The 56,919-nt window shown below is 64.0% G+C and carries 52 protein-coding genes (2 of these 52 only partly in view); 30 read left to right on the forward strand and 22 right to left on the reverse strand.

The window, feature by feature from the left end; translation table 11 throughout:
• The 5 genes in view from BRA1417_RS0118820 to BRA1417_RS0118840 are tightly spaced (at most 19 nt apart) and all read left to right on the forward strand, a layout consistent with a single transcriptional unit that may run on beyond the window.
• Positions 1-835: the 3' portion of an ABC transporter substrate-binding protein gene (locus BRA1417_RS0118820; RefSeq protein WP_027517115.1), read on the forward strand. The gene continues 767 nt to the left of window position 1, outside the view; only the last 835 of its 1,602 coding nucleotides appear in the window; the start codon falls outside the window, past its left edge; its stop codon occupies positions 833-835.
• Positions 836-852: 17 nt separating this feature from the next.
• Positions 853-1,794 carry an ABC transporter permease gene (locus BRA1417_RS0118825; protein ID WP_027517116.1) on the forward strand — a complete coding sequence of 314 codons (942 nt, stop codon included), beginning with the start codon at positions 853-855 and terminating at the stop codon, positions 1,792-1,794.
• On the forward strand, positions 1,791-2,714 hold the full coding sequence (locus tag BRA1417_RS0118830) for an ABC transporter permease (protein ID WP_027517117.1): 924 nt from the start codon (positions 1,791-1,793) through the stop codon (positions 2,712-2,714). The genes BRA1417_RS0118825 and BRA1417_RS0118830 overlap by 4 nt, the downstream gene beginning before the upstream one ends.
• Before the next feature lie 19 nt (positions 2,715-2,733).
• On the forward strand, positions 2,734-3,723 hold the full coding sequence (locus tag BRA1417_RS0118835) for an ABC transporter ATP-binding protein (protein ID WP_027517118.1): 990 nt from the start codon (positions 2,734-2,736) through the stop codon (positions 3,721-3,723).
• A complete protein-coding gene (locus BRA1417_RS0118840; RefSeq protein ID WP_027517119.1) occupies positions 3,720-4,712 on the forward strand; it encodes an ABC transporter ATP-binding protein in 993 nt (330 codons plus the stop codon). The genes BRA1417_RS0118835 and BRA1417_RS0118840 overlap by 4 nt, the downstream gene beginning before the upstream one ends.
• A 179-nt stretch (positions 4,713-4,891) precedes the next feature.
• Here the strand turns inward: BRA1417_RS0118840 and BRA1417_RS0118845 are convergent, their stop codons facing one another.
• The 11 genes from BRA1417_RS0118845 to BRA1417_RS0118895 all read right to left on the reverse strand — a co-directional run bounded on the left by BRA1417_RS0118845 (position 4,892) and on the right by BRA1417_RS0118895 (position 15,764).
• Positions 4,892-5,179 carry a YciI family protein gene (locus BRA1417_RS0118845; protein WP_027517120.1) on the reverse strand — a complete coding sequence of 96 codons (288 nt, stop codon included), beginning with the start codon at positions 5,177-5,179 and terminating at the stop codon, positions 4,892-4,894.
• 80 nt (positions 5,180-5,259) lie between these two features.
• On the reverse strand, positions 5,260-6,234 hold the full coding sequence (locus BRA1417_RS0118850; protein WP_027517121.1) for a sugar ABC transporter substrate-binding protein: 975 nt from the start codon (positions 6,232-6,234) through the stop codon (positions 5,260-5,262).
• 42 nt (positions 6,235-6,276) lie between these two features.
• On the reverse strand, positions 6,277-7,254 hold the full coding sequence (locus tag BRA1417_RS0118855; RefSeq protein WP_027517122.1) for an ABC transporter permease: 978 nt from the start codon (positions 7,252-7,254) through the stop codon (positions 6,277-6,279).
• Complete coding sequence (locus BRA1417_RS0118860) at positions 7,251-8,201, reverse strand: ABC transporter permease (RefSeq protein ID WP_027517123.1); 951 nt, start codon at positions 8,199-8,201, stop codon at positions 7,251-7,253. The genes BRA1417_RS0118855 and BRA1417_RS0118860 overlap by 4 nt, the downstream gene beginning before the upstream one ends.
• Entirely contained in the window at positions 8,194-9,720 is a 1,527-nt protein-coding gene (locus tag BRA1417_RS0118865) for a sugar ABC transporter ATP-binding protein (RefSeq protein WP_027517124.1), read from the reverse strand. The genes BRA1417_RS0118860 and BRA1417_RS0118865 overlap by 8 nt, the downstream gene beginning before the upstream one ends.
• Positions 9,717-11,111 carry an FAD-linked oxidase C-terminal domain-containing protein gene (locus BRA1417_RS0118870; RefSeq protein ID WP_027517125.1) on the reverse strand — a complete coding sequence of 465 codons (1,395 nt, stop codon included), beginning with the start codon at positions 11,109-11,111 and terminating at the stop codon, positions 9,717-9,719. The genes BRA1417_RS0118865 and BRA1417_RS0118870 overlap by 4 nt, the downstream gene beginning before the upstream one ends.
• A 55-nt stretch (positions 11,112-11,166) precedes the next feature.
• Complete coding sequence (locus tag BRA1417_RS0118875) at positions 11,167-12,051, reverse strand: intradiol ring-cleavage dioxygenase (protein WP_027517126.1); 885 nt, start codon at positions 12,049-12,051, stop codon at positions 11,167-11,169.
• A 15-nt stretch (positions 12,052-12,066) separates the two neighbouring features.
• Positions 12,067-12,969, reverse strand: a complete 903-nt coding sequence (locus tag BRA1417_RS0118880) for an NAD(P)-dependent oxidoreductase (protein WP_027517127.1) — start codon at positions 12,967-12,969, stop codon at positions 12,067-12,069.
• A gap of 20 nt (positions 12,970-12,989) precedes the next feature.
• Complete coding sequence (locus tag BRA1417_RS0118885; RefSeq protein ID WP_027517128.1) at positions 12,990-14,360, reverse strand: amidohydrolase family protein; 1,371 nt, start codon at positions 14,358-14,360, stop codon at positions 12,990-12,992.
• Between the two features lie 4 nt (positions 14,361-14,364).
• Positions 14,365-15,444, reverse strand: a complete 1,080-nt coding sequence (locus BRA1417_RS0118890) for a maleylacetate reductase (protein WP_027517129.1) — start codon at positions 15,442-15,444, stop codon at positions 14,365-14,367.
• A complete protein-coding gene (locus BRA1417_RS0118895; protein WP_027517130.1) occupies positions 15,441-15,764 on the reverse strand; it encodes a Dabb family protein in 324 nt (107 codons plus the stop codon). The genes BRA1417_RS0118890 and BRA1417_RS0118895 overlap by 4 nt, the downstream gene beginning before the upstream one ends.
• Before the next feature lie 108 nt (positions 15,765-15,872).
• On the opposite strand from BRA1417_RS0118895, the gene BRA1417_RS0118900 reads away from it, so the two are divergent.
• From BRA1417_RS0118900 to mdlC, 6 genes are all read left to right on the forward strand, one after another.
• Positions 15,873-16,796 carry a LysR family transcriptional regulator gene (locus BRA1417_RS0118900; protein ID WP_027517131.1) on the forward strand — a complete coding sequence of 308 codons (924 nt, stop codon included), beginning with the start codon at positions 15,873-15,875 and terminating at the stop codon, positions 16,794-16,796.
• Positions 16,797-16,839: 43 nt separating this feature from the next.
• Complete coding sequence (locus BRA1417_RS0118905; RefSeq protein ID WP_027517132.1) at positions 16,840-17,307, forward strand: MarR family winged helix-turn-helix transcriptional regulator; 468 nt, start codon at positions 16,840-16,842, stop codon at positions 17,305-17,307.
• A gap of 46 nt (positions 17,308-17,353) precedes the next feature.
• A complete protein-coding gene (locus BRA1417_RS0118910; protein ID WP_027517133.1) occupies positions 17,354-19,063 on the forward strand; it encodes an FAD-dependent oxidoreductase in 1,710 nt (569 codons plus the stop codon).
• Positions 19,064-19,151: 88 nt separating this feature from the next.
• Positions 19,152-20,477 carry an MFS transporter gene (locus BRA1417_RS0118915; RefSeq protein ID WP_027517134.1) on the forward strand — a complete coding sequence of 442 codons (1,326 nt, stop codon included), beginning with the start codon at positions 19,152-19,154 and terminating at the stop codon, positions 20,475-20,477.
• Positions 20,478-20,505: 28 nt separating this feature from the next.
• Positions 20,506-21,954, forward strand: coding sequence for an aldehyde dehydrogenase (locus tag BRA1417_RS0118920; protein WP_027517135.1), 1,449 nt, complete (start codon positions 20,506-20,508; stop codon positions 21,952-21,954).
• Positions 21,955-21,990: 36 nt separating this feature from the next.
• Positions 21,991-23,598 (forward strand): benzoylformate decarboxylase, encoded by a 1,608-nt coding sequence (gene mdlC, locus BRA1417_RS0118925; protein WP_027517136.1) that lies wholly within the window; start codon positions 21,991-21,993, stop codon positions 23,596-23,598.
• Here the strand turns inward: mdlC and BRA1417_RS0118930 are convergent.
• Positions 23,595-25,130, reverse strand: coding sequence for a hypothetical protein (locus tag BRA1417_RS0118930; RefSeq protein WP_027517137.1), 1,536 nt, complete (start codon positions 25,128-25,130; stop codon positions 23,595-23,597). The two genes, mdlC and BRA1417_RS0118930, sit on opposite strands and share 4 nt — an antisense overlap.
• Before the next feature lie 30 nt (positions 25,131-25,160).
• On the reverse strand, positions 25,161-26,336 hold the full coding sequence (locus tag BRA1417_RS0118935; protein ID WP_027517138.1) for a glycosyltransferase family 4 protein: 1,176 nt from the start codon (positions 26,334-26,336) through the stop codon (positions 25,161-25,163).
• Between the two features lie 282 nt (positions 26,337-26,618).
• Here BRA1417_RS0118935 and BRA1417_RS0118940 point away from each other — a divergent pair, with 282 nt between their 5' ends.
• Complete coding sequence (locus tag BRA1417_RS0118940; RefSeq protein ID WP_027517139.1) at positions 26,619-28,712, forward strand: GumC family protein; 2,094 nt, start codon at positions 26,619-26,621, stop codon at positions 28,710-28,712.
• Between the two features lie 52 nt (positions 28,713-28,764).
• Here the strand turns inward: BRA1417_RS0118940 and BRA1417_RS0118945 are convergent, their stop codons facing one another.
• Complete coding sequence (locus BRA1417_RS0118945; protein WP_027517140.1) at positions 28,765-30,111, reverse strand: lipopolysaccharide biosynthesis protein; 1,347 nt, start codon at positions 30,109-30,111, stop codon at positions 28,765-28,767.
• 433 nt (positions 30,112-30,544) lie between these two features.
• Here BRA1417_RS0118945 and BRA1417_RS0118950 point away from each other — a divergent pair, with 433 nt between their 5' ends.
• The gene (locus tag BRA1417_RS0118950; protein ID WP_027517141.1) at positions 30,545-31,768 is read left to right on the forward strand and encodes an NAD(P)/FAD-dependent oxidoreductase; all 1,224 of its coding nucleotides are present in this window, start codon (positions 30,545-30,547) and stop codon (positions 31,766-31,768) included.
• A 32-nt stretch (positions 31,769-31,800) separates the two neighbouring features.
• On the opposite strand, the gene BRA1417_RS0118955 is transcribed toward BRA1417_RS0118950, so the two are convergent.
• Entirely contained in the window at positions 31,801-32,937 is a 1,137-nt protein-coding gene (locus BRA1417_RS0118955; RefSeq protein WP_027517142.1) for a GNAT family N-acetyltransferase, read from the reverse strand.
• Positions 32,938-33,161: 224 nt separating this feature from the next.
• Between BRA1417_RS0118955 and BRA1417_RS0118960 the strand changes: the two genes are divergently transcribed.
• From BRA1417_RS0118960 to BRA1417_RS0119010, 11 genes are all read left to right on the forward strand, one after another.
• Positions 33,162-34,472, forward strand: coding sequence for an O-antigen ligase family protein (locus BRA1417_RS0118960; RefSeq protein WP_027517143.1), 1,311 nt, complete (start codon positions 33,162-33,164; stop codon positions 34,470-34,472).
• Positions 34,469-35,494 carry a glycoside hydrolase family 5 protein gene (locus BRA1417_RS0118965; RefSeq protein WP_027517144.1) on the forward strand — a complete coding sequence of 342 codons (1,026 nt, stop codon included), beginning with the start codon at positions 34,469-34,471 and terminating at the stop codon, positions 35,492-35,494. The genes BRA1417_RS0118960 and BRA1417_RS0118965 overlap by 4 nt, the downstream gene beginning before the upstream one ends.
• Before the next feature lie 892 nt (positions 35,495-36,386).
• Positions 36,387-37,535, forward strand: coding sequence for an ABC transporter substrate-binding protein (locus BRA1417_RS0118970; RefSeq protein ID WP_027517145.1), 1,149 nt, complete (start codon positions 36,387-36,389; stop codon positions 37,533-37,535).
• Between the two features lie 213 nt (positions 37,536-37,748).
• Positions 37,749-38,453: a GntR family transcriptional regulator gene (locus BRA1417_RS0118975; RefSeq protein WP_035968640.1), complete on the forward strand. Its 705-nt coding sequence runs from the start codon at positions 37,749-37,751 to the stop codon at positions 38,451-38,453.
• 51 nt (positions 38,454-38,504) lie between these two features.
• Positions 38,505-39,473 carry an ABC transporter substrate-binding protein gene (locus BRA1417_RS0118980; protein WP_027517147.1) on the forward strand — a complete coding sequence of 323 codons (969 nt, stop codon included), beginning with the start codon at positions 38,505-38,507 and terminating at the stop codon, positions 39,471-39,473.
• 2 nt (positions 39,474-39,475) lie between these two features.
• Positions 39,476-40,231: an ABC transporter permease gene (locus tag BRA1417_RS0118985; protein ID WP_027517148.1), complete on the forward strand. Its 756-nt coding sequence runs from the start codon at positions 39,476-39,478 to the stop codon at positions 40,229-40,231.
• Positions 40,210-41,016 (forward strand): ABC transporter ATP-binding protein, encoded by an 807-nt coding sequence (locus tag BRA1417_RS0118990; protein WP_051448353.1) that lies wholly within the window; start codon positions 40,210-40,212, stop codon positions 41,014-41,016. The genes BRA1417_RS0118985 and BRA1417_RS0118990 overlap by 22 nt, the downstream gene beginning before the upstream one ends.
• 7 nt (positions 41,017-41,023) lie before the next feature.
• Positions 41,024-41,833, forward strand: a complete 810-nt coding sequence (locus tag BRA1417_RS0118995; RefSeq protein ID WP_027517150.1) for an ABC transporter permease — start codon at positions 41,024-41,026, stop codon at positions 41,831-41,833.
• Between the two features lie 11 nt (positions 41,834-41,844).
• The gene (locus tag BRA1417_RS0119000) at positions 41,845-42,504 is read left to right on the forward strand and encodes a polysaccharide deacetylase family protein (RefSeq protein WP_027517151.1); all 660 of its coding nucleotides are present in this window, start codon (positions 41,845-41,847) and stop codon (positions 42,502-42,504) included.
• A gap of 3 nt (positions 42,505-42,507) precedes the next feature.
• Positions 42,508-43,377 (forward strand): fumarylacetoacetate hydrolase family protein, encoded by an 870-nt coding sequence (locus BRA1417_RS0119005; RefSeq protein ID WP_027517152.1) that lies wholly within the window; start codon positions 42,508-42,510, stop codon positions 43,375-43,377.
• Between the two features lie 36 nt (positions 43,378-43,413).
• Positions 43,414-44,457, forward strand: a complete 1,044-nt coding sequence (locus BRA1417_RS0119010) for a uroporphyrinogen decarboxylase family protein (protein ID WP_198034842.1) — start codon at positions 43,414-43,416, stop codon at positions 44,455-44,457.
• 52 nt (positions 44,458-44,509) lie between these two features.
• On the opposite strand, the gene BRA1417_RS0119015 is transcribed toward BRA1417_RS0119010, so the two are convergent.
• Entirely contained in the window at positions 44,510-45,268 is a 759-nt protein-coding gene (locus BRA1417_RS0119015) for an SDR family NAD(P)-dependent oxidoreductase (RefSeq protein ID WP_027517154.1), read from the reverse strand.
• Between the two features lie 160 nt (positions 45,269-45,428).
• On the opposite strand from BRA1417_RS0119015, the gene BRA1417_RS0119020 reads away from it, so the two are divergent.
• From BRA1417_RS0119020 to BRA1417_RS0119045, 6 genes are read left to right on the forward strand one after another with little or no spacing between them, the layout of a single operon-like run.
• Positions 45,429-46,688: an extracellular solute-binding protein gene (locus tag BRA1417_RS0119020; protein ID WP_027517155.1), complete on the forward strand. Its 1,260-nt coding sequence runs from the start codon at positions 45,429-45,431 to the stop codon at positions 46,686-46,688.
• A 2-nt stretch (positions 46,689-46,690) separates the two neighbouring features.
• Complete coding sequence (locus BRA1417_RS0119025) at positions 46,691-47,632, forward strand: carbohydrate ABC transporter permease (protein WP_027517156.1); 942 nt, start codon at positions 46,691-46,693, stop codon at positions 47,630-47,632.
• Positions 47,625-48,473 (forward strand): carbohydrate ABC transporter permease, encoded by an 849-nt coding sequence (locus tag BRA1417_RS0119030; protein WP_027517157.1) that lies wholly within the window; start codon positions 47,625-47,627, stop codon positions 48,471-48,473. The genes BRA1417_RS0119025 and BRA1417_RS0119030 overlap by 8 nt, the downstream gene beginning before the upstream one ends.
• Before the next feature lie 22 nt (positions 48,474-48,495).
• Positions 48,496-49,593: a Gfo/Idh/MocA family protein gene (locus tag BRA1417_RS0119035; RefSeq protein ID WP_027517158.1), complete on the forward strand. Its 1,098-nt coding sequence runs from the start codon at positions 48,496-48,498 to the stop codon at positions 49,591-49,593.
• A gap of 10 nt (positions 49,594-49,603) precedes the next feature.
• A complete protein-coding gene (locus BRA1417_RS0119040) occupies positions 49,604-50,248 on the forward strand; it encodes a ThuA domain-containing protein (protein ID WP_027517159.1) in 645 nt (214 codons plus the stop codon).
• Entirely contained in the window at positions 50,245-51,294 is a 1,050-nt protein-coding gene (locus tag BRA1417_RS0119045; RefSeq protein ID WP_027517160.1) for a LacI family DNA-binding transcriptional regulator, read from the forward strand. The genes BRA1417_RS0119040 and BRA1417_RS0119045 overlap by 4 nt, the downstream gene beginning before the upstream one ends.
• Before the next feature lie 23 nt (positions 51,295-51,317).
• Here BRA1417_RS0119045 and BRA1417_RS0119050 read toward each other — a convergent pair whose 3' ends face one another.
• The 6 genes in view from BRA1417_RS0119050 to BRA1417_RS0119075 are tightly spaced (at most 42 nt apart) and all read right to left on the reverse strand, a layout consistent with a single transcriptional unit that may run on beyond the window.
• Complete coding sequence (locus BRA1417_RS0119050) at positions 51,318-51,944, reverse strand: FMN-dependent NADH-azoreductase (protein ID WP_027517161.1); 627 nt, start codon at positions 51,942-51,944, stop codon at positions 51,318-51,320.
• A 3-nt stretch (positions 51,945-51,947) separates the two neighbouring features.
• The gene (locus BRA1417_RS0119055; protein ID WP_027517162.1) at positions 51,948-53,522 is read right to left on the reverse strand and encodes an isochorismatase family protein; all 1,575 of its coding nucleotides are present in this window, start codon (positions 53,520-53,522) and stop codon (positions 51,948-51,950) included.
• 18 nt (positions 53,523-53,540) lie between these two features.
• Entirely contained in the window at positions 53,541-54,389 is an 849-nt protein-coding gene (locus BRA1417_RS0119060) for an MBL fold metallo-hydrolase (RefSeq protein WP_027517163.1), read from the reverse strand.
• 42 nt (positions 54,390-54,431) lie between these two features.
• Positions 54,432-55,316 carry an amidohydrolase gene (locus BRA1417_RS0119065; protein WP_027517164.1) on the reverse strand — a complete coding sequence of 295 codons (885 nt, stop codon included), beginning with the start codon at positions 55,314-55,316 and terminating at the stop codon, positions 54,432-54,434.
• Positions 55,313-56,434 carry a VWA domain-containing protein gene (locus BRA1417_RS0119070; RefSeq protein ID WP_027517165.1) on the reverse strand — a complete coding sequence of 374 codons (1,122 nt, stop codon included), beginning with the start codon at positions 56,432-56,434 and terminating at the stop codon, positions 55,313-55,315. The genes BRA1417_RS0119065 and BRA1417_RS0119070 overlap by 4 nt, the downstream gene beginning before the upstream one ends.
• On the reverse strand, positions 56,431-56,919 hold the 3' portion of the coding sequence (locus tag BRA1417_RS0119075) for a MoxR family ATPase (protein WP_027517166.1). It continues 393 nt past the right edge of the window; 489 of the gene's 882 nt are visible here — the last part of the coding sequence; its start codon lies off the right edge, out of view; its stop codon occupies positions 56,431-56,433. The genes BRA1417_RS0119070 and BRA1417_RS0119075 overlap by 4 nt, the downstream gene beginning before the upstream one ends.

Consider the following 56,919-nt stretch of genomic DNA (forward strand, 5'->3'; position numbering starts at 1 on the left):
CGACTGGTGGGAGAACCCGATCGCGGACCTCGTCCCGGTCCTGAAGAAGAACAAGAACATCAGCGTCGACATCGGCGATCCCCTCGGCAATGTCGGCTCGTTCCGCATGAACTTCCTGTATCCGCCCTTCAACGACGTGCGGGCGCGGCGCGCGGTGCTGATGGCGATGAGCCAGGAAGACTATATGCGTGCGCTCGTCGGTGACGACAATTCGCTGTGGAAGCCGCTGCCCGGCTTCTTCACGCCCGATACGCCGCTTTACACCGAGGCGGGCGGCGAAGTCCTGAAGGGCAAGCGCGATCTTGACGCCGCCAAGAAGCTGCTCGCCGAGAGCGGCTATTCCGGCCAGCCGGTGACGTGCCTGGTGGCGCAGGACCAGCCGATCACCAAGGCGTTCGGCGATGTGACCGCCGATCTCCTGAAGAAGCTCGGCATGAATGTCGACTTCGTCGCGACCGACTGGGGCACGGTCGGCTCCCGCCGCGCACAGAAGACGCCGCCAGGGCAGGGCGGCTGGAACATGTTCCACACCTGGCATGCGGGTTCGGACTGCATCAATCCGGCGCCCTACACTGCCATCCGCGCCAACGGCGACAAGGCCTGGTTCGGCTGGCCGAACAGCCCCGGCACAGAGAAGGAGGTTACGTCCTGGTTCGAGGCGAAGAACCTCGACGAGGAGAAGGCCGCGGTCACTCGCCTCAACAAGGTCGCGCTCGAGGACGTCGTCTACGCCCCGACCGGCTTCTTCCTCAGCTACACGGCCTGGCGCAAGAACGTCTCCGGCATCACGAAGGGGCCGCTACCGTTCTTCTGGGGCGTGTCGAAATCCGCATGATCCTGCGCTGAAGCCAGATGCTCTCCTACATCCTCCGGCGTATCGCCTCGACGTTGCCAGTGATGGCGATCGTCGCGCTGTTCGTGTTCAGCCTGCTCTACATCGCGCCGGGGGATCCCGCCGTGGTGATCGCGGGCGATCAGGCAAGTCCGGAGGATGTGGAGCGCATCCGTCAGAGCCTCGGCCTCGATCGACCCTTCCTGATCCAGTTCGGCAGCTGGGTCTGGCGCATTCTGCACGGCGATCTCGGCACCTCGATCTTCACCAATCTGCCGGTCTCGACGATGATCGGGCAGCGTCTCGGGCCGACGCTGTCGCTGATGATGGTCACCCTCCTGCTCACGATCGTGGTCGCGGTGCCGCTCGGCGTGCTGGCGGCGTGGAAGGCGGGAAGCCTGATCGACCGGGCCATCATGGCCTTTGCCGTGTTCGGCTTCTCGCTGCCGGTCTTCGTCGTCGGCTATGTCCTCGCCTATATCTTCGCACTGGAGCTCGAATGGCTTCCCGTGCAGGGCTATACGCCGCTCGCCCAAGGCGTCTGGCCCTGGCTGCAAAACCTGATCCTGCCCGCGATCGCACTCGGCTGTGTCTACATCGCACTGATCGCGCGTATCACGCGCGCCACCATGCTCGAGGTGCTGCAGCAGGATTATATCCGCACCGCACGCGCCAAGGGCCTCGGGCAGGGCGGCATCCTGTTCGTCCACGCGCTGAAGAACGCCGCGGTGCCGATCGTCACGGTGATCGGCATCGGCATCGCGCTCCTGATCGGCGGCGCGGTCGTCACGGAGAGCGTTTTCGCGATTCCCGGCCTCGGCCGGCTCACGATCGACGCGATCCTGCGCCGCGATTATCCCGTCATCCAGGGCATCGTGCTGCTGTTCAGCTTCGTCTACGTCCTCGTCAATTTGATGATCGACGTCGTCTATACCATCGTCGACCCGAGGATCCGCTATTGACCGACACGACCGTCAATCCGCAGGCGCTGCCGGCCGGCTTCGTCCTCGCGCCGCAACTGCCGGAGATCCTCCGGCCGGTCACGATCCGGCGCGGCTTCATCGGGCTGCTGCGCGGCCATCCCACCGTTGCCATCGGCGGCACGTTGCTGCTGATTCTGGTCCTGATTGCGATCTTCGCACCTTATCTCGGAACGGTGGATCCGACCGCACTTGCGCCGGCCAAGCGCACTCGCGCGCCGTCAGCCGCTTTCTGGTTTGGCTCCGACGTGCTCGGCCGCGACATCTATTCACGCGTGCTCTTCGGCGCGCGCGTCTCGCTCACGGTCGGCCTCTCGGTTGCGATATTTGCCTCCGCGGCCGGTCTCGCCATCGGCATCGTCTCCGGCTTCATCCGCTGGGCCGACGGCATCTTGATGCGCTTCATGGACGGCCTGATGTCGATCCCGCCGATCCTGCTGGCGATCGCGCTGATGGCACTGACACGCGGCAGCGTCGGCAACGTCATTCTCGCGATCACGGTCGCCGAGATTCCGCGCGTCTCGCGCCTCGTGCGCAGCGTTGTGCTGTCGCTGCGCGAACAGCCTTACGTGGATGCGGCGGTCGCCTGCGGCACGCGCACACCGATGATTATCCTGCGCCACATCCTGCCCAACACGCTGGCGCCGATGCTGATCCAGGCGACTTACATTTGCGCCAGTGCGATGATCACGGAGGCGATCCTGTCCTTCATCGGCGCGGGAACGCCGCCGACCATTCCGTCCTGGGGCAACATCATGGCCGAGGGGCGGGCACTGTGGCAGGTCAAGCCCTACATCGTGTTCTTTCCGGCGGCCTTCCTGTCTGTCACCGTGCTCGCCGTCAATCTGCTCGGCGATGGCCTTCGCGATGCGCTCGATCCGCGCATGGCCAAGAGCCTCTGATGTTTCGAGGCTGATCCCGATGGCGCTGCTTGAAGTCGAAAATCTCCAAACCCACTTCCGTACGCCCAGCGGCATCAACCGCGCGGTGGAAGGCGTGTCGTTCCATGTCAATGAGGGCGAGACGCTCGCCATCGTCGGTGAGTCCGGTTGCGGCAAGTCGGTGACCTCGATGTCGCTGATGCGGCTGATCCCGGAACCGCCGGGCAGGATCGCCGGCAGCATCCGCTTCGCGGGCAAAGACCTGCTGCAAATGTCGGATCGCGAGATGCGCGCGATCCGCGGCAACGACATCTCGATGATCTTCCAGGAGCCGATGACCAGCCTCAACCCCGTGTTGACCGTCGGGCGTCAAATCCGCGAAACGCTGATGATCCACCAGGGCCTGGACAAGCAGGCCGCGGAGGCGCACGCGATCGAGATGTTGATTCTGGTCGGCATTCCCGAGCCGAAGCGCCGCGTGCGCGAATATCCGCATCAACTTTCCGGCGGCATGCGCCAGCGTGTCATGATCGCCATTGCCCTCGCCTGCAATCCAAAGCTGCTCATTGCCGACGAGCCGACCACCGCCCTCGACGTGACGATCCAGGCGCAGATCCTGAAATTGATGCTGGATCTCAAGCACCGGGTTGGCGCGGCCATCATCCTGATCACCCACGATCTCGGTGTGGTCGCCGAGATCGCTGAGCGCGTCATGGTCATGTATGCCGGCCGCAAGGTCGAGGAGGCGCCGGTGGCGGACCTGTTCCGTTCGCCGCGTCATCCCTATACGCAGGGCCTGCTCGGTGCAGTGCCGCGGCTCGGCTCGTCGCTGACCGGCACCGCGAGACGGCTGGCGGAGATCCCGGGGCAGGTGCCTGATCTGCGCAAGCCCATCGTCGGCTGCGTCTTCGCCGGACGTTGCGCGCTCGCGACCGATCTGTGCCGGCAGTACGCGCCGGGGCTCGAAGAGAAGGGGCCACGTCACGTCGCGGCCTGCCACTATGCGGCCAAGGGAGCGGTCGCGGCATGAGTCCCCCGCTGCTCCAGGTCAACGATCTCAAGAAGCACTTCCCGGTCAAAAAGGGCCTGTTCAGCCGCAAGCCCGAATGGGTCTATGCGGTGGACGGCGTGTCGTTCGAGATCGCGCGCGGCGAGACGCTCTCGCTGGTCGGCGAGTCCGGCTGCGGCAAATCGACGGTCGGCCGTGCGATCCTGCGTCTGTTCGACATCACGGCGGGGCAGGTCATCCTCGACGGCCAGCGTATCGACGACGCCCATCCGAGCACGATGCGCCAGATGCGCCGCCGCGTGCAGGTGGTGTTCCAGGACCCGTTCTCGAGCCTGAATCCGCGCATGCGCGTGCGCGATATCCTGGCCGAGCCGATCCGCAATTTCGGCCTCGCCAAATCCGCGATCGATCTCGAGACCCGCGTGACCGCGCTGATGGACACCGTGCGCCTGCCGCGCGAGGCGCTGAACCGCAGGCCGCACGAATTCTCCGGCGGCCAGCGCCAGCGCATCGGCATCGCGCGGGCGCTCGCCGCCGAGCCTGAGCTGATCGTCTGCGACGAGGCGGTCTCGGCGCTCGACGTCTCGGTCAAGGCCCAGATCGTCAATCTGCTGCAGGATCTGCAGCGCGAGTTCGGCCTGGCGCTGCTGTTCATCAGCCACGACCTCGCGATCGTCGAGCACATGACCCACCGCGTCGCGGTGATGTATCTCGGCAAGATCGTCGAGGTGGCGCCACGCTACGAGATCTTCGCCGCGCCAAAGCATCCTTACACCAAGGCGCTGCTCTCGGCGGTGCCGCTGCCCGAACCGGGGGCCCAGCGCAATCCGATCATCCTCAAGGGCGACGTGCCGAGCCCGATCAACCCACCGAGCGGGTGTCGCTTCCACACCCGTTGCCCATACGTGTTCGATCGCTGCCGGACCGAAGAGCCGACATTGCGCGCGGCTGGACCCGAGCAGTGGGTGGCCTGTCATCTCGAAGATAGTGCAGCGGTGGCGAGCGGCTAGCCGTGGACCGGCGGCGAAGCTCTGGATCGAGGCGCTGGGGCGACTGTTGGGCTAGGATGGCACTCTGCTCCTGTTTTGCCCGACGAGTCAAAGACGTTTGCGACGAAAAATTCATGTGTAAAAACAACGGCGTTCTACTGTGCATGGGGTTGTTTTCGCGTTTTTTGTTTTAGCCGCCTTCATCCTTGGCGGCGCAGGAAGCCCGTGATCGTGACCTTTTCCCAGATGTCGGCCGCCGCAAACGGATCGGCTTGATTGAACGCCTCGACGTCGCCACGGCCCGCTGCCTCGATCAGGAACAGGCTGCCGATCATCGTTTGACCATCGTCGGAGACCAACGGCCCGGACATCACGATCTTGACGCCGAAGCGCGAGGTGTCGCTCAGGAAAGCCTTGTGGGCTTCGTAATGGGCGAGCCGGGTCGGTAGCGCGCCGGCGCGGTCGAGGGCGTGAATGGCAAACAGCATGATGGTCTCCGTTTATGTCTCGTTTTCTTGGGACGGCCGCGGCTGCGGCCGTCCGAGCTTGTCGTGATGACTGCGCTGGGTTACTTGCCGCCGAGCTTGCTGGCTTCCTCGAAAGTCGGGCAGCTCCGTTGCTCCAGCGGCACGTCGAACGGCTGGTAATTGTCCTTGGTGATGACGGTTGGCTTCAGCACGATCTCGGCGATGACGGGCTGGTTGCGCAAGGAGCGGATCGCCATCATGGTGCCAAGGCAGCCCTGGAAAAATCCGTTGTAGTCGCCGCTCGCGAGCAGCTTGCCGGACTTGATCGCGTCGATCGCTTCCTTGGTGCCGTTGATGCCGATCACCTGCGCCTTGCGGTTGGCGCCGTCGAGCGCCTCGATCGCGCCGACGGCCATGGCGTCGTTGGCCGCGAGCACGCCGTCGATCTGCGCGTTCGACTGCATCAGATTCTCCATCACCTGGAGCGCCTGGAGCCGCTGGTAATTGCCGGGCTGCGAGGCCAGCAGTTTCGCACCGGCATTTTCCTTCAGCGCGTCGTTGAAGCCGCGGACGCGGTCGACATTGGTCAGCGAGCCCTTGACCCCCTCGATGATGACGATGTTGCCCTTGCCGCCCAACGTCTTGAGCAGGAAGCGCGCGGTCTCGAGCCCGAGGCTGTAATCGTCCGCGCCGACGAAGGACAGGAACTTGCCGCCGGCCGAGCGGTCGGTGATGTTGACGACGGGGATCTTGGCTTCGTTGATCTTCTCGACACCCGGCACCATCGCCTTGTAGTCGACCGGCGTGAAGACGATGGCGCTCGGCTTCTTCACCACGACGTCCTCGATCTGGCTGAGCTGCTCGGGAATGCTGTCGGGCTTGGTCGGGATGTACTGCAGCGTCTTCGCGTTTAGCGTCTTGGCCATGTTGTCGGCGCCGACCCGCACCGTCTGGAAGAACGGATTGGTCTGGTTCTTGGTGAAGACGGCGATGGTCTCGCCGTCGGCGCGCGCTTGCGTGGTGAGCGCGGCCGCCATCAGCAGCGGCAGCGCCAAATAACCCAGTGTCTGTTTCATGTTGCCTCCATCCCTCGTTTTGCTTGTTGGTCGTTCAAGAACTCATTGCGCGCGGCGACGGGTCTTCATGTCGAGCCAGACCGCGAGAATGACGATGATGCCGGTGACCAGCGGCTGCCAGTTGGCGCTGACCGACAAGAGGTTCATGCCGTTCAGCACCAGCGTCAGGATCAGTGCGCCGATGAAGGTGCCGAACACTGTGCCGACGCCGCCGAACAGCGAGGTGCCGCCGATCAGCACGGCGGCGATGGCGGGCAGCGTCAGGCTTTCGCCGATATCGGCCTCGGCCGAATTGAGCCGCGACAGGAAGATGATTGAGGCGAGCCCGGCCATGGTGCCTGAGACGGCGTAGACCAGCAGCAGGCGGCGCGCCACCGGAATGCCGGAGAGCCGTGCCGCGACCGGATTGGCGCCGATCGCATAGATCTCCTGGCCCCAGATCGTGCGCTGGGCAAACAGCGTTCCAATCCCGAGAAACACCAGCAGCAGATAGACCGGGATCGGCAGGCCGAACAGATAGCCGCTGCCGATCTGGCGGAAGCCGGCCGGAAAGCCGTGAAGGGTTTCGCCCGCCATGTACCAATAGGTGAGGCCGTTCAGCACCCAGAGCATGCCATAGGTGGCGATGAAGGAGGGGATGCGCAGCGCAGTGACCATCACGCCGTTGAGGAGGCCAACGATGCCGCCGCAGGCAAGCCCGGTGAAGATGCCGAGCGCCGGCGAGCCGGTCTTGTGGATCACGGTTCCGGCGATGCAGGCGGACAGGGCGACATTGGCGCCAACGGAGAGATCGAGGCCCGCGGTCAGCACCACCAGCGTCAGGCCCGACGCGATGAAGAAGGTCAGGCTCGCCTGCCTGAGCACATTGAGGATATTGCCGAGGCTCAGGAAGGAATCGCTGAGCACGGCGAGCACCGCGCAGATCAGCAGCGCCGCGAGCAGGCGATAGAATACCTGGATCGCGTCCTGTGACAGGAACGAGCGCGGCGGCGCGATAGCGTCTTTGCTGATGTCGGTCATGCGCGGCTCCGCAGGCCGTCAAGGAAGAGGGCAACGATGACGAGGACGCCGACGCTTGCGACCTGGACCGAGGACGGCAGCGAGATCAGGTTCAGTCCGTTGCGCAGCACGCCGACCGAGAGCACGCCGAGCAGCGTGCCGAGCAGCCAGCCATTGCCGCGCTCGAACGACGTGCCGCCGACGGCGACAGCCGCGATCGCATCGAATTCGAGACCGAGGCCCGCGGTTGGATGCCCGGAATTCATCCGCGCCGTCATCAGCAGGCCGGCGATGCCGGCCATGGCGCCGCCGATCGCATAGACCGCGATCAGGAGCCGGTTGGGTGACAGGCCGGCGTAGCGCAGCGCCTCGCGGTTGCCGCCGAGCGCGAAGATATAGGTGCCGAAGCGGGTGTGATAGAGAAGGGCGTGAAAGGCCGCATAGGTCACCAGCGCCATCACGATCGGCACGGGCACGCCGAGCAGTGTCGCCGAATAGATGTCGCGCACGCTGTGGGGGATGCCGACCACGCTCTGACCGTCGCTGACGATCAGCGACAGGCCTTGTGCCATGCCGAGCGTGCCCAAGGTCGCAACGAAGGGCGGGATGCCCACGATGGCAACCAGCCAGCCGTTGGCGAAGCCGAAGGCCGCGCCGACGAGGAGCCCGGCACCTAAGCCCAGCAACATCGAGTGAGTCGCAAGTGAGACGATGGCGACGCAGAGCGAGGTCAGCGTCAGCACCGCGCCCATCGACAGGTCCAGCCCCTCCGTCATGATGATCAAGGTCATCGGCAGCGCGAGCATGGTCAGGATCGTCGACTGCACCAGCACGTTGGAGAGGTTGGCGACCGATAGAAAACCGGGCGCGATCGTGCTGAACAGCGCGATCAGAAGCACCAGCACGATCGCAACCCCGGGAATCCGTTGCAGCGGATTCGGTTGTGAAACGACCGCGGCCTCACGCATGATGCATCCCCAGTCGCACGATGTTCTCCTCTGTCAGCTCGTTGCGCGCGAGGTGCCCGGCGATGCGCCCCTCGCGCATCACATAGGCGCGGTCGCAGACATGGCAGATCTCGACCTGTTCGGACGAGATCATCAGCGCCGCTGCGCCTTCCGCGACAAGGCGGTCGATGAGGGCGAAGATTTCGGCCTTGGCACCGATGTCGATGCCCCTGGTCGGCTCGTCGAAGATGAAGAGCTTCGAGCCGGCGGCGAGCCACTTGCCGATCACGACCTTCTGCTGATTGCCGCCCGAGAGCAGGCCGACGATCTGGCGCGCGCTGGGTGTCGCAATGCGTAGCTGACGGATCAGGCCGTCGGCGGTGCGCTGCGCGCTGCGCTGGTCGAACAGACCGCTCGGGAACAGCTTTCGCAGCGCCGACACCACCAGATTGTCGCTCACCGATCGCAGCAGCGCGAGGCCCTCGCTCTTGCGGCTCTCCGGGATCAGCGCGATGCCGCGGCGGGCGGCAAGATCAGGCTCGCCGGAGATGGTCTTGCCGTTGAAGACAATCTCGCCTGATGTCACGGCATCGGCGCCGAAGATCGCGCGCGCGACCTCGCTGCGACCCGAGCCGACCAGGCCACACAGACCGACGATCTCGCCGCGGCGCACCTCGATGTTGATGTCGGAGATTCCGCTGGTGGCGCTCAGGCTCTTGACTTCGAGCAGCACTTCGCCAGGCTTGTCGGCAAAATTGCGCGGGTAGGTCATGTCGACATTGCGGCCGACCATCATGCGGACGAGCTGGTCCGGCGTGACGTCTGCCGGGCGAACGCCGTCGATGCGACGGCCGTCACGCAGCACGGTGATGCGATCGCCGAGCGCGAACACCTCCGCCATGCGGTGCGAGATGTAGACGATGGAGACGCCGTCGGCCTTGAGCCGCGCGATCAGCGCGAACAGCAGCTCGGTCTCGCGATCGGACAGCGCCGCGGTCGGCTCGTCCATCACCAGGATGCGCGCGTTCTGGCTGATCGCTTTGGCGATCTCGACCATCTGCTGCTGCGCCACTCCCAACTTGTCGACGATGGTGGAGGGGTCGATCTCGAAGCCGATCGTGCCAAGCACTCGCCTGGCGTCGGCCAAAATCCTGCGACGGTCGATGGTGCCGGGGATGCGGCCCTTTGGCTCGCGGCCGAGAAAGATGTTCTGGGCGATATCGAGATGGGGGACCAGCGAGAATTCCTGGAAGATCACGGCAATGCCGAGCTTCTGCGCGTCCGCGGCCGAGTGGATCGCGACCGGCTCGCCTTTGTAGTAGAACTCGCCGGCATCGGCGCGGTAGGCCCCGCACAGCACCTTCATCAGGCTCGACTTGCCGGCGCCGTTCTCGCCCAGCAGCATGTGGACTTCGCCGGGAAAGACGGCAAAGGACACGTCATCCAGCGCCTTGACGCCGGGAAACTCCTTGCTGATGCCGCGCAGCTCAAGGAGCGGGACAGGTGAGGAGGGCTCGACGGCCAATGCGGCGGTGCTCATGCGCGCGCTCCGCTTGCAAAGATCTTTCCCGGGTTCATCAGTCCGTCAGGGTCGAGCGCGGATTTGATCGACCGCATCACATCGACGGCCTCGCCGAGCTCGTCGGTGAGATAGTCGATCTTGCCGAGACCGATGCCGTGCTCGCCGCTGCAGGTGCCGTCCATGGCAATGGCGCGGGCGACCATGCGGGCCTGGAGCGCGTTGGCGCTTTCGGTCTCCTCCGGCCTGGCGGGATCGATCAGGATCAGCATGTGGAAATTGCCGTCGCCGACATGGCCGACGATCGGCGCCGTAAAACCATGCGCGTCCGCGTCGCGCCGCGTTTCGGTGAGGCATTCCGCCAGCCGCGAGATCGGCACGCAGACATCGGTGATCACGGCGCGCGCGCCGGGGCGCAGGCCCAGGCCCGCATAGAGCGTGTTGTCGCGGGCGTGCCAGAGCCGGCTGCGGTCTTCCGGCGCCTTAGCCCAGGCAAAGCTGTGGCCACCATGATCGGCGGCGATAGCCTGTGCGGCTTCGGCCTGCTCGGCGACGGAGCTCCCGGAACCATGGAATTCGAAGAACAGGGTCGGGGCTTCGCGATAGCCTAGCTTCGCATAGGCGTTGATGCCGCGCATCATGACGTCGTCGAGCAGCTCGATGCGCGCGATGGGGATCGCGGACTGGATCACGGAGATCGCGGTGTCGACGGCGTTGTGCAGGGTATCGAAACTGCAGACCGCGGCCGAGATCGCCTGCGGCACGGGATGCACCTTCAGCGTGATCTCAGTGATGACACCGAGCGTGCCCTCGGCGCCCACGAACATGCGGGTCAGGTCGTAACCGGCGGCTGACTTGCGTGCGCGCCGGGCGGTCCGGATCACGCGGCCGTCGGCCAGCACAACCTCCAGCGCCATGACATTGTCCTTCATGGTGCCGTAGCGCACCGCCATGGTGCCGGAAGCACGCGTGGAGGTCATGCCGCCGATCGAGGCGTCGGCGCCCGGATCGATCGGAAAGAAAAGCCCGGTGCCGCGCAGCTCTGCATTGAGCCGCTTCCGCGTGATGCCGGGTTGCACGACGACATCCATGTCGCTCTCGTGCACCGTCAGCACCTTGTTCATGCGGGCGAAGTCGAAGCAGACGCCGCCCGCGACTGCGGCCGCATTGCCTTCGAGCGAGGTCCCGGCGCCGAACGGCACGATGGGCATGTTTGCGCCCGCGCACAGCTTGACGATCTCCGCGACCTCCTGCGTGGTTTCAGGGAAGACGACGATGTCGGGCGGCAGGCTCCGATAGTGCGACTCGCTCTGCCCATGCTGATCGAGCACGCCACGCGCGACGCTCGCGCGCGGGCCGATCATGCCGGTGAGGCGATCGGCCAATATGCTCGTGCTGGCCCGCGGTCCCATCCTTGCTCCCTGTCTGCCTTTTTGTCGGACTCTTGTCTGGTCCGCGGTGTTCAGCTTATGCGGCTCTCGCGCTGCTCGCGACCTGCTTCAAGCCGAAATCATAGTTGAGATGAAAATACTCGTTGTCCACCATGCGACCATCCGGCGCACGCCCAGGCGGGCACCGCACAAATTCGCGGATCAGGCTGTCCTTGACGCCGAACACCACGTCGGAGTCGAGATACTGGTCGCCGGCCACGAACACATGGGTCACGAGTTGCTCGAAGCCGGGCGCCGAGATCATGAAATGCACGTGCGCCGGGCGCCAGGGATGGCGGCCCTGGGCCGCCAGCATGTCGCCGACCGTGCCGTCATGCGGGATCGGATAGGCAGCCGGCCTGATCGACCAGAAATTGAAGCGACCGTTCTGGTCGGTGTGGAAGCGCGCCCGCATCGCGAGGTCGCCGATCTTGTCGAGCTGCTGCACGTCGTAATAACCGTCATCGTCGGAATGCCAGACGTCCACGACGGCGCCGGCAAGCGGCCGTCCGTCGACGGTCGATACCGAGCCGGTGACGAGCATCGGATCGCCTTCCATCGGGCCGGAGATGTCAGCGCCGTTGTCTTTCTCGGGCGACGCCTGCACGAAGAACGGACCGAGCACCGTGGTTTCGGTCGCGCCTTCCGGCACCGGATGGTTGATCGCGTCGACCAGCATGGAGACGCCGAGCGCGTCGGACAGCAGGATGAACTCCTGGCGCTTGTCGTCGCACATGTGGCCGGTGCGGGTCAGGAAGTCGATGCCGTATTCCCATTCCTTCTGGGTCGGTCGCACCTCGCGGACGAAGGCATGAAGGTGGCGCACCAGCGCTTCGCTGACCTGCTTGATCCGCGGGTCGGTTGCGCCCGCGATCCGCTCCAGCACCGCGTCCGTGATCGTGTTTTCGTTGAAATTGCGCATGGGTGCCTCCGTGAATCAGAGTTTCGGTTCGCCAAGCCCGGACAGCCGTTCCAGATGCTTGACTGTCGCGATGAAGTCGGTGTCGCCGTCACCCTGCGCGACCAGCGAGCCATAGGTCTCGCGCACTTGGGCTGCGAGCTGAAGCGGCACGCCGACGGCGTGGCCGGCGCCGAGGATCAGGTCGAGATCCTTGGCCATCTGCCTGCAGGAGAAGGTCGAGTCGAAATCGCGGCTGCGCAGCGGCGCGGTCTTGTATTTCACCATCGGTGAGGCCACCGCGCTGTCGTCGAGAACCTTCAGAATGTCCTGCCAGCCGATGCCGCCTTTGCGCGCCAGCGCCAGGCTCTCCGCCATCATTGCGGCCGACACCGCGATCATCAAATTGACCGCAAGCTTGGCATATCGCGCTTCCTCGCAGGGCCCGAGATAGGTCTGGGCGCGGGTGAAGGCGGCGAGCAACGGCTTTGCGTTTTCGTAGGCGTCCTTCGGGCCCGAGACGAAGCAGCTCAGCGCGCCGGTGTGGACGATGCTGGCATTGCCGGAGACGGGCGCACGCAGGTAGAGGACACCGCGCGCCTGGGCGGCGGCGTCGACCTCTGCGGACGCCTGGACGCTCACGGTGCTGGTCTCGATCAGGACAGATCCAGCCGCCATCGCGGCGATGAGGCCGGTGCGGCCGAGCAATGCGCCGCGCAAGGCAGCGTCATCGGGCAAGGACGTGACGATCGCGGCCTTACCGTCCACGGCCTCCGCCGGTGAAGCGGCAATCGAAATGCCTTGCGCGCGCGCCTCGTCGAGCCGTGCGGCGCTGCGGTCGAACGCGGTCATGGCGTAACCAGCCTTGGCGACGAGCACCGACATCGGCAGGCCCATCTTGCCGATCCCGATGAAAGCGATGTTCTTAAGAGCGTCTGTCATTGTTGTTGTCCTTGACGCCTTCAGGCGGCGTGTTCCTGTCGCTCGATGTCCTGCACCAGCCGCCGGCCCGATTGCACGAGCAGTTCCTTCTTCGCCTCCAGGCCGTCGGCCAGCAGCCGACCATTCCGCTTCTTCCACACGCCGCCGATCATCACGGCCTCAATATTCGCAAGGCTGGTCTGCATCACTACGGTGGAGACGGGATCGTGCACAGGTACGAGGTTGAGATCGTTGGCATCAATGACGACGAGGTCGGCGAGCTTGCCCGGCGTCAGCGAGCCGATCTGGTCCTCGCGGCCGAGCATGCGCGCGCCTTCCGTCGTAATCCAGCGCAGCGCCTCGCGGGCGGGGATTGTGGTCGTTGCCGGAATGGCGCCGCTGGCCTTGCGCGACTCCGCGTTGTCGAGAGCTCGCTGCATCGAGAGTGCAACGCGCGCGGCGGAGAGGAGGTCGCCCGCCAGCACGGATTCCAGATCGATGCCGATCGTCGGCCGCACGCCGCGCTTGAGCAGCCGTCCGGTGATCGGAAAGCCGTGGCCCTGGATCATCTCGTTCTCCGGCGTCACCGAGAAGGAGACGCCGAGGTCGACCATCCGGTCCAGGAGGTCGTCAGGCAGGTCATTGCCATGGACGATGTTGACGCCGGGGCCGACGAGGCCGGCCTCGATCAGCTTCTCCCAGCCACCGGGCGTCTTGGCGGGACCACCGCCCTGATGCATCGATGCGATCAGCTTGAGCTCGCGCGCCAGACGGAAATCGTGCATGGCGACGTCGAGCGTCGAATAGTGCGGGCCGAGGATGGCGAGCCCAAGCGTGACGAGGCCGTCGCGGTCGGCGAGGGGCCCCGCCAGCAGTCGCTCGACCTCGCGGCGTGGATGCGGGATCTCCGAGAAATGCGGCTCGCCTGGTTTCGGCTCGGGCTTGGGCGAGCCGTGGAAGAAGGCCGCGCGGATGCCGCTCTCGACCAGGCCGCGCACGGCGGCGTCGGTATGAGCGGGCGTCGGATTGTTGTGGCACCAGTCGACCAGCGTGGTGGTGCCCTGGTTGATCTGGTTCAGCGCGCCCACCAAGGTCGCGATATAAATGTCCTCGGCTCTGAACACCGTAGCGAGCCCGGCATGCATGCGGCGGAAATATTCCAGCAGCGTCCAGTTGGCGGCATAGCCGCGCAAGCCCGTCTGCCAGGTGTGCATATGGGCGTTGATCAGGCCGGGGATGACGATGCGCCCGGCACCGTCCACGATCTCGGTCTCGGTCGCGCCGCCGAGATCGATCGATGGACGCAAATCAACGATGCGGCTGCCCTCGATCAGCACGTCGCCGCTAGGTAAATCACCGATCGCGTCATCCATGCTGATGATGACAGCGGACTTGATGAGCGTGCGCCGCATCGAATCAAACTGCCGCTTTGGTGGCGCCGGGCGGCTCGCCGGCCCAGGCGCGCGCGATCAGGTCGCGGATAGCGTCGCGTTGCAACGGGCGCGGGTTCCAGTACGCGTTGGTGACGGCGACGTCGGCAGCCTTGTCGATGCCGCCTTCGGGCATGCCGATGTCGCGCAATGCGACCTTCGCACCGAGCCGCTTCGCGAGCTCGAAAAGCCCCTGCGATGCATCGGCGGCGCCGATGGCGCGGGAGATTCGCGCCATCGCGTCGGGCACGGCCGGTGCATTGTAGGCCAGCGCATGCGGCAGCACGATGGTGTGGGTCTCGGCATGCGGCAGGTCAAAGGTGCCGCCGAGCGTGTGGCAGAGCTTGTGATGCAGCGCCATGCCGACGGTGCCGAGGCAGACGCCGCAGAGCCAGGCGCCATAGAGCGCTTCGGTGCGAGCCTCGCGATCGTCGCCCTTGGCCGCGATGGCGGGCAGGGCACGTGCCAAAGCGCGAATACCTTCTTCCGCCATCAGCGACGTGACGGGATTGGTGTCGCACGCGTAGAGCGCTTCGACTGCATGCGCGATCGCGTTGATGCCAGATGTCGCGGCCAGGCTCGCCGGCAGCGTCAAGGTGAGATCGACATCGTAGATCACGGTCTCGGGCAGGATGGCGGCGTCGCGGACCGTGGTCTTCAGTCCGTTCTCGGTCTGGCCGACGATCGGCGTCATCTCCGAGCCGGCATAGGTGGTGGGAATGCACAGTTGGTTGATCCCGGTGCGCAAGGCGAGCGCCTTGCCGAGCCCGGTCGTGGATCCGCCACCGAGGGAAATGACGCAGTCGGCCTCGCACGCCTTCATCGCCGCGAGCGCCCGCTCCGTGACCTCGACCGGCGTGTGCATGGTCGCGCCCGGAAAGATGCCGGCGTAGAGCGGACCGAGCGCCGCGCCCAAGCTCTTGCCTTGCGCCTCCTGCTGCGGCGTCGTCAGCACCAGGGCGCGCTTGCCGCCGAGCCGCTCGACCTCGGTCTTGGCCGAAGCCAGCGTTCCGCTGCCGAACACGACGCGGCAGGGCAGGTTTTCAAAGGTGAACGTACCGATCATGTGCCGGTCTCTTTGATGGGATAATCGACCTGGAACCGTCCGATCCGCAAGTCGCCCAGCGCCTCGCGCACCCGCAAATGTTCCGGGTGGGTGGCGTAGGCCTGGAGCGCAGCATGGTCGGTGAATTCGGAGAACAGAACGACGTCGCAGGCGTAGTCGACATCGCTGACATCGAGCCCGACTTCGATATGGGTGAGGCCGTCGATCCGGCCGCGCAAGCCCTCGAACAGGGTCTTGACCTTGACCCGGGCGGCGGAACGCTCCGCGGGCGTCTCCCCGCGCAGCCGCCACATCACGATGTGCCTGATCGGGCCCGACATTTCCCTGTTTCCTCGCCTGCTATCCTGCTTGTATTTCGGCCATTTTGACTTGCGGGATACGGAAATAAAGGTCAATAATCGCAAGTCTCTTTTCCTGTTTTCGAAAAAATGGACCGCCTGCTCCAGTTGGAAGTGTTCGCCAAGACGGCCGAGCTCGGCAGCCTTTCCAAAGCTGCCGAAGCCCTGCGCATGTCGAATGCTGCCGCGAGCCGGCATCTCAGCGCGCTCGAGGAGCGCCTTGCGGTCCGGCTGATCGAGCGCAACACCCGTCGGCTGTGGTTGACGGAGGCGGGGCAGGAGCTGCTGGAGCGCTCGAGCCGGGTTTTGAGCGAGCTGGCGGAAGCCGAGGACATCGTCAGCGATCGCGCGCTGTCGCCGCAGGGCACGCTGCGGGTGACGAGCTCGTTGTCCTTTGCGGTGATCTATCTGGCGCCGATGCTGCCGGCCTTCCGCGCGCGCTATCCGAAGCTCAACATGCAGATCACCACCGCCAACCGGTATTCCGATTTCATCGAGGCCGGCATCGACGTGGCGATCAGGACGCGCGAGCAGGAGCCGGATTCGAACATCATCGTCCGCCGCATCGGCCAGATGCGGCGGGTGCTCGCTGCTGCGCCGTCATATCTCGCAAGCTGCGGCGAGCCGGAACAGCCCGTCGATCTCGCGCGCCACAATATGCTGGTCTACAATCTCGCCAATGATCCCTATTCGCTGCGCCTGCGCAAAGGCAATGGCGCGCAGACTGTTCGCGTCACGCCGACACTCGACAGCAATGACGGCCAGGTTATCCGCGGCGCAGCACTGGCGGGGCTCGGCATCCTCATCCAGCCGCTCTATATCGTGCAAAGCGACATCGCGGCGGGCCGTCTCGTCCCGGTTTTGATGGACTGGGAGCTGCCGCTGCTGACGATGAACATCGCCTACCAGAACCGTGCCGGACTGCCCGCCAAGATCAGGGTCTTTTCCGACTTTCTGGTCACCCACATCCGCGAGCATTCGCAGCCGGGGATCTGGATCGACGCGGCGAAGTGAGCGACATTTTCGAATTCAGGCGGCTTTGCAGAAGGCACATCCATTGAAAGCTAGGACATCCGGCACCGCATGGCGGCATGCCAACATCGGTCGCCTGCTCAACAACGCAGTGCGGCGCTTCGAAAGTCGTGTGCTCGAGCTGATGAGCGAGAAGGGGCATGGCGAAACCCGGATCGCGCATGTCGGTCTCACACGCAATCTCGACGTGGAGGGGACCAGACTGACGGAGCTCGCCCGCCGCGCTTCCATGAGCAAGCAGGCGATGGGCGAGCTAGTCGATCAATGCGCCGAGCTCGGCCTGGTCGATCGCATCGCCGATCCGACCGATCGGCGCGCACGCATCGTCATGTTCACGCCGGCCGGGCGCAAATGGCTCGATGCGTTCCGCGACGCCGTCGATGTTGCCGAGCAGGAGATGCGCGCCGAACTCGGCAAGGCCACGATGGACACGATCCTGAAGGGATTGGCAGTCTACGGCGCGCAATTCGACACGCTCCACGAGCCCGATTAGTCAGGCTACTTGACGATATCGTCAGGCAACCTTACCATGCAGGATAATGCTGGCAGGGAGAAGCGTCTTGGAAACATGTCTGACGGCCTCGGTGCTCATCGTGGGTGGGGGGCCCTGCGGCCTGATGCTCGCCAACGAGCTCGGCCGGCGCGGCGTGTCCGCGATCCTGGTCGATGAAAAGCCGGGCACGGCATTCAATCCGCAAGCCAATGCGACGCAGGCACGCTCGATGGAGCACTATCGGCGGCTGGGTTTTGCCGACGAGATCCGACGCGAAGGTCTGCCTGCGGATTATCCGACTGACGTTGCGTACTTCACGCGCTACGCCGGCTACGAGCTGGCCCGATTTCAGTTGCCGTCGTCGTCACGCGCGGGCGAACTCGTCAAGGGCATGTCGGGCTCCTGGAGCGCGGCCGAGCTGCCGCATCGGGTCTCGCAAAAATATGTCGAGGCGGTGCTGCGCCGCCATGCCGAACGGCTTCCCGGAATACGGCTCAGCTACGGTCATCGTCTGATCAGCTACGTCGAGAGCGATGACGGCGTCGTCGCCGAGATCGAACGTCTCGATGACAACAGCCGCTTTCAGGTCCGCGCCGACTTCCTGGTCGGGGCCGACGGGCCACGCTCAATGGTCCGGCAGTCGCTCGGGATCGTCTACGGCGGCGAAACGGGAATGCAGCGCGATTTCATGGGCGGCCGCATGCTGGCGGTCTATCTCCGTTCGCCCGGATTCTACGCGAGCATCCCGCACGCCAAGGCCTGGATGTACAATTGCTTCAACGGCGACCGCCGCGCGTTTATGGCGTCAGTGAACGGTCGCGACGAGTTTGCGTTTCACACGCAGCTTCGGCCCGATGAGGACGAAAGTGCGATCACGATCGATGAAGCCAAAGCAGCGTTCCAGCGCGCCTGCGGCGCGCCGATCCACTGCGAAGTGCTGTCGTTCCTGACCTGGACCGCCGGTCACGCGCTGGTCGCGAATGGAATGCAGCGGGGCAGGGTGTTCCTCGGCGGCGACGCGGCGCATCTGTTCACGCCGACCGGCGGGCTTGGCTACAACACCGCGATCGAGGATGCGGTCAATCTCGGCTGGAAGCTCGCAAGCGTCGTCAAGGGTGCAAGCCCGGCGGGGCTGCTCGACAGCTATGAGGTCGAGCGGCGTCCGGTGGCGCTGCGCAACACCGATTATGCGCGTCGCTTTGCCGACTCGCTCGGTCTGTTCGCTCCCGCGCCTGACATCGAGGACCCCACCGAGGCCGGCGACGAGGCGCGGCGGACGGCGGGCGTCTATCTCGAACAGCACGCCCGCGCCGAATTCAACATTCCCGGCGTGACCTTCGGTGGGCGCTACGACGGCTCGCCGATCATCGTTTCCGACGGCAGTCAGCCGCCGCCCGATGCCGCGAACGTCTACGTTCCGAGCGCCTGTCCCGGCGGCCGCGCCCCGCATGCGTGGCTGGAAGACGGCGTCTCCCTGTACGACCTGTTCGGGTTCGAGTGGACGCTGCTCCAATTTGGCGAGGTCATGTCCGCTCAAGCGTCATTCGCCGAGAGCATTCGTGCGATCGGCGCCGATGTAAAACTCGTCACGCTGCCGAAATCCCTGCGCGATCTCTACGAGGCGGATCTGGCTTTGATACGCCCCGACCAGATCGTGGCCTGGCGCGGCAGCGCATCACAGGCTGGCATGATCGGGCGCGTGCTCCCCCGAGCACTCGGACACAATGCGAGCGACGGCGCACGGCTGGCCAGCTGATCGACTCTTGCCGTCGCATCCGACCAGCGGCTGCGCGGCCAATAACAACAAAACGACAAAAAGACAAATGACACCGGAGGAGGAAACCGTGACGATAAGAGCATTGGAGGACTACGACGATCATGTTCCGACCGTCGCCGCGGCCGAGCCGACGGCGAGCAGCCGCCGGCGTATCCTGATCGCCGGCACCATCGGCACCGCGATCGAATGGTACGACTTCTTCATCTACGGCCTGATCGCGCCGCTGGTGTTCGATCAGCTGTTCTTTCCGAAATTCGACCAGCTCACGGCGACCATTGCGGTGTTCGCGACGTTCGCCGTCGGATTTTTGGCGCGTCCGCTCGGCGGACTGGTGTTCGGTCATTTTGGCGACCGCCTCGGCCGCAAGTCGGTCTTGCTGTGTACGCTGCTCATGATGGGACTTGCGACCATGTCGATCGGATTGTTGCCGACCTACGCCAGTGCAGGCGTGGCCGCGACCGTCGCGCTCGTGGCGTTGCGCTTCGTCCAGGGGTTTGCGCTCGGCGGCGAGTCGACCGCGGCGATCCTTATGGCGATCGAGACGGCGCCCGGGCACCGGCGCGGCTTCTCGGCCGCGGTGATCCAGGCCGCAGGCCCCGTCGGTGTCGTGCTCGCCTCGTTCGCGGCGCTCACGATCTCGCGGCTGCCGGAAGCGGACCTGCTGTCATGGGGCTGGCGCGTACCGTTCCTGATCAGTGCGGTGCTGGTCGCGCTCGGCGTCTACATGCGCCTGCGCATCGAGGAGAGCGCGACATTCCGCGAAGCGAAGGTGACTGAAGTGGCGCCTGTGGTCGAGGCAGTGCGGGAGCACTGGCGGCCGATCCTCATCGTGTTCTTCGCCGAGATGGCGCAGACTTCCTATTTCTATCTGACCGCCATCTTCACCATCTCCTTCGCGACCCGTCAGCTCGGCGTCCAGAAGGACGTCATCACGCAGGCCGTGCTGTTTGCCAATCTCGTCGGGCTCGTTGCGATGCCCCTCATCGGCGCCTGGTCCGACCGCATCGGACGAAAGCGTCTGTTCCTGGCCGGCGTGGTGCTCGCAGCCATCTCGATGTTTGCATTCTACGGTGTGGTCGCGAGCCGTGACACGATGCTGGTGACGTGCGCGGTGATCCTCGCCGCGGGGGTGATCCATCCGCTGATGTTCGGCAGCGAAGGGAGCTATTTCCCGGAGCTGTTTCCGACCCGCATTCGCTTCACCGGCGTGTCGATTGGAAAGCAGCTCGGGACGGTGCTCGGCGGCGGCATTGCGCCGCTGGTCGCCACCAGCCTTTTTGCGCAGACGGGCTCCACCTACGCGATCACGGGATACTACGTCGCGCTCGCGCTCGCGGCGATGATCGCGCTCTGCTTCGCGCGTGAAACCGGCAAGTCGCGGCTGCTCGGCTGAGCTTGGCCACAACACCAGGGAGGTTTTCATGGACGTCAGTCTTCTCGTCAACGGACAGGATCAGGCCGCTTCCAGCGGCAAGGTGTTCGAGCGGCGCAATCCGCTGTCGCAGGAGGTCGCAAGCCGCGCGGCCGCCGCCACCGCTTCCGATGCCGACGCCGCAGTGGCGGCGGCTTTCGCCGCATTGCCAGGATGGTCGGCACTTGGCCCGAATGCGAGGCGAGCCCTGTTGCTGAAGGCCGCAGATGCGCTTGAGGCGAAGCGCGACGCCTTCGTCCGGATCATGATGGCCGAGATCGGCACGACGGAGATCTGGTCCGCCTTCAACGTCAAGCTCGCGACCGGCATGCTGCGCGAAGCGGCGTCGCTCACCACGCAAATCGCGGGCGAGGTGATCCCGTCGGACAAGCCGGGATGTCTCGCCATGTCCGTTCGCCAGCCGGCCGGCGTTTGCCTCGGCATCGCGCCGTGGAATGCGCCGATCATTCTCGGCGTTCGCGCCGTGGCGACGGCGCTTGCCTGCGGCAATACGGTCGTGCTCAAGGCCTCCGAGATCTGCCCGGGAACGCACCGGCTGATCGGCGGGGTCTTCAAGGACGCAGGCTTTCCGCCCGGCGTCGTGAATGTCCTGACCAACGCACCGGCCGACGCGCCCGCTCTGGTCGAGCGCCTGATCGCCAATCCTGCCGTGCGGCGGATCAATTTCACCGGCTCGACCCGCGTCGGCCGCGTCATCGCCGAACTCGCCGGCCGCCACCTCAAGCCGGTGCTGCTCGAGCTTGGCGGCAAGGCGCCTCTGATCGTGCTCGATGATGCCGACCTCGATGCCGCCGTCGCGGCGGTCGCGTTCGGCGCCTTCATCAATCAGGGCCAGGTTTGCATGTCGACCGAGCGGGTGATCGTCGACGAGGCGGTGGCGGCCGCCTTTGTCGAGAAGCTTGCGAAGAAAACGGCTGCGCTTCCGGCCGGCGACCCGCGCCACGGTCCGGTCGTGGTCGGCTCGATGATCGACGAGGCGCCGGCCAAGCATGTCGTTGCACTGATCGACGACGCGATCGCCAGAGGCGCCGTCAAGCTCGCGGGCGGCGACCGGGTTGGCACGGTCGTTCCGGCCACCGTGCTCGACCGCGTGGTGCCCGGCATGCGCATCTACACCGAGGAGAGCTTTGGTCCCGTCGTCTCGGTGGTCCGCGCGCGTGGCGTGGATGATGCCGTGCGGCTCGCCAACGACACCGAGTACGGCCTCTCGGCCGCCGTGTTCGGCCGCGATCTCGCGCGTGCGCTGACGGTGGCGCAGCGGATCGAAAGCGGCATCTGCCACGTCAACGGCCCGACCGTGCATGACGAGGCGCAGATGCCGTTCGGCGGCGTGAAGGGATCGGGCTACGGCCGCTTCGGCGGCCAGGCCGGCATCGCCGAGTTCACCGATCTGCGCTGGATCACCATCGAGACCCAGCCGCAGCACTATCCCTTCTAACCGCGCCGCAAGCGAAGCCCACCAGGACGTCCATTCATGAATTCGAAAGTTCTCACGGTTCGGGAAGCGACCCTCGGTGTGCTTCGCTCCTTTGGCGTCGATCGCGTTTTCGGCAATCCCGGCTCGACCGAGCTTGCCTTCCTGGGCGACTGGCCCGACGACATCGACTACGTGCTCGGTCTGCAGGAAGCCTGTGTCGTCGGCATGGCCGACGGCTATGCGCAGGCGACGGGGCGTCCGGCTTTCGTCAATTTGCACTCGGCGGCCGGGCTCGGTCATGCCCTCGGAAATCTCTTCACCGCGTTCCGCAACAAGACGCCGATGATCGTGACAGCCGGGCAGCAGGCGCGCAGCCTGTTGCGGATGCGACCCTATCTCCTCGCCGAGGACGCCGCACAGTTTCCAAAGCCCTATGTGAAATGGAGCGCGGAGCCGGCGCGCGCCGAAGATGTTCCAGCGGCGATTGCGCAGGCCTTCCTCACTGCCATGCAGCATCCGCGCGGTCCGACATTCGTGTCAGTGCCGTCGGATGATTGGGCGCGGCCCGCAGTCGCTCCGCCGGTCCGCCACATCGCGACGGAGTTTGCGCCGGATCCGGCGGCGATCGTCCGGCTCGGCGCGGCGATCCGAGCCGCCAAGAAACCTATCTTCGTTATCGGACCCGAAATCGATCGCAGCGGCTGCGTCGAGGCGATGGTCGCTGTGGCCGAGCAGGCGAGCGCGGCCGTTTGGGCAAGTCCGATGTCGAGCCGTTCGAGCTTTCCGGAACTGCATCCGCTGTTCGCCGGCTTCCTTCCGGCAGCGCCGGGAGGTCTCGCCCGCGCCCTGCGCGGCGCCGATCTGATCGTCGTGGTCGGCGCGCCGGTATTTACTTTCCATGTCGAAGGACAATGCGAATTGCTCGACGACGGAACGCCGGTCTGGCAGATCACCGATGATCCGACGGAAGCCGCATCCGCTTCTGTCGGTGACACCATCATCAGCACGCTCCCGAAGGCGCTGGCTGGGCTCCTGTCGGCGATGCCTGACATTGCGGAGCGCGAAGTGCCGGCCGCGCGGATGCGGCCTGCGGCTCCTGCCGCGCAAAATCCGATTCCGCCGGGCTATGCGCTCGCCCGGCTCTCCGCGTTGATGCCGGGCGATGCGATCGTGGTCGAGGAGGCGCCGTCGCATCGCCCCGCCATTCAGCAATTCCTGCCTCGGCCGGGCGCGGACAGCTTCTACACGATGGCGAGCGGCGGACTTGGCTACAGCCTGCCGGCCTCCGTCGGCGTGGCGTTGGCGCGGCCGGGTCGCCGCATCGTCGCCCTGATCGGTGACGGATCGGCGATGTATTGCATTCAGGCGATCTGGACCGCGGTGCAACGCCGCTTGCCGATCACCTTCGTGATCATGAACAATTCAGGCTATGGCGCGATGCGCGCCTTCAGCCAGCTGATGCAGGCGCATCGCCCGCCCGGGATCGACCTGCCCGGGCTCGACTTCGTGGCGCTCGCAAGGGGGATGGGTTGTCCGGGGCGGCGCGTGACCGATGCCGGCGATGTCGACGCCATCCTGACCGAAGCGTTGGCATCGAGCGGTCCCGCGCTGGTCGATATCGCCGTCGACGACGCCACGACCGACCTGTTCAGCCATCCGCGCTAGCTGGCGGTGGAGGGACTGGTTCGCGGCGACAAAACGCCAGATGGCAATTTGCTTGTGAAGGCGCGGGTCTTGGGTTGAACACGCGATCCGTCGATCACCTCGAGGTGGCCGCAGCGGTTCAAAGTATGCAACTTCCTGCCGGGCCATGCCGGTCCGGGCCGCAGAGAGTGGCGGACAATCTGCTTGAACGTCGTCGGCGAAAGTTCGACGATTTCCGCCAGGGCGAGCGCTGCGCCGTATCCGCCGGCACAATCCTGGACCGGGCGCCACAATTTGTCATTGATGGTGACGAAATTCCCCGCAGGCCGCGTGCTCGCGCGATCGATCAGCACGGGGTTGCTGGCATGCGGCAACCACGGGCCCATGAGGTGCTCGGCGTAATAGATCGCCAGCGAATCCGAATAGCCGCCGGTGCCGTCGCGCCAGGCTCCGAACAGATAATTCAGGCCGTTGTGTCGCGTGATCGTGGCATCGGCCAGCTCGACGCCCGAAAGCAGCGTCGCGTGCCGCTCCCATTTGTCGGGAAACCGGACGCATTTGTAAATGGCGACGTCCCCATTGGTCGAGCTCTCCGGGATCATCCACAACGCGCCATCGTCCTCGATCAAGAACGGATAGGAGAGGTGCCAAGGCTCGTTCAGCACGGGCACAACTTCTCCGACGGGGCCGGCATCGTCGAACTCGATTGCCGAAATGATTCCTTTTCCAACCCGGTGATCGAGATCTTCAAAGAAGACGAATGTTCTTCCCTGCCAGGTGATCGGGAAAGGATCGGCGTAGAAGTGATTTCCGGGATCGGCAAGGACGTTCCACGAAGGCCCTGACAGATCTCCACTCTGCCAGACGCCGGCGCCATCATTGAAGCGCCATCCGACATGCCAATGCGGGGCATAGCAGCAGAGGCGATAGATCTCCTTGGCGATCGACGTCGCTAGGCCGCGCGCAACGTACGCCGCCGGCGGGCGGCCGTTATCAATTAGGGCGGGGCGTGCCAGCTGCGGCACGATGCGCGGTCGTCCCGACAGGATGGCCGCCACCATGGTCAGGGTTCGCGCCATGACGGTTTCCAGTCCGCCGCTCAGACCGGCCGCGACTTCGGCGGAGGGGTGGCCGCGATCGAGGACGGCGCCGTCGACCTCGTTGATGATTTCGATCACCGGCAGATCGCCGGCGAGTATGGCGGCAAGGGCTGCGTTTTCGCCTGCGGCTCCATTGAACAGCGGGCGGAGATACTGCTGGGCGGAGCAGTTCGGATCCCGCGCGGCACCGGTGAAATCGACGATCACCTCAGGCGTTCCGGCGCGAGCCTGCATTCGTTCGGGATTGATCTTCAGCCTGTCGGTGCCGCTGTGTTTGCCCCTGTGCAACACCAAACGTTCGATTTCGAACAGCATGTCGAGACCAGCCGGCCGCGGCTCCGCCGTTGCCGTCCAGGCGATCTGGACCGGTACATCCCGGCCGCCGATCGACAGCGTCTCGCGGCCCATCCACCGCCGCGCATTCTCAATTTCACAGCGAAACTCGATGGTCATGTCGAGCCGATCCGTTTCAATGCGTCCCGATCAAATGACCTGGCCGAGAATTCGAACGTATTCCTCCACCATGGCGTCCACTGAATAGCGCAGCTTCAGGCCTTTGGCGTTTTGTCGCAGTTCGTCGCTCAGTTTTTGGTCCGTCAGGAGCCGGGAGACGGCGGCCGACAGCTTGGTATGATCGGTGGCATCGACGAAAAGCGCTGTCGGCTTGCCTTCGACGGACAACACCTCGCGCAAGACCGGGAGATCGGTGACGACGGAGGGAACGCCGGCATTTGCGGCCTCCACAGCGGCAAGGCCGAAGGTCTCCGCCTGCGTCGGAAATACGAACACGTCGAGAGCCGCGAGAAACTCCGCCATCTGGCGCGGGGTGATTTCGCCGAGCAGATGCAGCCTGTCCGATACTCTCAACTCATCCGCCAACTGCCGCAGCCGGGCCTCGTCGGCTCCCTGGCCGGCCAGCGCGAGCTGCCAGGAGGGTTGATCCGGCAACAGACGTATCGCCGCGTCGAGCCGCTTGTGCGGATGCAATCTTGCTGCGCAGCCGAGCAGGGTGCTTTCCGGCGGCAGATTGAATTTCTGTCGCGCGGCTTGCTTCGTCAGGGTGAGCGCCTTGTCGTCGAAGCCGTGCGGGACATGCACCATGCGCGAGCGATAGGCCTTCGGGTAGCGCGAATACTCGCGCTGCATGTCCTGCGAGTTGAGCGTGATGCGGTCGAAGAAGCCGAGGCTGCCCATGACGATGTCGGCGGTGCGGACTGGCCAGCTCATCGACAGCGCGGATGAAACCTGATTGGCGATGACAGGCGCACGGCAGATCAGGCGCGCCACGCCGGCGCCGATGACATTGCCGAAGTGCTGAAACGTCAGAACGGCGTCGGGCCTGGTGGCCCTGATATGGCCGCCGAGCGTCCACAGCATTCGCAGCAGCGCCAGCGGATTTCCCGGTCGGCGCGACGCGCAATAGATCGTGTCGGGCGGCTCATCGAACGAATCCGACTTGCGAAAGAAGAACAGATTGGTGACCCGATAGCCGCGGGCGGTCAGCCCGGCGCCAAGCAGGCGCGAGATCTCCTGCGCACCGGCGTTCTCGGCCTGGGTCTGTACGAGGAGCACGTGCGGCTTTTGTGCGCTACCGTTAGGCGGCGGGAGTGCTGTCGCAGTCGTCTCGCCCAACGCCTTGTCTGGCTGGTAATGCAGCACGGATCCCGACCCACTGAAGAAACGAATTTTTCAACTTCTTAACTCCGTATCTACCATGCGGGCATCGCGCGGACACCGACTAGCAATAAACGGAGTTAATGCGCGCCCTGCCGCAAGGGCATCGTTCGCGAATGAATTCCGCTGGTTCCCGACAAAACGAAGCGAGCGCGTTAACCAGTTGGTCATGACCGCGCCAGGCGCAGGTAACCGCGGATTAACCATAGATATTTACGTTGGAGCAGGCACTGAACAGTGTTCGCCAGTTGAATCCGAGTAAAATCCATGACGTTCGGTCGCCGCGCAGACCCGACAAGTTCCGGATCGACCGGTGCCGCCGCGTCGTGGCAGACGCGACATGCGTCGAACGGCGAGTCGCGCGAATCCGCCACGCGCTTGGGCGGTGCGCTCACGGCCGCGGGTGCGCTCTCCTTCATGCGGGACAACGCTCGCCGCATCCTGACGCTCGCTCTCGCTATTTTTGTCCTTGGCGTCGTCGTTCTCCTGGTGATCCCGGTTCGGTTTGCCGCGACCGCGCTGGTCGTGGTCGATCCCCGCGAGCAACGCGTGACCTCGGAGCAGGACGTTCTGCCGGGCATCGGGCAGGATAGCGCCGCGCTGCAAAGCCTGGTCGAAGTGGCGAAGTCCGACGGCTTTCTCGAGCCGCTGATCGAGCAGCTCAAGATTCGGGACGACCAGGACATTTCCGGAGGACATACCGACCCCGCGCGCCTGCTCGAGAGATTCCGCAACCGCCTCGACATTTCCCGGCGCGGGCTGACCTATGTCATCGCCATCCGTTTCACGTCGAACCGGCCGGAGCGGGCGGCTTACTATGCCAATGCCATCGCCGAGGCGTTCGTCGCCAGCCAGGGCCGCAGCCGCACTGACGCGACCGACGAGGCCGCCGACTGGCTCAGTGGCCGGCTCAAATCATTGAACGAACGGTTGAAGGCGTCAGAGGACGCCGTGGCCACGTTCAAGCTCGAGCACAGGATCGTCAACGCGGGCAAGGATTCCACCACCCAGCAATTGCGGGTCACCGAACTGTCGCAGCAGGTTGCCGCTGCGCGGGCCCGGACCGAAGAAGCGAAGGCCCGCTACGAGCAGGCGCAGCGCGACGTGAAGGCGAATGTCGATAGCCCCGTCAAGCAGGATCTCCTGAGCGCCCTGCGCGCACAGCGGTCGGCGCTCAATGACCAGATTGCGCAGAAGCGGGCGGTGTTCGGCGATCGCCATCCCGACCTCGTCATGTCGTACAGCCAGTTGACCGATCTCAACAGGCAGATCGAGGTCGAGCGGACGAAGGGCATCGATACCGCAAAATCGGAATACGAGGCCCAGCGCGAACAGCAGAAGGCGCTGGAAGGCCAGATGAAGGCGGCGGAATCGCAGCTTCTGGTCGATGGTCAGGCACTGGTCCGGCTCCAGGAGCTGCAGCGCGACGCCGAGGCCAACAGAAACATCTACGAGCAGTTCCTCTCGCGCTCCAAGACGACGAACGAGCAGCGCCTCTTGCAGAGCTCCCAGACCAAGATTGCGTCGTCCGCCATTCCGCCGCTGCGCTCGACGCTTCCACCGCTGTCTCTGCTGCTCGCCGCTCTCGCGATCGGTTCGCTGCTGACATCGACGGCGGTCGTTGTCGCCACGGGACGCGGATCGGACAAGTCCGCGCCTGATAGCCGCGACCCCGAGCCGGCTCCGCGCCCGCCCGCGACGTGGTCACGTCCGCCGGTTTGGGCCCGCATTCCCGACCTGACGCCTGGCGAGGTCCCCAGAAACATCTGGCAAGGTCCGGTGTCCGCGACGACCGAACTCGATCTCGGACCGCATCTGCGTCCGCTGCTGGAGCGGCTGGAGAAGGTGCCGGGACCTCGTGGCAAGGTCGTCCTCGTGATGTCGGTCGGGAAGCGGGCCGGCGGCAACACCGTCGCGCGGTCGCTGAATCGATGGGCGTTGAACACCGGGAAGCTGAGCGTGTTGATCCGGGTCGAGCCGGACCTCGGCGGTGCCGCAGCTGGCCTTGCCAAGGGCCAGGCCGACGGCATGACAACCGCGGATTTCCGCAGCGTCGATGAGCTCCTGAGCGCCAGCAAGAAGCCCCAGCCACAGCCCGCGGACGATATTCGCTCGGAGTTCGATCTGATCGTCGTCCACGCCACCTCCCTGGCGTTGCAGCCGGAGGCGGCGGCGCTGGCTGCTCACGCCGATCTTGTCATGCTGGTCGCGCGCGAGGACGCCGTCGACTCCGCCGCAATGCGCAGGGCAATCGCTGCGCTCTCCCGGTTTGCCGGCGTGCCGACGGGCATCGTCGTCAATCGTGTGCCGGCCGGCCCGTCGGCGTCGCGTCGCGGCGAAGTGCTGGGGCTGGCTGGTTGACGCCACCGGCAACGGATTGCCAAGCCGTGCAATCGTCTCGCTGAACAGACGTCTATTCGCCGGAGTCCGCGCCACGGACCGCGTAGGCGCTAGGCTTCGATGTCGAGAAGCGCAAAAGCCCCAGAATCGATGGATCGACCCCGGTTCGCCGGCGACAGAGGATGTTGAGAGCAATGGTCGCAAGCGCCAGCGACACAGTGGCCGAGATCGCTGCGCCAAGAACGCCGAGCCAGGGAATGAGGACGAGAAATCCGACCAGCCGCAGCGCGACGTTCCCCGCGATCACGGGGACATATTCGCGCTCATAGCCGGTCAGCTGCAAGATCGCCGCAGACGGACCGCCCGCGGCCTGGAACGCCGTTCCGATCGCGAGCACGATCAAGACCCAGTGTTGCGCAGCGAAATGCGGCCCGAACAGGTTGAGCAGATGGGGACCTCCAACCCAGATCAGGAGGAGTCCGCTGACCACGCACACCGCGGTCACTTCCGCCATGAGCCGCAACGTTCGCTCGAACTCCTGATGGTTCTTGCTGAAGTACAGCGAGGGCAGTCGACGTGCGCCAAAACTGTACAGTGCCGCCGACAGCATGGCGAAGATGTTGGCCAGGCGCGAAGCGGCAAAGTAAATTCCGGCGGTTGTCGGGTCCAGCATCCAGTAGACCAGAATGACGTCGAAATACTGGTTCGCGGCCTCGAGGATGGATGCGACCCAGAAATGAAGCGCGCTCGATCTCCAGCGCGACATCTCGGACCCCGCCGCCGTGCCGCGGAAATCCGGCAGGGTTCGCGCAATCGCGATGATCTGTGCAATCAGTCCGACCGACATGGCAATCGTCATCACGGCGATCAATTCGGCGGGATCGAGCTGGCGATGGCCGAACATGATTGCGAGCAGGAACAGCACGACGCTGACGCGCCAGAAGAACTCCCTGTTTCCTTCGCCCATGAGAATGCTGACCAGCGAGCGTGCGATCTGGCTGCCAAGCATCAGTCCCGCATTCACGGCCGTGTAGGCCGACACCGCGATGACCAGCAGCCACGAGGCGCCTTTGATGTTCGCGCCGATCGCGATTGCGCCGATCGCAATCAGCATCGCGACGGAGGAAATCTTCAGGCTCGATAGCAGCACGCCTTTGGTGAGATCGGGCTGATTTCCCACCCGATACTCGTTCAGAAATCGCACCAGCAGCGATTCTTGGCCCACCAGTCCGACGACCGCCGCCATCTGGGCCACCGAAAGCCAGGTCGCAAAGATGCCGAACCCATCGGGCGACATCGTTCGTGCCGCAAGCGAGAACAACGCGAACGCAAGCGCGCCGCTACCAACCTTGAGAAGGATGGTTCCGGCAACACCGCGCGTCACGTCGCGCCGCATGAACTGGACGATGGATTCGATCATGAAAACTTAACGAGGCAACTTTCCTGAAGAGACACTTTCCGATTGCTTGCGACAGCCTAGCATGGCGAAAAACCACGAGTGTTAATGAGCGGCCTCCATGATCCCGCCGACCGCGGCGATGTCGCGGCCATGCCTGTTGCTTCACTATGGAACATCGTTGAGCCCATTGTCCCAGATAGAGCAAACTTCAGCCTGATCGCGTGGCGGCATAGCGCCGCATCGACGGCCAATGAGGCGAGATGAGCCGCTGGAATGCGGACCGGCTCGCCGGGAATGGCCATCCCGAGCAAGGCGCGTGCCGAATCTCATCGGGCCGGGCAGGTCTGCGCTGCATTAACCGAGATAGCGAGAAATGATCGCGTTTGGTCCTGCGATGCGACATCAGGCGAGAGAATTGCACGGGCAAGCATCGTTGACCGTGGGAGCCTGGATCATGACGGCGGATAGCAACGAACCCGAGCCGATTGCCGCAGCCGGCCCTTCGACGATCGTCGCCGACATCGCGATCGTTGGCGGCGGCCTTGCGGGCTCGCTGGCGGCGGCCGTGCTCGCGCGGTCAGGGTATCGTGTCGCTCTCGTCGACAAGCGCGCGGTCCATCCGGACGAGTTCCGGGTCGAGAAAATCGGCGGCCATCAGCTGGAGATGTTGCGTAAGCTGGGCTTCCTCGACGCGCTCGACAAGGTGGCCTGCCGATATGACCAGGTGCTCAATATCAGGGACGGCAAGGTGGTCGATGTCAGCGTCGGCCGGGCGTATGGACTCCCCTATGCCGATCTCGTCGCCATGGCGCGCAGCCAACTGCCTGATCCGTCCAGCCTGATCGTCGACGAGGTCACGGCCGTCAACTGTAGCGACGATATCCAGCATATCGAGCTCGCGTCCGGACGGCGTATAACTGCGCGCCTCGTCGTGCTGGCCACGGGCATGGCGGGCGTTCTCGGCTACAAGCTCGGCATCAAGCGGCGCGTGCTTGCGGAGCGCCATTCGGTTTCGTTCGGCTTCACGATCGCCCGCCGGGACGATGCGCCGTTCGATTTCGAAGCGCTGACCTGTTACGGCGAGCGCACGGCGGACGGCATCGATTATCTCAGCCTGTTTCCCGTGCGTGGCGGCATGCGGGCAAACCTCTTCATGTTCCGCGACCCGGCCGATCCGATCATGCGCGAATTGCGCCGCGAACCGGAAGCGACGGTTCTGCGCCTGCTGCCCGGATTGCGGCCTTACCTTGGCGATTTCCACGTGATCGACCGGGTGCAAAATTGGGTGATGGACCTGTCCGTCGTGGAAGGACATCTCCAGCCCGGCGTCGTGCTCATCGGCGATGCATTCCAGACCAATTGCCCGGCCGCCGGCACGGGAGTTGCCCGCCTGTTGGTCGACGTCGAGCGGCTCTGCACTGTATATGCGCCGCGTTGGCTGGTGACCGAGGGCATGAGCCGGGAGAAGATTTCGGAATTCTATTCCGATCCCGACAAGATCGCGGCCGACCAGCAGTCGCTGAAGATGGCGCGCTTCCGGCAGGCCCTGACGTCCCGCAACGATATCGGCTGGGATGTGCGGCGGCGGCTGCACTTCTTGCGACGCAGGATCACCCACCGGGTCGATCAAATGCGGCCAGGCTGGCTCGCGCAGGTTCGAAGCGCGCTACGCGCCTGAGAACCGTCGTATCGTCGGGGGCCTCGCGCCTGTCAGCGCGTTGGCGTTGACGTCCCCGTCGGCAGAAGCCTGAACTCCGACATTCGCTTGGCGGCCTGTTTGAGCCAGGGAGCCTGTTTCAGTGCGAACAAGGAAATGGCGCCCACCGTGCTGCCGGCCTGCGTGACCGCCCACATCGGCGAAGGCTGCGCGCCGAACAGTTTCTTGTAGGGCTCGTCACCGATGGTGAAATCGAGCATCTGATCCCCGCGCTCGATGCAGTCCTTCGCCACCTGCTCGAACATCAGTGCGCCCAGGGACTGGCTCTTGTATCCGGCAATGTCGAAGGCACTCATGATGACGAGGAAGCTGCCTCGATGGCAGAGCCCGAGCACGGCGGCGATCACCTCGCCATCCATCTTCATGGCATAGAGCCGGACAAAGGAGCCGAGGCCGCGCTGCGCCATCTCGGAATAGAAGCCGTAATATTCGGAGCGTTGGAGCAGATCGCCATCGCCTTGAGTCTGAAAGCGTGGACCGCGAAACTTCCTCATCACGTCCAATGCGTCGAGGACGGAGGCGCTGTCGCTGCAGCATGAAAAACTTAAGTCGCCCTTCTTCTGGAGCTGCCGGGATTTCTTTGCGAGCTCCTTCTGGTAGGAGCGGTCCATCGTACTGGCGCGCCATTGCTCGAACGGCGCGACGAGAACGGTCGCGTAAGCGTTGGAGTCCATCGCGACGCGGCGGGGCGTCGCCAGGAGGTTCTCGATCGGAAGCCGTCCGTCCGGCAGCTTGGTCATTCGGAGCAGATCGAACGGGCGGACGAGGTACCTGATTTCCGCGCACGCACTCTCGTCCTTGAGCAACTCGGAAAAGATCTGCGGGCTGCACACCGGCGCCAGATAGTCGGAGACGCGGAGGTCGGCGAATTCGACGGTTCGTATCGGGCCGCGCCGGATCCGCAGCAAGGGCAGCACCATCGCAAGGCCGCCCGTCGCGCGGTGGCGGACCACGACAACGAGAGGCGTTGCGCCTGCATGAGACGCGAGCCTGGTATAGAGGGTGTCGAGCCAGAGCGGATGCTGGAACGCGGTGGCAGCCGAGTTGTCAAACAGCTCCGCGTAATCAGGCGACAGGAAGTCGAATCCCTGCTCGACGGCAATGTTGAACGTGCTGCTATGTCTGTTCATGATACCAGGGAAACCGGATAGCTCGGGACGATCGATCGAGCCGGACCTGCGCTTTATAGCAGGTTCGTTACGGGCGAGACACCGGCGGCGTGTGATTTGCATTAATGCCTCGCGCAAGGCTCACATCGTTACCAAACCGTTAATTTCTCACAACGGCGCCGCCTGGCGGCGTGAGATCGGCCTGCGCTAGCAAATTATTAACCGCGCTTAAGGAAGGTCATCTCATGGCCAGCCTGCAGACCGAGGTGGATTCCGGAGCACCCGGGAGCGCGATCTGGACGACGCGCAGCGTTGGCGTCGAGAAGATAGCCAGGTTCGCGATCAGCTGTTCGATCACCATCAACGTGGTCGCATCGATGGGCATCTTCAACGCAGCGCTACTGCCGGCGGAGCTGAGCTTTCTGCAACAGGCCGTTGCCCTTCTGATGTGGGCCGTCCTGATCTACGCAAGTGCATTCGTGCAGCCGCGCCTGCGGTTGCAGGTCAATCCCGATCTGGTGGCGCTGGTCGCATTCTACGCCTTCGCAATTGTCTCGGTGTTCTGGTCCAGCCTGAGCGTCGCGGCGATCATGAAGAGCGCGGCGCTTGCGATGACGACGTTCGGTGCATTTTGCCTCGTCACGCGCGTCGACCTGGACGAAATCGTGAAAGCCACAGCCTTTGGGCTTTTGATATTGGTCGCCGCGTCGGCTGTCTGTGCGGTGGCCGTGCCCGACATCGGGATCGACCATAGCTGGATGCACAACGGCCAATGGCAGGGCGTCTACGAATCCAAGCAGACGCTCGGCTTCGTCGGCGCGTATCTGATGTTCTTGGCCTGCTATCGAAAGATGACGGGGCAGGGGTGGCTGGCTTTCCTCGCCGTGTTCCTGCTGGCGTCAACCTGTGTCTTCGCGTCGGAATCGCGCGGCGCCGGCGCTGTCGCTCTGGCCGCCTGCGCCATGCTCGTGACTTCGATGTGGTCGGTCGGCTGCATGAGGCTCTATGCGCTCCTGCCGTTCGTCATGTGCGTTCTGGCCGGACTTCTGATCCTGTACTTCTACGCGACGGGATACGACGCCATCCATATCGGCGATGCGAGCATCGATTTCACCGAGCGGACTTTCATCTGGCACTACGCGATAAGCCATTTCAACGATGCGCCGCTGCTCGGCTTCGGCATCAACGGCTTCTGGACAATCCCCTCGATCTACGATTATTTCGAACAGAATCACGGCTGGGTGCTCGACAATTATCATAGCGGCTACATCGCGATCCTGATGGAGACTGGATTTTTGGGATACACGCTCTTTGCCGCGAGCGTCCTCCTGTTCTCGCACAAGATCCTCCATCTGATTTCCGCTCGCACGATCGATCGGTCGCACTGTGCACTCATCATCGGATTCGTCGTCCTCAGCTTTCAGACCAATTTTACGGAGACGACGTTCCTTCGTTCGACGATGTTCACGTCCGTGCTCCTGGTGGGCTTTTTCTTTGCGACGTGCAGGCCGGTGCGACCGACGGATTTCCAGACTTTAGGAATGGAAGCAGTATGACCGCCATGCGCGCTCGCTGGCCGAGAAGCGTTAATCTCGCGGCTATTGTGGTTTTCCTTGCATCGCTGTCCTCCCACGCCCAGGGGGCCGAGCAGGTTGCCTCCCGTGACACGCCAAAACTGGGTCGCGGTATCAACATTCTCGGCTACGATGGAATCTGGGAAGGCGGCCAAAACGCGCCATTTCGCCTGGACAATTTGACCGCGATCAAGAAGGCCGGTTTCGCGCATGTCAGGATCAATTTCTTCGGCTTCAAGTTCATGGGGCCGGGGAATGTCATGGATGAGATCGTCCTGAGGCGGCTTGACGCCGTCATCGAGGAGGTTCTCGCGAGGAAGCTCATTCCCGTTGTCGACGAGCACGATACTCACCTTTGCCAACGCGACGTTTCCGGATGCGCCGAGAAGCTCAAGGCGTTCTGGCGGCAGATTGCCGAGCGCTATGCCGGCAAATATCCGGCACTCGTTTTCGAGGTGTTGAACGAGCCTGGTGGAGAAATGACGTCCGCCGGCTGGAATTCGCTCCTCAATGAATGTCTCGGGATCATCCGCCGCACCAATCCCGAACGGCCTGTCATCGCCGCCGTTCTCAACACGGACGAGATCCCTGTCGACGAGTTGGTTCTCCCGGCCGAGGACAGGCATCTCATCGTCACGTTTCATTATTACGCGCCGATACGGTTCACCCATCAGGGCGCGCCGTGGTCTCCGACGTTTTCGCGGATCGGGCCCCTGAACTGGGGCAGCCCGGAGGATGAAGCGAAGGCTGCCGCCGACTTCAGGAAGATGAGCCTCTGGGCGGAGAAAGAGCAGCGCCCTGTTTATGTCGGCGAGTTCGGAGTGTACGAGCGTGCGCCGTCCGACAGCCGGCAGCGGTATTTGTCATTCGTGGCGAGAAGCGCCGACAGGCTCGGCTGGTCATGGGCCTACTGGCAGTTCGATCATGACTTCGCGGCGTTCGACAGTGCGCGTCAGGCCTGGAAGCCGGGTATCCTGCGTGCGTTGATGCCGGCGACGCGTTGAAATCGCGTCCCGAGTCCGTTTACTTGGCGGAAGGGGTGACGGGCAGGACCCGTCGGGCAAAACACCCGGCACCCCGTCAACCCATTTCCGTGAAAATATTCCGCTTTACCGAAATTCGGAAATGACGTATGTGTCGGCCATCCCGGCTCATCCTTGAGGGGCGATCTTGTGGTCGTCATGTTCGCGAGCCGGGCTTGCGGTGGACGCGGCAGCGTTCGGGTGCGAGAGGTGTGGGCAGGGCGGATTGCTCTCCGTGAGCCCAAGGCTTCGTTCCGACGAGCGGCGCTGCTAGGTTCGTCTCGCCTGTAAGTTTCCGGCTCCGTCGACAGGGCTGGGAAAACTGCGGCGAAATGGCGGGCCGTGCGTACGGCAAAACCGTGTGGTCCTGGCCGTCGTTGCTACGGTCAAGCTCTTGCGGATGCGGCATCTGCGTCAACCGGCGTGGTGTCGGCGACTTCTGTGAGGACGAGGGAGGCCAAAAGGAACTCGGCTCCCGGGAGAGCACGGCATAAGCCGTCCAACCATCGCGCAGGGAAGGCCGAGTGATTGGCTACACCTGTATGCTGCTGTGCGGTTTTCCTGCGTGTGCTTTTCGCGCAGCGGACCGCGGGTGCCAGCCGGCACCCGGCCTTCCCTGTGCCCTCTTGGACAAGAGGGTGGAGTGACCAAGCAAAGCTCGGGCGAATGCGCCGCGAGAATGCGGCGGTGCGTCCGCCTACTCCTTGTCCCTAACGCTAGGGACAGACACGTTGCTGCGATCCGCTTAGCATGATCCGCCTAGTCGCTCGGGACCGCGGGACGCCTTCTGGGCAGCGACGGCGCCTCCTGGGGAGCACTGCAAGCTCGCCGATGTACCCGGCGGAGGCATCAAAGCGGACGGGAGGAACAGGACATGAAGATCGGTTTCGCGCGAGCCTCGCTTCTTGTGGCATGCGTCCTCTATGGACATGCTGCTCACGCGGACATCAAGATTGGAATCGTGATTTCGGCAAGCGGCCCGGGATCCGCACTGGGCCAACCGCAGCTTAGGACGGTTGCAGCTCTTCCGAAAGAGATCGGTGGAGAGAAGGTGACCTATATCGTCCTGGACGACGAGTCGGATTCGACCAAAGGGATCCAGAACGCGCGCCGGCTGGTGATCCAGGACAAGGTCGACGTGCTGGTCGGCTCCTCTCTGACCCCGGTGACCATGCCGATGCTGGATGTCGCGCTCGAATCGAAGACGCCGCTGCTGTCGCTCGCCGCCGCTACGGCCATCGTCCAACCGATGGATGAGAAGCGCGCCTGGGCTTTCAAGGTCGTTCCCAATGACGACCTCATGGCGGCCGCCATCCTGAAGCATATCGCGACATCAGGCGTGAAGACGCTCGGCTATATCGGCGTTTCTGATGGATACGGCGAGGGCTACTACAAGGAGGTGAGCCGCCTCGCGCCCGCGTTGGGCCTGACCGTGACCACACATGAAGTCTATGCACGCGCCGACACCAGCGTCACCGGTCAGGCGCTGAAGGTGATGTCGACCAATCCCGATGCCGTCTTCATCGCGTCCGCGGGAACTCCGGCGGTCTTGCCGCAGCAGGCGCTCCGCGAGCGAGGATACGCCGGGAAGATATTTCAGACACACGGCGTGGCCAGTGAGGAGTTCATCAAGCTCGGTGGCGCGAACGTCGAAGGTGCCGTATTCGCGGGCGAGGCTTTTACCATTGCCGCCGATCTTCCCGCGGGAGATCCGTTCCGTCGCTCCACGGAGGAGTTCGTGACCGCGTATGAAGCGGCGAACGGGCAAAAGCCCAACATGTTTGCTGCTCACCTCTGGGATGTCGTCGCGCTGATCGGAAAAGCCGCACCGGATGCGCTGAAGATGGCAAAGCCTGGCACAACCGAATTTCGCGCGGCTCTGCGGGACGCACTCGAGCGAGGGCAGAACATCTATCTCAACAATGGGCTGTCGAACATGAGCAAGACCGATCACAACGGCTATGATGAGCGCTCGGCCTTTCTCATCAAGGTCGAAGGCGGGAAGTTCCGCCTGGCAAAGTAGCGGCGCGCCAATCAGGTCTTGTACGAGGTCGTGGGCGCGGGCAACCACGACTACGCGGATCCTGGTTGATGGTCCGTTGGGAGCCAGAGATGGTTGATTGGGATAGGGTCGTTCCATTCCCGGGCACCACCAGAAAAATCGATTTTCGATTTTCTATTGACCCCTCCGCGCGGCCTTGCCATCATTCGACCCATGGGTCCGCTTCAGTTTCATATGACCGGAAGCCCCGGGGATGGTCCGCGCAGCCTGACATCTGCGTTGCACGAGCGCTTGCGCGCCGACATCCTGGCGACGCGGCTGCTTCCGGGGCAGAAGCTGCATATCGCCGGCCTCGCCAAACAGTTTTCCGTGAGCCTTGCCGCCGTACGTGAGGCGCTTTCCCGACTGGTCGCCGACGGGCTCGTGCTGGCGTCCGACCAGCGTGGCTTCCGGGTGAGCCAGGTGTCACTCGCCGATCTCGCCGACGTGACGCAGACCCGGATCGACATCGAGGGCCTTGCGCTCCGTCGCTCGATCGAGCGGGGCGACGATGCCTGGCTTGCCTCGGTGAAATCCGCCTGGGCGGACCTGAAGGCCGTTCCCTATCGCTACCCCGACGACCCGACAGTGCATTATGAGGAGTGGGTGGTCCGCCATCGCATCTTCCATCGTGCACTGGTCAATGCCTGCGGCTCGCCGTGGCTGCTCGGCTTCCGCGACGTGCTGCACGAACAAAGCGAGCGATATCGCCGCCTCTCGATCCGCAGGGAGGTCGGCAAGCCGCGCGACGTCGAGGCTGAACATAAGGCGATTGTCGCTGCCGTCGTCAAACGCGACGTGGATGCGGCGGTTCGCGCATTGGCAAAGCACTTCGGCATCACCAAAGAGTTTGTCGAGCTCGCCGCGCCTCGCATTGCGGAGGTGAACGGCGCGAACTGACGATCCGGAAAAATTCGGCAAAGAAAAACAGAGACCGGGAGGAAACAGATCATGAAAATAACTCGCCGCAAGGCGCTATTGGCGTCGCTCTTCGTAGCCGGCGTGCTCGCCGGCCCTGCCGCCGCGGCCGAAACCATCCGCGTCGGCCTGCCGACCAAGACCTACTGGCCGACGACGATCGCCGAGACGGCCGTGCGGCAGAAATTGTTCGAGAAGGAAGGCATCCAGGCCGAACTGACGATCTACCGCAGTGGTGCAGAGACGTTCGAAGGCATGGCTGCGGGTGCGGCCGACATCATCCTCGATCCGCCCTCGCTGGTCTCCGCGGGACGCAAGAAGGGTGTGATGTCACGGATCGTGGCCAATGCCGCGATGGGAAATTTTGGCTGGCAGTTGATGGTCCCGGCCAAGTCGACGCTCGACGTCAAGGGCCTCAACGGCAAGAAGGTCGCGATCACCGCCGCCGGCTCCGGTTCCGACCTGCTCGCACTGTGGACACTCCAGGACAAGAAGATCGACTTCACGCGCGTCCCGGTTGGGGGCGGCGGTCTGGTGCCGAACCTCCTGGCAGGCAACGTCGATGCCGCCGTGGTCTATTCGCCGCTGAGCTTCCAGATCTCGAAGTCGGGCGAAGCCAAGTCGATTCTCGATTATGCCACGGCGGTGCCGCCGAACCTCACGGCAGGCTGGATCGTGCTGGACAAATTGGCGGAGACAAAGCCTCAGCTGGTTCAGAAGGCGGTGAACGCCCTCTATGGCGCGGTTGCGTTCATGCGCGCCAATCGCGACATGACCGTCAAGCTGATCGCCGAGCTCTACGAAATGCCGGCCGAGATCGCCGCCCTGGAATATGACAACACGATCATGAAGCTCGAGACCAGCGGCGACATGGGCGCACCTGACGTGAACGCGGCCGTGCAGCTGTCCCTAGACCTCGCCAAGCTCGGCGGGCTCAAGGACATCGTGCCGGTCGAGGACGTCATCTCGACCAGGTTCAAGCCGGTTCCAACCAAGCCGTAACGATGCAGAACTCGCTCGCCATCAAGCTCGCACGGATCGCGATCGTCATCGCGGTCCTGGCGCTGTGGGAGTTGCTGTCGCGCACCGGCATCGTCAATCCGCGCCTGCTGCCCTCGGCGTCCGACACGTTTGCGACGCTCGGTGACCTCCTGCAGCGCGCGGCCGTGCGGAAAGACCTGATGGTGACGGCGACCGAAGTGCTGGCTGCATTCGCGCTGGCCGTCCCCTTCGGTGCCGTGATCGGCTTCCTGGTTGCGGAGAACCGCTACTTCGCCGACGTGGCCAAGCCGCTGCTGTTCTTTGCCTTCAGCATCCCGAAGTCGATCTTCCTGCCGATGTTCATCCTCGTATTCGGCGTCGGCTTCGCCCAGAAGGTCGGCTTTGGCTTCTTCTCCACGATCTTCATCGTGATCATGTCGACGACCACGGCGGTGGAGTCGGTCAAGGTCGAGCATCTCACGGTGGCGCGCTCGTATGGCGCAACTCCGATGCAGACCGCTCTCCGGGTCTATCTGCCGAGCATGCTGCCGGTGCTGCTGGAGGCCCTGCGAATCTCCATGATCTTCAACCTCACCGGCGTGATCCTTGCCGAGATGTACGCCTCGCGCGACGGCATCGGCCACCAGATCGCGACCTGGGGCGAGAACTTTCAAATGAAGCAGCTCCTCGCGGGCGTCGTGATGGTCGCCGCGATCGCCATGACCTTCAACGAACTTGTCAGATGGGTGGAAACGCGATGCAGCCATTGGCGAACGTGACACCGTTGAAGCCTCCTGCGCGGGCCGGCGCGATCGAGGTGAAGAATGTCGGCCAGGTCTTCAAGACCAGGTCCCAGGACGTGGTCGCCCTGGAAGACGTTTCGCTCGATATCAAGCCGGGTCGCTTCGTCGTGCTGGTCGGCCCGAGCGGGTGCGGCAAGTCGACGCTTTTGATGATGATGGCGGGCCTGCGCCAGCAGACCTCGGGCACGATCACGATCAATGGCGCGCCGATTCCGCAGCCCGATCCGGACAGGGTTGGCGTGGTGTTCCAGGAGGCGAGCCTGTTTCCCTGGCTGACGGCCGAAGACAACGTCGAGTTTCCGCTGGCCCTGCGTGGCGTGCCCAAGGCGGAGCGCCGCGCCAAGGCGCAGGATGCGCTCACGCTGGTCGGCCTCGACGGATTCGGCAGGCGCCATCCGCACGAGCTCTCGGGCGGCATGAAGCAGCGCGTCTCGATCGCGCGTGGGCTGGTGCAGGACCCGCCGGTGCTGCTGATGGACGAGCCGTTCGCGGCGCTCGACGAGCAGACCCGCATGACCATGGGTGACGAGCTGCTGCGCATCTGGGCGGCGACCGGCAAGACCGTCGTCTTCGTCACGCACAGTCTCACCGAAGCGGTCTATCTCGCCGACGAGGTGATCGTGATGTCGGCGCGGCCCGGCCGCATCGTCGATCATCTCCAGGTCCAACTGCCGCGGCCCCGCACCTTTGAGATGCTGAGCGGCGATGCCTTCGGGAGCTTGCGCGACCGCATCTGGCGGCATATCCGCAAATCGGCATGAGGCGGAGATGAACGCCAAATTAAGTGCGAAGACGCTGCGACGTCTGATCGTGATCGGCCTGATTGCGCTGTGGGAGCTGCTGCCGCGCACCGGTCTCATTCCCGAGCTGTTCCTGCCGTCCCTGTCATCGACGCTGATGGCCGGATGGACCGACGCGGCCGAATACGGTCACGCGCTCGCAGTGACGCTTTATGAGGTGCTGATCTCCATGGCCTTCGCCTGCGGCGGCGGCATCCTGCTTGGCGCTATCGTCGGCAGCCTGCCGCGTCCGCGCGTCCTGATCATGCCGATGGTGTCGAGCCTCTATGCGGTGCCGCTCGTGATCCTCTATCCCGTCTTCACGGTGTGGCTCGGCATCGGCTCGGAATCCAAGATCGCCTTCGCCTCGATTTACGGTTTCCTGCCAACGATGCTGGCCACCGCCGCCGGCATCCAGACCATCGACCCTCAGCTCCTGCTCGCGGCACGCAGCATGGGCGCCACGCTGAACCAGCGGTTGGTTCGCGTCATCATTCCCGCGGCGATTCCGACCGTGCTGTCGGGGCTCCGCGTGGGAGGCGCGCTGGTCATCGTTGGCGTCGTCGTCTCGGAGATGCTGATTTCCTCGGCCGGCATCGGTTATTTGATCTCCCGCTACCGCACGATCCTCGACAGTCCGCACGTGTTCGCCGGCGTCCTCCTCGTGCTGTTCATGGCGATCGCCTTCAATGCCGCGATCCGGGGGATCGAGCGCAAGGCGGCGATCTGGCAGACCGGCACGCGCGCTGGTCAGGCCAACGATGACATCGCATCGGGCGCGATGCAGCCGGCGACCTGAGGAAATTCCGCGTGTTCGATCTGACCCTGACATTCGACAACGGCCCCGATCCCAACGTGACGCAGCGCGTGCTCGACACTCTCGGAGAGCGCGGCATCAAGACCACGTTCTTCGTCATCGGCGAGAAGCTCGCCGATCCCGCGCGGCATGGCCTTGCGATGCGCGCGCACGGAGAGGGGCACTGGATCGGCAATCACACCTTCACCCACAGCATCCCGCTCGGTGAGCAGCCGGATCGCGACACAGCGAAGAGCGAAATTGGCCGCACCCAGACTGCGATCGGTGATCTCGCCCATCCACAGCGCTGGTTCCGGCCGTTCGGTGGCGGCGGCAACCTTGATACGCGGCTGCTGAAACCATCCGTCGTCGATTACCTCATCCGCAACAAGCACAGCTGCGTGCTCTGGAATGCGATTCCCCGCGATTGGGACGATCCCGACGGCTGGACCGAGCGCGCCGTTGTCCAGTGCAGCCGGCAGCCCTGGACGCTGATGGTTCTGCACGATCTTCCGACCGGGGCGATGAACCATCTGGAGCGGTTCCTCGACCGCGCCGAGGCGGCCGGCGCCCGTTTCCGCCAGGATTTCCCGCCACAATGCGTTCCGATCCGCAATGGCGCGATCGCACTTCCGATCAACGACTATGTTTCCTCCATCGAAGAGAGCGTTTGACTGATGAAAGTTGCAAGCTTCACGACCGCCGGCACCGCGAGCTTTGGTATTGTCACCGACAACGGCGTCATCGATGCCGGCAAGCGTCTCAAGGCCTATCCGACGCTGAAGACGCTGCTTGCCAAGGGATCACTCGACGAACTGAAAAAGCTTGCCGGCGAGAAGCCGGACTATTCGCTGCAGGACGTTACGCTGCTGCCGACGGTCCCTGATCCCGACAAGATCTTCTGCATCGGCGTCAACTACGCCACGCATCTGGCCGAGAGCGGCCATCCCACCCCGCCACACCCGATGATCTTCACCCGTTTCGCCAACAGCCAGGTCGGACATGGCCAGCCGATGATCCGGCCGCTCGAATCCGAGCGATTCGACTATGAGGGCGAGATGGCGGTTGTCATCGGCAAGGCCGGCCGCCGCATCTCGCGCGAAGCCGCGTTGAGCCATGTCGCCGGTTATGCCTGCTACAATGACGGTAGCATCCGCGACTGGCAGCGTCACACCTCACAATTCGCGCCCGGCAAGAATTTCGCCGGCACAGGCGGCTTTGGGCCCTGGATGGTCACGACCGACGAATTGACCGACGTCAGCAAGCAGACCTTGATTACCCGGCTCAACGGCGTCGAGGTGCAGAAGGCCCCGATCTCCGATCTCGTCTTCGACGTGCCGGCGCTGATTGCTTACTGCTCGACCTTCACCGAGCTCGCGCCAGGCGACGTCATCGTCACAGGGACGACCGGCGGTGTCGGCGCTTATCGCAATCCGCCGTTGTGGATGAAGGGCGGCGACGTCGTGGAGATCGAGATTTCCGGGATCGGGATTCTCCGCAATCCCGTCAAGGATGAAGTGCCGGCCAGGGCGACGCGCGCAACCTGATTGGCTGCGCTCGACAACAACAAGAAGGAGACCCTCATGCCGATGCCAACGCATATCCTCCCGACCACGGTGGTCGGAAGTTATCCGCAGCCGGAATGGCTGGTGAATCGCGCCATGCTGTCGAAGGTGGTGCCGCGCACGCGCCTGCACGACATGTGGCGGCTGCCAGCGGAACATCTGGAGGAGGCCCAGGATGATGCGACGATCGTCGCGATCCGCGACATGGAGCGCGCCGGCATCGACATCGTGACCGATGGCGAAATCCGCCGCGAGAGCTACTCCAACCGCTTCGCCACGGCGCTCGACGGTATCGACGCGGACAATCCCGCGATAATCGTGGCGCGCACCGGTAACACCCAGACCCCGGTGCCACGTGTCGTCGGGCCAGTGAAACGCAAGGGGCCGGTCGAGCTGCACGACATGCAGTTCCTGCGCAGGAACACCGATCGTGCAGCGAAGATCACCCTGCCGGGTCCGTTCACCATGAGCCAGCAGGCCAAGAACGAGTTCTACAAGGACGACGAAGAGCTCGCGATGGCCTTGGCGGAGGCCGTCAATGCCGAAGCACTCGATCTGCAAAGAGCAGGCGCGGACGTGATCCAGCTCGACGAGCCCTGGGTCCGGAACAATCCGGATGCCGCCAGGCGCTACGCCGTCAAGGCGATCAACCGCGCGCTGAAGGGCATCACAGTGCCGACCGTCGTGCATCTGTGTTTCGGCTATGCGGCGGTCGTGCCAGGCTCGAACAAGCCGGCCGGTTATTCGTTCCTCGCCGAGCTCGACGATACGACTGCCGACCAGATCTCGATCGAGGCGGCGCAGCCAAAACTCGATCTCGGTGTTCTGAAGGACCTCTCCTCAAAGAAAATCATGCTTGGCGTGCTCGACCTCGCAGACCCCCAGATCGAGAGCGTCGACACGGTCGCCGACCGCATTCGCAACGGCCTGAAATATGTGTCGCCTGATCGTCTCGTTCCGGCGCCCGATTGCGGCATGAAATACATGCCACGCGCTGTCGCGTTCGGGAAATTGAAGGCGATGTGCGATGCGGCGGCGAAGGTTCGGCAGGAGCTTCGTTGACGAGGTTCGAGCCGTTCGCCAGCGATTGCACGATCCGGGTCTCTGGTCCGCCTCAGACCCAGCCGCCATCGACGATGTAGTGCTGAGCTGTGCAGGCGGAGGCCTCGTCGGAAGCGAGGAAGATGGTGAACTTCGCGACCTCGTCCGGCACGAGCTTGCGCTTCAGGCATTGTCGTTGCATCAGCTCGACTTCGCCCTGTGGCGTCATCCATTTCTCGAGCTGGCGCTCGGTCATGATCCATCCCGGTGCGATCGCGTTCACGCGGATGTTGTAGGCGCCGTAATCGCGCGCCAGAGAGCGCGTGAGACCGATCACGCCTGATTTGCTGGCGGTGTAGGCGGCCATGCCGCCTTGTCCGGCGATCCACGACACCGAGCCGAAATTGATGATGGCGCCGGCGTTCGCCGCCTTCATGTCCGGCAACACGGCTTGCGCAGCAAAGAACTGGTGCTTCAAGTTGACCGCGAGACGATTGTCCCAATATTCCGGTGTCATTTCCTCGGTGCTGTGCCGTTCGTCGTGCGCGGCATTGTTGACGAGGATGTTGATCGCGCCGTGCACGTTGCGCGCCTCCGCGACGCCGGCACGTAACGCGGCGATATCGGTCAAGTCGACACGCATGAAACGCGCGCTAAGACCTTGATCCGACAGCTCGCGTGCCAGGGATTGGCCCTCGTCGACTTTGATGTCGAAGAACACGACATTGGATTTCTGCTGGGCGAAGCGCCGCACGATCGCAGCGCCAATTCCGGATGCGCCTCCGGTGACGAGAACGACCTTGCCGGCGAGGTCGGAATAAACGGCAGCCATGGATATCCCTCGATTGCGTTAGGGCAGCGCGACGCGCCCGACTCTCCCGCGCACCTTAGCGATCTCCTTCGTGAGGTGCATAGATCAGAATTTCAGTTGCGTACCTCAAAAATCGAAGGCAGGATTGCGCCAAAGAATAAATGCGGTTGGGAGGAATGTGATGAGACTGCTCGGGAAACTGGGACTGGCCGTTGTCGCATGCCTGTTCGGAGCGAAATTGGCTGCGGCCGATACGACGGTGAAGTGGCTTCACATCGAGGCCAACCCGGCCCAGGTCAAAATCTGGGAGGAGGTTGCGCGCGCCTATGAGGGGTCGCATCCGGGCGTCAAAGTCGAAATGCAGTTCCTCGAGAACGAGGCTTACAAGGCCAAGCTGCCGACCATCCTGCAATCCAAAGACCGGCCCAACATCATCTACAGCTGGGCCGGCGGTGTCCTGAAGACGCAGATCGAGGCCGGCGTGCTCGACGACATCACCGATTCTGTGAAGGGCTACAGCAACAATCTCACACCCGCGGCGCTCGCCGCCTTCACCAGCAACGGCCGCGTTTATGGTCTGCCCACAGCGCTCTCCCAGGTCGGCTTCCTCTGCAACAAGGAGCTGATGGCTAAGGGGAAGGTCGATGCTGCCGGGATCAAGAGCTGGGACGATCTGCTTGCTGCCGTGAAGGCGTTGAAATCCGCCGGCGTAACCCCGATCGTGGTCGGCGGCGCCGACAAATGGCCGCTGCACTTCTACTGGACGCATCTTGCGGTGCGCATCGGCGGCAAGGCGGCGTTCGATGCGGCGTTGCGTGGCGAGAACGGTGGCTTCGCCGGGGAAACCTTCCAGAAATCCGGCGAGCTGTTCAAGCAACTCGTGGATCTCCAGCCGTTCCAGAATGGCTTCCTGGGTTTCAAGAACCCGCAGGCGGTCGGCTATTTCGGCGACGGCAAGGCGGCGATGACGCTCGCGATCAGCACGGTCTATCATCTGCAGCGCGCTCTCGCCGCCGACAAGGTCGGATTGACCGAAGACAAGATGTGCTGGTTCGACTTCCCGGTCGTGACCGGCGGCAAGGGTGCGCCGACCGATACGCTCGGCGGCATTACCGGTTGGCTGATTACGAAAGGCTCGCCGAAGGAAGCCGTCGATTTTCTGAAATACTTCGTCTCCAAAGATGTGCAGACGCGGCTTGCCGCCGGCAACTTCATCATCCCGGTGGTGCAGGGCGCGGACGCAGGGCTGAACAACGCCTTCATGAAGCTGATCGCCGCCAATCTGGCGAAGTCGAATTACCATCAGAACTTCTATGACCAGAGCCTGGGTCCGTCGGTCGGCCGCGTCGTCAACGACGTCACGGCCGAAATCGCCGGCGGCAGCATGAGCCCGCAAGAGGCTGCCAAGGCGATCGAGGCGGCGTGGAAGCAGGGCAACTGACGGTGGCGCGGCGGACCGCGAGCGTGTCGGTGATCGGTGCTGCTGGCGAGATGGTGCCCCAGGTCACGGTCCGTGGCCCGAGTTGGGACGGCAGGCTGACGGTGCTCATCCTGTTCCTGCCGCCGGCGCTGCTATTGTTCACGTTGTTCGTTGTGCTGCCGATCGGCCAAGCAGCCTGGTATTCGGGCTTCAACTGGAACGGGTTCGGCAGGCCGACCAACTGGATTGGCTTGGACAATTACCGCTTCGTGCTCGAGACCCGCGCCTTCTGGCTCGCGCTGCGTAACAACGGGCTGATCATCGCTGTTTCGCTCGCCATCCAGCTGCCGCTTGCGCTCACGCTGACCTTGATGCTCGCCGAGCGCTTTCGCGGGGCAGTGGCGCTGCGCATGCTGTTCTTCATGCCTTATATCCTGGCGGAGATCGCGACCGGGCTGATCTTCAGCTTCGTCTATGATGGCGACTACGGCCTTGTGGCGTCGATCTGGCGCAGCTTCGGCGCCGAGCCGCCGCATCTGCTGGCCTCGACCGATACGGCCATGCTGGCGGTGCTGATCGTGATCGTCTGGAAGTACTTTGGCTTCCACATGATGCTGTTCATCGCAGCGCTCCAGGGCCTCGACAAGAGCCTGGTCGAGGCGGCACGCATCGACGGCGCGACCCGATCGCAAGCCCTGCGGCATGTGGTCATCCCGTTGCTCTATCCGACGATAAGGCTCTCCGTGTTCTTCGCTATCGTCGGTTCGCTGCAGCTGTTCGACCTCGTCATGCCCCTGACGCGCGGCGGGCCAGCGGACTCCTCGAACACGATAGTGAGCTTTCTCTACAACAACGGCATCTCGCGCATGCGGGTCGGCTACGGCAGCGCCATCGGCGTCATCCTGTTTGCGATCTGCGTGACCTTTGCTTTCACGTACAAGCGATGGTTCATGCGCGATGAGTAACGCGAAGGCCATCCGCGCGCCGTTCGATCCCTCAATGCTGTTCAAGATGGTGTTCCTCGCCGTCGTCGCCATCATCGTCGTGGTGCCGCTGCTCGCGACCTTGTTCGGTGGCTTCAAATCGCTCGGCGAACTGCGCGTCAATCCATTTGGCTTGCCACGTCACTGGGAGTGGCAGAACTATGCCGACATTCTGTTCTCTGCACGCTACTGGCAGCTCTTGCGCAACTCGCTGATCATCTCGACCCTCACGGTGGCACTGACCCTGATCGTCGCTTCAATGGCAGCGTTCACCTTCGCCCATATCAGGTTCTACGGCAGCTCGATGTTGCTGAGCTACCTGACGCTGGGCCTGCTGTTTCCGGCCGCGACAGCGGTGCTGCCGCTCTTCATCAAGGTGCGCGATCTCGGGCTGCTCGATACATATTTTGGCGTTGCCCTGCCACAGGCGGCCTTCGGTCTTGCGATGAGCGTGCTGCTGCTGCGGCGTTTCTTCAAAGACATCCCGTACGAACTGCTGGAGGCCGCGCTGGTCGACGGCTGCAGCTATATCAAATTCTTCCGCTATGTAACGTTGCCGTTGTCGCGGCCGATCCTGGCGACCGTCGGTACCATCACCTTCGTCAACAGCTGGAACGCCTATCTGCTGCCGCTGGTGATGCTCAACACCGACGCGCTCTATCCCTGGCCGCTCGGCATCATGGTTTATCAGGGCGAGTATTCGTCCGAGTGGCATCTGATCCTGGCCTTCATCACGTTGACCATCTTGCCGACGATCATTCTCTTCCTCCTGGCGCAGAAACACATCGTCGCAGGCCTCACCGCCGGCGCGGTCAAGGGATGAACGGTACCTCACGGAGATCGCAATGATAAAAGTCGGCATCGGCATCATCGGCTGTGGCAATATCAGCACCGCTTATCTGAAGGCGGCCCAACGCTTCCCGGTCATGGACATCAAGGCGCTCGCCGATATGCGCAGCGATGCGGCAGAGCGGCAAGGCGCCGCCTTCGGCCTGTCGGCAATGCGGGTTGATCAACTACTCAAGCGGGACGATGTCGAGATCGTCGTCAATCTCACCGTGCCACTCGCCCACACTGACGTCAGCCTCGCAGTGCTGAACGCCGGCAAGCACGTTCATTCCGAGAAGCCGCTCGGCATCAACGTCACGGAAGCCCGCAAGGTGATGGATCTCGCCGCGCAGAAGGGTCTTCGCGTCGGCTGCGCACCCGATACGTTCCTTGGCGGTGGGCACCAGACCGCGCGCAAGCTGATCGACGATGGTGCGATCGGCACGCCCGTGGCCGGCAGCGCGTTCTTCGGCTGCCCCGGCCATGAGCGTTGGCATCCGGCGCCGGGTTTCTACTATTTGCGCGGCGGCGGGCCCATGCTTGACATGGGCCCGTACTACATCACCGATCTCGTGCAACTGCTCGGCCCGGTGGCGAGCGTAATGGGCTCGACTGCGCGCCCGAAATCCGAGCGGCTGGTCACCAGCCAGCCGATGAACGGAACGCTGATCCCAGTCGAAGTTGCGACCCATGTCGCCGGCACGCTGGAATTCGAGAGCGGAGCGGTGGTCTCGATCGCGATGAGCTTTGATGTGCCGAAGCACCGGCACGCGCCGATCGAGATCTATGGCGACAAGGGCAGCATGCTCGTGCCCGATCCGAACCGCTTCGGCGGCGAGGTGCAGGTCGCGAAGACCGGCGGCGAATGGGAGCCGGTGCCGCTGACTCACGGTCATGTCGATGGCGAGTTCCGTTCCATCGGTGTCGCCGACATGGCATCTGCGATCCTGAACAATCGGCCGCATCGTGCCAGCGGCGCGCTTGCTTTCCACGTGCTGGAAGTGATGGAGGCATTCCAGACCTCTGCCGACGAAGGGCGACGCGTCAAGATCGAGAGCTGCGTCGAGCGGCCGGCGATGCTGCCGGCCGGGCGTGAAACCGGACAGATCGACTGAGGGAATGACCATGCGCAAGGCAATGATTGTATGGGGCGGTTGGCCGGGGCACGATCCCGATCTCTGTGCTTCGATGATCCGCGGCTGGCTGAAGGCTGAAGGCTTCGAGGTGCGGACCGAAACCACCACCGCCGCGTTCGCCGATCCCGCGATTCACGATTTGTCACTGATCATCCCGATCTACACCATGTCGACAATCGAGAAGGCGGAAGCGCTCAATCTCTGCGCTGCGGTCCGTAGCGGCGTCGGGCTCGCTGGCCATCATGGCGGCATGGGCGACGCATTCCGCGATTCCGTCGATTACCAGTTCCTGTGCGGCGGGCAGTGGGTTGCGCATCCCGGCAACATCATTGACTACAAGGTCGACTTGACGAAGCCGGATGATCCCATCATGAAGGGCCTGAAGAGTTTCGAGCATCGTTCCGAGCAATACTACATGCATGTCGACCCGGCCAACGAGGTGTTGGCGACGACGACCTTCACCGGCGAGCACGCGCCCTGGATCGAGGGCGTTGTCATGCCCGTGGTTTGGAAGAAGCGATACGGCGCGGGCAGGGTGTTCTATTCCTCGCTCGGCCACCGCGCTTACGAGCTCGACGTACCGGAGATCCGGACGTTGATGACCCGTGGCATGTTGTGGGCGGCGCGCGAATGACAGCCGTTGCGACCCAGTCGGTGGTTCGCGCTACCCTTGAAGACGTCGCGCGCACGGCGGGCGTTTCGCTCGCCACCGTCGACCGCGTCGTCAACCGGCGCGAGGGCGTGCGCACCAAGACCGTGGCGCGGGTCGAGGCCGCGGTGGCAAAACTCGGCTATCGAGCCGACGTCGCGGCCGCTCGGCTTGCCCGGGGGCAGACGTTCCGCTTTGCCTTCGTGCTGCCGACCGGTAGCAACAGCTTCATGACCAACCTGACCGAGCAGGTCCAGCGCACCGCGGACTGGCTCGCCGGCCAACGCGGCTTCATTGATATCCTCCGTGTCGACGTGTTCGATCCGGATGTACTCGCCGCCGCGCTGGAAAATCTGTCGCCCGCCTATCAGGGCGTCGCCGTGATCGCGCTCGACCATCCCAGGGTGCGCGCCGCGATCGATGAGCTCACCGCGCGCGGGGTCGCTGTGGTGACCCTCGTGTCGGACGCGCCGAGCTCGCGCCGGCTGCATTATGTCGGCATCGACAACCCGGCGGCAGGCCGCACCGCTGCTACGCTGATGGGACGGTTCCTCACTGGTCGCGAGGGGACGGTTGCCGTGATCGCAGGGTCGTTGTCGCTGCGCGATCACACCGAGCGGCAATTCGGTTTCCACCAGATCCTGTCCAGCGAATATCCGAACCTGCTCGCGCTACCGGTGATCGAGGGCCGCGACCACAGCGAGCGCACGCGGGAGCTCACTGCGGCGCTGCTCGCGCGCCAGCCCGATCTGCGCGGCATATACTGCTGCGGCGCCGGCAACCGTGGCATCGCCGATGCGCTCGAGGCCTCGGGACGGGCGCGTGAGGTGGTCTGGATTGCCCACGAGCTGACTCAATACACGCGGCGTTTCCTGGTCCGCGGCACGCTCGATGCCATCATCAACCAGGATCCCGGCCACGAGGCCCGGTCCGCAGCGCGAGTTCTGCTCGCGCATTGTTCGGGTGAGCCCATCAGCCCCGACCAGGAGCGCATCCGCATCGACATTTTTTTGCGAGACAATCTGCCGTAACTTTGAGGCGCTTGCGGAGATCATCAGAAGCTCGCGGCCATTGCGGTCAGACGTTGGTGGGCTCTTTCGCGGGCCCCCTCGATGGGCTGTTGCGGTCCGGTGGTTGGCCCGATCGGAACGAAGCGAACATTGCTGATACCGACAAAACGCAAAATTTCGCGCAGGTAAGGCGTTGCCATGTCGATGCGCCCGCGGTTCATTCCGGTGGCGAAATCGCTGCCACTGGCAAGGATGACGATGGTCGGCCGGTCCTTCAGCAGCGGAACATACCCTACCGAAGGGTCGAACCGAAAGGTGAGCCCGGGCTGGACGATGATGTCGAAGAATTGCTTGAGCTTATAGGGAATGCTGAAGTTCCACATCGGCGTCGAAATCAGCACCCGATCGGCAAGCGCCAAGCGCACCGCCATCCGCTCGGCTTCCGCGAAGCTGTCCCGCTGCGCGTCGTTGAAGGCTTGCGCCTTCATCCGCGCATATTTGGCTTCGACAATGGGGCCTGAAAACTCCGGCAGGCGCTCGCGCCAGAGATCCATGACGTCCACGTCCCAATCGGGCCGAGCTCGGCGAAAGCCGTCGATGAAAACGCGTGCGCCGGCGCTTGACCAGGAGTCGTCGCGGGGTGAGCAGGACAGGTGCAGGAGCTTCGCCACCGCTCATCCCAGCGCTTTGATGACCGCATTGGCCTTGGTCACGACGGCGACATTCTGCATGGCGAAGTTGATCGAGGCAGCGTGCCAATCGGCATTCATGGTCGAGCAGCAATCCTCGGGAACGATCATGAAATAGCCCTTGTCGGCGCCGGTCCGCGCCGTGTGTTCGACCGACATGTTGGTCCAGGCGCCGGTGTTGATGATCATGTCGCGACCGGTGGCTTTCAGAATCGTTTCGAGCCTCGTGCCTTCCCAGGCGCTCATTCGCACTTTCTCGACCACGAAATCGCCGGGTCTCGGTTCGAGACCTGACACCGGTGCCGCGCCCCAGCTTCCGCGCACCATCGCCTTGCTGTCGACGAGACCCTCGAACAGCGGCGCATTCAGCGTCACGCCGGGCGCGCCGGGCTCGACGACGAACCAGACATGGATGACGGCGACGCCGCGGGCGCGCGCCGTTTCCGCCAGACGCCGGACGTTTTCGACGACGTGCTGCTGCTTCGCGTGACCTGGTGCGCCGGAATCGGTGAATGCGCCCCCCTCCATGATGACGTCGTTCTGGAGGTCCTGGATGATCATGGCACAGCGTCGCGGGTCGAGCTGCATTTCGCCGTCGGCGAGGATGGGGGCAGCGGAAGCAGAACCGGCCGCTGCAGTGCCGCTGCCTCGCTTGCCGCTCATATAGGGCTCGTGGCGCGGTCCGACCTTGGTGGGAATGGCATAGACCGAGTGCGTCGAAGTCAGGTACAGCGTGCGGAAATCCGGCCCGCCCCAGGTAAGGTTCGCCACGAGCTCAGGAAGGCGGAGCTTGCCGAGCAGCTCGCTCCGCGGCGAATAGACCCACACCCCGCCGGGTGCCGTGACCCAGACGTTGCCGTGCTGGTCGCACTTCATGCCGTCGGGCAAGCCGGGCTCGAGCTCGGAGCGGATGCCGCTCGCGAACACACGCGCGCTCGACAGCGAGCCGTCGCCGTTGACGTCGAATACGCGGATCAGTGCCTGCACGGTGTCGTTGACATAGAGCAGTTTCTCGTCGGGCGAAAAGCACAGCCCGTTCGGCTGGTCGAACAGATTGCGCTCGACGACGAGCTTCGGTTCGGCGCCGGGCACGACGCGATAGACGCCCTGGAAGCCGAGCTGCCTCGGCCGCTCGACGCCATAGACCGGCATGCGGCCATACCAGGGATCCGAGAAATAGATCGCGCCGGAGGAGTGCACGCAGACGTCGTTGGGGCTGTTGAGCTCCTGTCCCCCAAAGTGCGAGGCCAGCACCTCGCGCCGCCCGTCCGGCCGTTCGCGGATCAACGACGATGTCGCGTGCTCGCAAACGATCAAATTGAGCTCGGCGTCATAGGTCATGCCGTTGCATTTGTTCGAGGGACGCTTGACCTCGGCGACGCCGCGCCGCGCATCCCAGCGCCGGCGCACGTCGCCCGGCATGTCGGAGAACAGCAGATAATGATCGACCGGATGCCAGATCGGTCCCTCCGTGAAGTCAAAACCGGTGCCGATCTGCGCGACTGGCGCGTAAGGATCGATCAGGGTCTCGAATTCGGAACGCAAGGTGACGTGCGTCATCAGTTGATCCTCTGGCGTCTAGGCCGGAAACCAGTTGCGCTGGGGCAGGGACTGCACGATCGGTCCAGGGACCTGGTCGTGCAGCCGGCCGACGACGTTGCCGCCTTCGATCCTGGCGGGACGGTCGTGGACCGGCAGCAGATAGCGCGAATTGCTGAGCAGCTTTTTGATGGCGGCCTTCTCGGCCCGCTTGGTGGTGCCGTGATTGCCCGTGGTGCGCGGCTCCCAGTCGTGGATCTCGTTGAAGGGCGTCACGATCTGGTCGTTGAAGTCATAGATGACGTCGCCACAGATGGTCGCGATGCCGTCGGCGGTTTCGACGATGATGTTCATCGATCCCTCGGTATGCGCATTCGCGGCGTCGCAATAGACACCCGGCATCAGCTCGATGGGACCTGTGATCTCGAGGTCGAGAAAGCGCAGCGCACTCTTGGTGTGCAGACGGTCGATCAGATGCTTGATATCCGGCGCCGGATATTGCGGATGCATCAGGCCGGACACGGAATATTCGAGCTCCCGGCGGTTGAGAACGACGGTCGTGTTCATCGGAAACAGATCGTCCTTGCCGGCGTGGTCGATATGCAGATGGGTGTGGCAGACGAAACGCACGTCGCCCATCCGCACGCCGTGCCGCGCAAGCTGGTTCTCGATCATGTGCTCGTGATACTGCAAGCCGCGCATCCCCAGCGTTTCCATGATCTGGTTGGAGCGATAACCCGTATCTACCACGACCGGATATTTCCCGCCGAGGATCAGGAAACCGAGGGTGAGGACGCGGCGGGTGCGGCCGCAGTCGTGGCCGAGAACCAGAAAGCTCGATTCCAGCTCGATATCGCCATAGTCCAGGATCTTGATCTCCAGCGGCATTCCGTCCCTCCCTGTGTCCGTTCTCGTTCGTTCCCTCGGCGCTCAGAGCCGATAGACGCGCATGGCGGTGGTTCTGAAAATGGCTTCGCGCTGATCATCGCGTAGCGGAGCCGCGGCGGCACGGAACGCATCGATCAATTCGCGATAGCTGGTCCACAATTTCTCGATCGGAAAATTCGAGCCGAACAAGCAGCGTTCGGCGCCGAAGATCGCAATCGTATCGGTCAGGACGGATGCGATATGCGCGGGGTCGTTGCGGTGGATGAAGGTTCCGAGCCCCGACAGTTTGGATACGATGTTCGGGCATGCGGCGAGACGGGCCATCCCGGCGCGCCACGCGGCGCGGCCCGAGGGTGAGTGGTCCTCCAGCATGCCGGCGTGCTGGAGGATAAAGGTCACCTTGGGGCAGGCTTCCGCAAGGTGTGCGGCGTCCGGCATCTGCGGCGTGAACACCTGAAGGTCAAAGCTCCAGCCATACTCTGCAAGGCGGGCGATATTGCGCTGGATCACGGGATCGGTGCAGAGATCCGACCGCGCGGCAAAGCGATAAAGCGGGTTCTCGTGCCAATGCAGTTGCATGCGGACGCCGCGTACGAGGGCATAGCGCTTTAGGCGGTCGAGCTGTGGACGCACGTCGTCCACTGAAAAATCGGCGTAAGCCACGATGGCATGCGGCCAGCCGTGCGCCTCGGCGGTCTGCTGCACCCAAGCCGCCTCGTCCTCGAAGCGGTCATTGGCCCAGTTGGTCTGGACATAGACCGAGCGGGTGACGCCGCTGCCTTCGAGGTCGCGGAGATATTCCTCTATCGGGTAGTCGCGCCGGATCGGCTCGTATGGACCGAAGATGCGCGGCTGCATCGGACCCACCAGCCAGGGCAGGTCGGCCTGGCGCCAGATATGATGGTGCCCATCGACGATGTCGGTCACGCAACTCTCCTTTGTCCCAGCGCCAGCACGTGCGCGACGATCGACGCGCTCGATCCTCCATCGACGAGGTCGTCGACGAAGCGTTCGATGGCGACCAGCGCTTCGGTCTGCGGGCGAAAGCCGGCACCAGCCGCGAGCGGCGTCAGCCAGCTCACGCGCCACGCACGGCGCGATAGTTTCGCGACCGCATCGCGCAACGCATCGGGTTCGCCCCGCTCCAGGCCGTCGGAAACGATGATCACGGCAGCGCCCCGCGCGTATCCGCCGAAGCGGGGCACCGCGAGAAAGGCCTGAAGCGCGTCTCCGATTCGGGTGCCGCCGTCCCAGTCGCTGACCGCATGGGCCGCGGCCCTGAGCGCCTGCTCTCGGCGCTTGAGACGTAACGGGCGGGTGATGCGGGTCAGCCGCGTGCCGAAGGTGAAGACCTCGACGTTAGGTGCCGCCTGCACCAGCGTGTGCGCGAACTGCATATTCTCTTCGGTGCGGGTCTTCATCGAGCCGGAGACGTCGATGAGAAGCAGTACCTTGCGTGGACGCTGCCGCCGCTTCAAACGTCCCAGCCGGAGGATTTCGCCGTCGCTGCGAACGGAGTCGCGTAAGGTGCGGCGCAAATCTGCGTAGGGCCCGCTGCGTGCCCGCATGCGGCGATGGCCGCGCCGCTTCGGCAGGCGCCTGGGCGCCTCGCGGGACAGCCGGCGCAGCGCATCGGTGGTCGAGGCCTGTGCAAAGCGGCGCTCGACCAGGGCTTCGGCGCGCGCAGCTGCGAGACCGGACTCATTGGCGTCGTTCGACAACAGCGGCTCGTCGTTTCCACGGGCCTCCTCTTGCAGCCGAACCGTCTCGTCGTCCTCACCGTCATCGACGCGCTCGATTGCCTCGTTGCCTCGAAAGTGCAGATCGAACAGCCGGTCGAACGTTGCACGACGCTCCGGTGGAGGGGCCAGTGTTGCGAGGGCTGCCTGCCGAATGTCCTCCAGGCTGCGGGGACCGAGCAGCTGGATCGCGGCCAGGAACGAGGTCGTCTGTTCCGGTGCGACGGCAAACCTGTTCGTACGCAACAGCCCCACGAACGAGATGAAGACGCGCGCAGCGCGCGGCAGTTCGGGTTCGGCGCTCATGCAGAGGCCTCCGCCAGCAGGGCATCGAGGCGCGGCGAGATAAAGTGCAGATCCTCCTCGTCTTTCAGGGCTACGCCGATCGAGCGCCTGAAGGCATCGGGCCACCGCGCACCGCCCTTGTGCAGCAACGTGGCGGCCTCAGCCCAGTCGACCGCCTCGGCGATCCCGGGCGCCTTGCTGAGCGGCTCGCGTCGCAGTCTCTCGACGGCGGCGACGACGGCCCGCGCGGTCCCCTCGGCGACGCTGGAGGCCCGCATCATCACGATGCGCGCTTCGCGCTCGGCCGAGGGATAGTCGATCCAATGATAGACGCACCGTCTCCGCAACGCTTCATGAAGATCCCGCGTGCGGTTCGAGGTGAGGACGACGACTGGGCGCTCCGAGGCGCGCACGGTGCCGCGTTCCGGGATCGAGATCTGGAAGTCGGACAGGAATTCGAGCAGGAAGGCTTCGAACTCTTGGTCGGCGCGATCGATTTCGTCGAT

Source organism: Bradyrhizobium sp. WSM1417, assembly GCF_000515415.1.
Lineage (GTDB): Bacteria > Pseudomonadota > Alphaproteobacteria > Rhizobiales > Xanthobacteraceae > Bradyrhizobium.

Excerpts from the sequence above, each read along its gene's own strand:
- BRA1417_RS0118825 (WP_027517116.1), top strand. The coding sequence starts at position 853 with ATGCTCTCCTACATCCTCCGGCGTATCGCCTCGACGTTGCCAGTGATG.
- BRA1417_RS0118835 (WP_027517118.1), top strand. The coding sequence starts at position 2,734 with ATGGCGCTGCTTGAAGTCGAAAATCTCCAAACCCACTTCCGTACGCCC.
- BRA1417_RS0118840 (WP_027517119.1), top strand. The coding sequence starts at position 3,720 with ATGAGTCCCCCGCTGCTCCAGGTCAACGATCTCAAGAAGCACTTCCCG.
- BRA1417_RS0118845 (WP_027517120.1), bottom strand. The coding sequence starts at position 5,179 with ATGCTGTTTGCCATTCACGCCCTCGACCGCGCCGGCGCGCTACCGACC.
- BRA1417_RS0118850 (WP_027517121.1), bottom strand. The coding sequence starts at position 6,234 with ATGAAACAGACACTGGGTTATTTGGCGCTGCCGCTGCTGATGGCGGCC.
- BRA1417_RS0118855 (WP_027517122.1), bottom strand. The coding sequence starts at position 7,254 with ATGACCGACATCAGCAAAGACGCTATCGCGCCGCCGCGCTCGTTCCTG.
- BRA1417_RS0118860 (WP_027517123.1), bottom strand. The coding sequence starts at position 8,201 with ATGCGTGAGGCCGCGGTCGTTTCACAACCGAATCCGCTGCAACGGATT.
- BRA1417_RS0118865 (WP_027517124.1), bottom strand. The coding sequence starts at position 9,720 with ATGAGCACCGCCGCATTGGCCGTCGAGCCCTCCTCACCTGTCCCGCTC.
- BRA1417_RS0118870 (WP_027517125.1), bottom strand. The coding sequence starts at position 11,111 with ATGGGACCGCGGGCCAGCACGAGCATATTGGCCGATCGCCTCACCGGC.
- BRA1417_RS0118875 (WP_027517126.1), bottom strand. The coding sequence starts at position 12,051 with ATGCGCAATTTCAACGAAAACACGATCACGGACGCGGTGCTGGAGCGG.
- BRA1417_RS0118880 (WP_027517127.1), bottom strand. The coding sequence starts at position 12,969 with ATGACAGACGCTCTTAAGAACATCGCTTTCATCGGGATCGGCAAGATG.
- BRA1417_RS0118885 (WP_027517128.1), bottom strand. The coding sequence starts at position 14,360 with ATGCGGCGCACGCTCATCAAGTCCGCTGTCATCATCAGCATGGATGAC.
- BRA1417_RS0118890 (WP_027517129.1), bottom strand. The coding sequence starts at position 15,444 with ATGATCGGTACGTTCACCTTTGAAAACCTGCCCTGCCGCGTCGTGTTC.
- BRA1417_RS0118895 (WP_027517130.1), bottom strand. The coding sequence starts at position 15,764 with ATGTCGGGCCCGATCAGGCACATCGTGATGTGGCGGCTGCGCGGGGAG.
- BRA1417_RS0118900 (WP_027517131.1), top strand. The coding sequence starts at position 15,873 with ATGGACCGCCTGCTCCAGTTGGAAGTGTTCGCCAAGACGGCCGAGCTC.
- BRA1417_RS0118910 (WP_027517133.1), top strand. The coding sequence starts at position 17,354 with ATGCTGGCAGGGAGAAGCGTCTTGGAAACATGTCTGACGGCCTCGGTG.
- BRA1417_RS0118920 (WP_027517135.1), top strand. The coding sequence starts at position 20,506 with ATGGACGTCAGTCTTCTCGTCAACGGACAGGATCAGGCCGCTTCCAGC.
- mdlC (WP_027517136.1), top strand. The coding sequence starts at position 21,991 with ATGAATTCGAAAGTTCTCACGGTTCGGGAAGCGACCCTCGGTGTGCTT.
- BRA1417_RS0118930 (WP_027517137.1), bottom strand. The coding sequence starts at position 25,130 with ATGACCATCGAGTTTCGCTGTGAAATTGAGAATGCGCGGCGGTGGATG.
- BRA1417_RS0118940 (WP_027517139.1), top strand. The coding sequence starts at position 26,619 with ATGACGTTCGGTCGCCGCGCAGACCCGACAAGTTCCGGATCGACCGGT.
- BRA1417_RS0118945 (WP_027517140.1), bottom strand. The coding sequence starts at position 30,111 with ATGATCGAATCCATCGTCCAGTTCATGCGGCGCGACGTGACGCGCGGT.
- BRA1417_RS0118950 (WP_027517141.1), top strand. The coding sequence starts at position 30,545 with ATGACGGCGGATAGCAACGAACCCGAGCCGATTGCCGCAGCCGGCCCT.
- BRA1417_RS0118955 (WP_027517142.1), bottom strand. The coding sequence starts at position 32,937 with ATGAACAGACATAGCAGCACGTTCAACATTGCCGTCGAGCAGGGATTC.
- BRA1417_RS0118960 (WP_027517143.1), top strand. The coding sequence starts at position 33,162 with ATGGCCAGCCTGCAGACCGAGGTGGATTCCGGAGCACCCGGGAGCGCG.
- BRA1417_RS0118965 (WP_027517144.1), top strand. The coding sequence starts at position 34,469 with ATGACCGCCATGCGCGCTCGCTGGCCGAGAAGCGTTAATCTCGCGGCT.
- BRA1417_RS0118970 (WP_027517145.1), top strand. The coding sequence starts at position 36,387 with ATGAAGATCGGTTTCGCGCGAGCCTCGCTTCTTGTGGCATGCGTCCTC.
- BRA1417_RS0118975 (WP_035968640.1), top strand. The coding sequence starts at position 37,749 with ATGACCGGAAGCCCCGGGGATGGTCCGCGCAGCCTGACATCTGCGTTG.
- BRA1417_RS0118980 (WP_027517147.1), top strand. The coding sequence starts at position 38,505 with ATGAAAATAACTCGCCGCAAGGCGCTATTGGCGTCGCTCTTCGTAGCC.
- BRA1417_RS0118985 (WP_027517148.1), top strand. The coding sequence starts at position 39,476 with ATGCAGAACTCGCTCGCCATCAAGCTCGCACGGATCGCGATCGTCATC.
- BRA1417_RS0118990 (WP_051448353.1), top strand. The coding sequence starts at position 40,210 with ATGCAGCCATTGGCGAACGTGACACCGTTGAAGCCTCCTGCGCGGGCC.
- BRA1417_RS0118995 (WP_027517150.1), top strand. The coding sequence starts at position 41,024 with ATGAACGCCAAATTAAGTGCGAAGACGCTGCGACGTCTGATCGTGATC.
- BRA1417_RS0119005 (WP_027517152.1), top strand. The coding sequence starts at position 42,508 with ATGAAAGTTGCAAGCTTCACGACCGCCGGCACCGCGAGCTTTGGTATT.
- BRA1417_RS0119010 (WP_198034842.1), top strand. The coding sequence starts at position 43,414 with ATGCCGATGCCAACGCATATCCTCCCGACCACGGTGGTCGGAAGTTAT.
- BRA1417_RS0119015 (WP_027517154.1), bottom strand. The coding sequence starts at position 45,268 with ATGGCTGCCGTTTATTCCGACCTCGCCGGCAAGGTCGTTCTCGTCACC.
- BRA1417_RS0119020 (WP_027517155.1), top strand. The coding sequence starts at position 45,429 with ATGAGACTGCTCGGGAAACTGGGACTGGCCGTTGTCGCATGCCTGTTC.
- BRA1417_RS0119030 (WP_027517157.1), top strand. The coding sequence starts at position 47,625 with ATGAGTAACGCGAAGGCCATCCGCGCGCCGTTCGATCCCTCAATGCTG.
- BRA1417_RS0119035 (WP_027517158.1), top strand. The coding sequence starts at position 48,496 with ATGATAAAAGTCGGCATCGGCATCATCGGCTGTGGCAATATCAGCACC.
- BRA1417_RS0119040 (WP_027517159.1), top strand. The coding sequence starts at position 49,604 with ATGCGCAAGGCAATGATTGTATGGGGCGGTTGGCCGGGGCACGATCCC.
- BRA1417_RS0119045 (WP_027517160.1), top strand. The coding sequence starts at position 50,245 with ATGACAGCCGTTGCGACCCAGTCGGTGGTTCGCGCTACCCTTGAAGAC.
- BRA1417_RS0119055 (WP_027517162.1), bottom strand. The coding sequence starts at position 53,522 with ATGACGCACGTCACCTTGCGTTCCGAATTCGAGACCCTGATCGATCCT.
- BRA1417_RS0119060 (WP_027517163.1), bottom strand. The coding sequence starts at position 54,389 with ATGCCGCTGGAGATCAAGATCCTGGACTATGGCGATATCGAGCTGGAA.
- BRA1417_RS0119070 (WP_027517165.1), bottom strand. The coding sequence starts at position 56,434 with ATGAGCGCCGAACCCGAACTGCCGCGCGCTGCGCGCGTCTTCATCTCG.